The organism is Reinekea sp. G2M2-21 (assembly GCF_015687175.1).
In the GTDB taxonomy this organism is placed as follows: Bacteria; Pseudomonadota; Gammaproteobacteria; order Pseudomonadales; family Natronospirillaceae; genus Reinekea.
The window spans coordinates 1-57,671 of sequence record NZ_JADPQG010000008.1 but is presented as its reverse complement, the minus strand read 5'-3'; the positions used below and the strand labels follow the sequence as shown (position 1 = coordinate 57,671).

51 protein-coding genes (1 of these 51 running past the window's edge) are annotated in these 57,671 nt (G+C 48.7%); 12 read left to right on the top strand and 39 right to left on the bottom strand.

The annotated features are described in order from the left end of the window. Window positions 1–290, top strand: partial view of an HDOD domain-containing protein gene (locus IYN85_RS21715; protein ID WP_370592236.1) — the 3' end only. 697 nt of this gene lie to the left of the window's left edge; 290 of the gene's 987 nt are visible here — the last part of the coding sequence; its start codon lies off the left edge, out of view; the stop codon is at window positions 288–290. A 2-nt stretch (window positions 291–292) separates the two neighbouring features. On the opposite strand, the gene IYN85_RS21710 is transcribed toward IYN85_RS21715, so the two are convergent. Continuing rightward, entirely contained in the window at window positions 293–1,123 is an 831-nt protein-coding gene (locus IYN85_RS21710) for a 3'(2'),5'-bisphosphate nucleotidase CysQ (protein WP_196161061.1), read from the bottom strand. An 18-nt stretch (window positions 1,124–1,141) separates the two neighbouring features. Between IYN85_RS21710 and yrfG the strand changes: the two genes are divergently transcribed. Genes yrfG through hslO form a run of 3 tightly spaced genes read left to right on the top strand, consistent with a single transcriptional unit; the run spans window position 1,142 to window position 3,133 of the window. Then, window positions 1,142–1,840 carry a GMP/IMP nucleotidase gene (yrfG, locus tag IYN85_RS21705; protein WP_196161060.1) on the top strand — a complete coding sequence of 233 codons (699 nt, stop codon included), beginning with the start codon at window positions 1,142–1,144 and terminating at the stop codon, window positions 1,838–1,840. Continuing rightward, on the top strand, window positions 1,837–2,238 hold the full coding sequence (hslR, locus tag IYN85_RS21700; RefSeq protein ID WP_196161059.1) for a ribosome-associated heat shock protein Hsp15: 402 nt from the start codon (window positions 1,837–1,839) through the stop codon (window positions 2,236–2,238). Before yrfG ends, hslR begins: the two co-directional genes overlap by 4 nt. 16 nt (window positions 2,239–2,254) lie before the next feature. Then, window positions 2,255–3,133, top strand: a complete 879-nt coding sequence (hslO, locus tag IYN85_RS21695) for an Hsp33 family molecular chaperone HslO (protein WP_196161058.1) — start codon at window positions 2,255–2,257, stop codon at window positions 3,131–3,133. Window positions 3,134–3,201: 68 nt separating this feature from the next. Here the strand turns inward: hslO and IYN85_RS21690 are convergent, their stop codons facing one another. Beyond that, window positions 3,202–3,474, bottom strand: coding sequence for an HlyU family transcriptional regulator (locus IYN85_RS21690; RefSeq protein ID WP_196161057.1), 273 nt, complete (start codon window positions 3,472–3,474; stop codon window positions 3,202–3,204). A 510-nt stretch (window positions 3,475–3,984) separates the two neighbouring features. Beyond that, window positions 3,985–4,995 (bottom strand): ferrochelatase, encoded by a 1,011-nt coding sequence (hemH, locus tag IYN85_RS21685; RefSeq protein WP_196161056.1) that lies wholly within the window; start codon window positions 4,993–4,995, stop codon window positions 3,985–3,987. 119 nt (window positions 4,996–5,114) lie between these two features. On the opposite strand from hemH, the gene IYN85_RS21680 reads away from it, so the two are divergent. Together IYN85_RS21680 and IYN85_RS21675 are read left to right on the top strand one after the other, a co-directional pair. Continuing rightward, entirely contained in the window at window positions 5,115–8,603 is a 3,489-nt protein-coding gene (locus IYN85_RS21680) for a PAS domain-containing hybrid sensor histidine kinase/response regulator (RefSeq protein ID WP_196161055.1), read from the top strand. A gap of 915 nt (window positions 8,604–9,518) precedes the next feature. Continuing rightward, complete coding sequence (locus tag IYN85_RS21675; RefSeq protein WP_196161054.1) at window positions 9,519–9,881, top strand: hypothetical protein; 363 nt, start codon at window positions 9,519–9,521, stop codon at window positions 9,879–9,881. Window positions 9,882–9,936: 55 nt separating this feature from the next. Here the strand turns inward: IYN85_RS21675 and IYN85_RS21670 are convergent, their stop codons facing one another. The 7 genes from IYN85_RS21670 to IYN85_RS21640 all read right to left on the bottom strand — a co-directional run bounded on the left by IYN85_RS21670 (window position 9,937) and on the right by IYN85_RS21640 (window position 16,340). Then, complete coding sequence (locus IYN85_RS21670) at window positions 9,937–10,143, bottom strand: hypothetical protein (protein WP_196161053.1); 207 nt, start codon at window positions 10,141–10,143, stop codon at window positions 9,937–9,939. Window positions 10,144–10,442: 299 nt separating this feature from the next. Further along, entirely contained in the window at window positions 10,443–11,099 is a 657-nt protein-coding gene (locus IYN85_RS26510) for a response regulator transcription factor (RefSeq protein WP_196161052.1), read from the bottom strand. Window positions 11,100–11,111: 12 nt separating this feature from the next. Next, window positions 11,112–11,600: a hypothetical protein gene (locus tag IYN85_RS21660; protein ID WP_196161051.1), complete on the bottom strand. Its 489-nt coding sequence runs from the start codon at window positions 11,598–11,600 to the stop codon at window positions 11,112–11,114. A 227-nt stretch (window positions 11,601–11,827) separates the two neighbouring features. Then, entirely contained in the window at window positions 11,828–13,066 is a 1,239-nt protein-coding gene (locus tag IYN85_RS21655; RefSeq protein ID WP_196161050.1) for a cystathionine gamma-synthase family protein, read from the bottom strand. Between the two features lie 4 nt (window positions 13,067–13,070). After that, on the bottom strand, window positions 13,071–13,619 hold the full coding sequence (locus IYN85_RS21650) for a DUF2058 domain-containing protein (protein WP_196161049.1): 549 nt from the start codon (window positions 13,617–13,619) through the stop codon (window positions 13,071–13,073). A gap of 126 nt (window positions 13,620–13,745) precedes the next feature. Beyond that, window positions 13,746–15,689 (bottom strand): acetate--CoA ligase, encoded by a 1,944-nt coding sequence (acs, locus tag IYN85_RS21645; protein WP_196161048.1) that lies wholly within the window; start codon window positions 15,687–15,689, stop codon window positions 13,746–13,748. 93 nt (window positions 15,690–15,782) lie between these two features. Next, window positions 15,783–16,340, bottom strand: a complete 558-nt coding sequence (locus IYN85_RS21640) for an NnrU family protein (protein ID WP_196161047.1) — start codon at window positions 16,338–16,340, stop codon at window positions 15,783–15,785. Between the two features lie 353 nt (window positions 16,341–16,693). Between IYN85_RS21640 and IYN85_RS21635 the strand changes: the two genes are divergently transcribed. Continuing rightward, window positions 16,694–17,182 (top strand): C40 family peptidase, encoded by a 489-nt coding sequence (locus tag IYN85_RS21635; protein WP_230390901.1) that lies wholly within the window; start codon window positions 16,694–16,696, stop codon window positions 17,180–17,182. Between the two features lie 86 nt (window positions 17,183–17,268). Here IYN85_RS21635 and IYN85_RS21630 read toward each other — a convergent pair whose 3' ends face one another. From IYN85_RS21630 to glnK, 4 genes are all read right to left on the bottom strand, one after another. Continuing rightward, entirely contained in the window at window positions 17,269–18,276 is a 1,008-nt protein-coding gene (locus IYN85_RS21630) for an amino acid ABC transporter substrate-binding protein (protein ID WP_196161046.1), read from the bottom strand. A 33-nt stretch (window positions 18,277–18,309) separates the two neighbouring features. Further along, complete coding sequence (locus tag IYN85_RS21625) at window positions 18,310–19,128, bottom strand: hypothetical protein (RefSeq protein WP_196161045.1); 819 nt, start codon at window positions 19,126–19,128, stop codon at window positions 18,310–18,312. Window positions 19,129–19,311: 183 nt separating this feature from the next. Next, entirely contained in the window at window positions 19,312–20,535 is a 1,224-nt protein-coding gene (locus IYN85_RS21620; protein ID WP_196161044.1) for an ammonium transporter, read from the bottom strand. Between the two features lie 29 nt (window positions 20,536–20,564). Continuing rightward, on the bottom strand, window positions 20,565–20,903 hold the full coding sequence (gene glnK / locus IYN85_RS21615; RefSeq protein ID WP_196161043.1) for a P-II family nitrogen regulator: 339 nt from the start codon (window positions 20,901–20,903) through the stop codon (window positions 20,565–20,567). A 395-nt stretch (window positions 20,904–21,298) separates the two neighbouring features. On the opposite strand from glnK, the gene IYN85_RS21610 reads away from it, so the two are divergent. The 3 genes from IYN85_RS21610 to IYN85_RS21600 all read left to right on the top strand — a co-directional run bounded on the left by IYN85_RS21610 (window position 21,299) and on the right by IYN85_RS21600 (window position 22,757). Then, window positions 21,299–21,553 (top strand): accessory factor UbiK family protein, encoded by a 255-nt coding sequence (locus IYN85_RS21610; RefSeq protein ID WP_196161042.1) that lies wholly within the window; start codon window positions 21,299–21,301, stop codon window positions 21,551–21,553. A gap of 38 nt (window positions 21,554–21,591) precedes the next feature. Beyond that, window positions 21,592–21,975, top strand: a complete 384-nt coding sequence (locus IYN85_RS21605) for a VOC family protein (RefSeq protein WP_196161041.1) — start codon at window positions 21,592–21,594, stop codon at window positions 21,973–21,975. A gap of 185 nt (window positions 21,976–22,160) precedes the next feature. Continuing rightward, window positions 22,161–22,757, top strand: a complete 597-nt coding sequence (locus IYN85_RS21600) for a hypothetical protein (protein WP_196161040.1) — start codon at window positions 22,161–22,163, stop codon at window positions 22,755–22,757. Window positions 22,758–22,861: 104 nt separating this feature from the next. Here IYN85_RS21600 and IYN85_RS21595 read toward each other — a convergent pair whose 3' ends face one another. Then, a complete protein-coding gene (locus IYN85_RS21595; protein ID WP_196161039.1) occupies window positions 22,862–23,719 on the bottom strand; it encodes a PEP-CTERM sorting domain-containing protein in 858 nt (285 codons plus the stop codon). A 222-nt stretch (window positions 23,720–23,941) separates the two neighbouring features. Then, window positions 23,942–24,838 (bottom strand): LysR family transcriptional regulator, encoded by an 897-nt coding sequence (locus IYN85_RS21590; protein WP_196161038.1) that lies wholly within the window; start codon window positions 24,836–24,838, stop codon window positions 23,942–23,944. A gap of 157 nt (window positions 24,839–24,995) precedes the next feature. Here IYN85_RS21590 and IYN85_RS21585 point away from each other — a divergent pair, with 157 nt between their 5' ends. Continuing rightward, window positions 24,996–25,733, top strand: coding sequence for a TSUP family transporter (locus tag IYN85_RS21585; protein ID WP_196161037.1), 738 nt, complete (start codon window positions 24,996–24,998; stop codon window positions 25,731–25,733). Between the two features lie 17 nt (window positions 25,734–25,750). Here IYN85_RS21585 and IYN85_RS21580 read toward each other — a convergent pair whose 3' ends face one another. Beyond that, a complete protein-coding gene (locus tag IYN85_RS21580) occupies window positions 25,751–26,170 on the bottom strand; it encodes a DUF1761 domain-containing protein (protein WP_196161036.1) in 420 nt (139 codons plus the stop codon). An 86-nt stretch (window positions 26,171–26,256) separates the two neighbouring features. Here IYN85_RS21580 and IYN85_RS21575 point away from each other — a divergent pair, with 86 nt between their 5' ends. Then, window positions 26,257–27,225 (top strand): pentapeptide repeat-containing protein, encoded by a 969-nt coding sequence (locus tag IYN85_RS21575; RefSeq protein ID WP_196161035.1) that lies wholly within the window; start codon window positions 26,257–26,259, stop codon window positions 27,223–27,225. 391 nt (window positions 27,226–27,616) lie between these two features. Here the strand turns inward: IYN85_RS21575 and IYN85_RS21570 are convergent, their stop codons facing one another. From IYN85_RS21570 to tssJ, 22 genes are all read right to left on the bottom strand, one after another. Beyond that, window positions 27,617–28,756, bottom strand: coding sequence for a hypothetical protein (locus tag IYN85_RS21570; RefSeq protein ID WP_196161034.1), 1,140 nt, complete (start codon window positions 28,754–28,756; stop codon window positions 27,617–27,619). A 139-nt stretch (window positions 28,757–28,895) separates the two neighbouring features. Continuing rightward, window positions 28,896–30,002 (bottom strand): hypothetical protein, encoded by a 1,107-nt coding sequence (locus tag IYN85_RS21565; RefSeq protein WP_196161033.1) that lies wholly within the window; start codon window positions 30,000–30,002, stop codon window positions 28,896–28,898. 129 nt (window positions 30,003–30,131) lie between these two features. Further along, window positions 30,132–33,437 carry a LysM peptidoglycan-binding domain-containing protein gene (locus IYN85_RS21560; RefSeq protein ID WP_196161032.1) on the bottom strand — a complete coding sequence of 1,102 codons (3,306 nt, stop codon included), beginning with the start codon at window positions 33,435–33,437 and terminating at the stop codon, window positions 30,132–30,134. Then, entirely contained in the window at window positions 33,438–34,013 is a 576-nt protein-coding gene (locus tag IYN85_RS21555; RefSeq protein WP_196161031.1) for a DUF4150 domain-containing protein, read from the bottom strand. It lies immediately after the preceding gene. Window positions 34,014–34,022: 9 nt separating this feature from the next. Continuing rightward, window positions 34,023–35,033 carry a hypothetical protein gene (locus tag IYN85_RS21550; RefSeq protein WP_196161030.1) on the bottom strand — a complete coding sequence of 337 codons (1,011 nt, stop codon included), beginning with the start codon at window positions 35,031–35,033 and terminating at the stop codon, window positions 34,023–34,025. After that, window positions 35,030–36,091 (bottom strand): DUF2169 domain-containing protein, encoded by a 1,062-nt coding sequence (locus tag IYN85_RS21545; protein WP_196161029.1) that lies wholly within the window; start codon window positions 36,089–36,091, stop codon window positions 35,030–35,032. The genes IYN85_RS21550 and IYN85_RS21545 overlap by 4 nt, the downstream gene beginning before the upstream one ends. Further along, the gene (locus IYN85_RS21540) at window positions 36,081–37,211 is read right to left on the bottom strand and encodes a hypothetical protein (RefSeq protein WP_196161028.1); all 1,131 of its coding nucleotides are present in this window, start codon (window positions 37,209–37,211) and stop codon (window positions 36,081–36,083) included. The genes IYN85_RS21545 and IYN85_RS21540 overlap by 11 nt, the downstream gene beginning before the upstream one ends. A 2-nt stretch (window positions 37,212–37,213) precedes the next feature. After that, a complete protein-coding gene (locus IYN85_RS21535; protein ID WP_196161027.1) occupies window positions 37,214–37,639 on the bottom strand; it encodes a hypothetical protein in 426 nt (141 codons plus the stop codon). A 20-nt stretch (window positions 37,640–37,659) separates the two neighbouring features. Next, complete coding sequence (locus IYN85_RS21530) at window positions 37,660–39,702, bottom strand: type VI secretion system Vgr family protein (protein ID WP_196161026.1); 2,043 nt, start codon at window positions 39,700–39,702, stop codon at window positions 37,660–37,662. A 64-nt stretch (window positions 39,703–39,766) separates the two neighbouring features. Beyond that, window positions 39,767–42,532: a type VI secretion system ATPase TssH gene (tssH, locus tag IYN85_RS21525; protein ID WP_196161025.1), complete on the bottom strand. Its 2,766-nt coding sequence runs from the start codon at window positions 42,530–42,532 to the stop codon at window positions 39,767–39,769. A 24-nt stretch (window positions 42,533–42,556) separates the two neighbouring features. Continuing rightward, window positions 42,557–43,531, bottom strand: a complete 975-nt coding sequence (gene tssG / locus IYN85_RS21520; RefSeq protein ID WP_196161024.1) for a type VI secretion system baseplate subunit TssG — start codon at window positions 43,529–43,531, stop codon at window positions 42,557–42,559. Then, window positions 43,495–45,225 (bottom strand): type VI secretion system baseplate subunit TssF, encoded by a 1,731-nt coding sequence (tssF, locus tag IYN85_RS21515; RefSeq protein ID WP_196161023.1) that lies wholly within the window; start codon window positions 45,223–45,225, stop codon window positions 43,495–43,497. The genes tssG and tssF overlap by 37 nt, the downstream gene beginning before the upstream one ends. 6 nt (window positions 45,226–45,231) lie before the next feature. After that, window positions 45,232–45,645 (bottom strand): type VI secretion system baseplate subunit TssE, encoded by a 414-nt coding sequence (gene tssE / locus IYN85_RS21510; RefSeq protein WP_196161022.1) that lies wholly within the window; start codon window positions 45,643–45,645, stop codon window positions 45,232–45,234. A 54-nt stretch (window positions 45,646–45,699) separates the two neighbouring features. Beyond that, window positions 45,700–46,185, bottom strand: a complete 486-nt coding sequence (locus IYN85_RS21505; protein ID WP_196161021.1) for an Hcp family type VI secretion system effector — start codon at window positions 46,183–46,185, stop codon at window positions 45,700–45,702. Window positions 46,186–46,336: 151 nt separating this feature from the next. Beyond that, complete coding sequence (gene tssC, locus IYN85_RS21500) at window positions 46,337–47,863, bottom strand: type VI secretion system contractile sheath large subunit (RefSeq protein ID WP_196161020.1); 1,527 nt, start codon at window positions 47,861–47,863, stop codon at window positions 46,337–46,339. An 11-nt stretch (window positions 47,864–47,874) separates the two neighbouring features. After that, window positions 47,875–48,399, bottom strand: coding sequence for a type VI secretion system contractile sheath small subunit (tssB, locus tag IYN85_RS21495; RefSeq protein ID WP_196161019.1), 525 nt, complete (start codon window positions 48,397–48,399; stop codon window positions 47,875–47,877). 20 nt (window positions 48,400–48,419) lie between these two features. Continuing rightward, complete coding sequence (tssA, locus tag IYN85_RS21490; protein ID WP_196161018.1) at window positions 48,420–49,952, bottom strand: type VI secretion system protein TssA; 1,533 nt, start codon at window positions 49,950–49,952, stop codon at window positions 48,420–48,422. A 12-nt stretch (window positions 49,953–49,964) separates the two neighbouring features. Next, window positions 49,965–50,954, bottom strand: coding sequence for a type VI secretion system-associated protein TagF (tagF, locus tag IYN85_RS21485; protein ID WP_196161017.1), 990 nt, complete (start codon window positions 50,952–50,954; stop codon window positions 49,965–49,967). Between the two features lie 2 nt (window positions 50,955–50,956). Further along, a complete protein-coding gene (gene tssM, locus IYN85_RS21480) occupies window positions 50,957–54,532 on the bottom strand; it encodes a type VI secretion system membrane subunit TssM (protein WP_196161016.1) in 3,576 nt (1,191 codons plus the stop codon). Then, window positions 54,532–55,302 carry a type IVB secretion system protein IcmH/DotU gene (gene icmH / locus IYN85_RS21475; protein WP_196161015.1) on the bottom strand — a complete coding sequence of 257 codons (771 nt, stop codon included), beginning with the start codon at window positions 55,300–55,302 and terminating at the stop codon, window positions 54,532–54,534. Before icmH ends, tssM begins: the two co-directional genes overlap by 1 nt. Before the next feature lie 2 nt (window positions 55,303–55,304). Continuing rightward, window positions 55,305–56,642, bottom strand: coding sequence for a type VI secretion system baseplate subunit TssK (gene tssK, locus IYN85_RS21470; protein ID WP_196161014.1), 1,338 nt, complete (start codon window positions 56,640–56,642; stop codon window positions 55,305–55,307). Between the two features lie 16 nt (window positions 56,643–56,658). After that, a complete protein-coding gene (gene tssJ, locus IYN85_RS21465; RefSeq protein ID WP_196161013.1) occupies window positions 56,659–57,132 on the bottom strand; it encodes a type VI secretion system lipoprotein TssJ in 474 nt (157 codons plus the stop codon). Window positions 57,133–57,671: the final 539 nt, after the last annotated feature.

Genomic DNA, 57,671 nt, shown 5'->3' with positions numbered 1-57,671 from the left:
GGTTACCCAAAATCATCTGTGAAGCCATTAGCGAACACCATAATATTGCCAGCCTGTTTTCCCGTGACTCGGTCAGCGAGGCACCCAAAAAAACCTTATTGGCGGTGTTGAAAATTGCGGAATTCATCTGCGGTAATGCCAAAGTTCTGGGACGGTGCGACGAGGATTTCGAGTGGCATCAGATCAAACGCTATATCTATGAATTTACAGGTTTAGGCGAATATGACATTGAAGCCTTGATCGATGACTTCAAAGAAATGGGCATAGCGTCAGTCATTACCAATCATTAACTTCAGTCGGGATCGATCAACGCAGCCAACAAGTGCGTGTCTCGCACGGCCACGAAATGAGGGTTTAGCATATTCTGTTTACCGTATTCCAAAGGCGCGCCGTTCCATTGCCGGATAGCGCCTCCGGTCACCTGTAAAATAGCCTGTGGCGCGGCCGTATCCCATTCGCAGGTAGGTCCCAGGCGCGGATACAAATCTGCCTGACCTTCCGCCAATCGTGCAAATTTCAGCGCGCTGCCGACAGATTGTGTCGTTACGGAATAACCGGCGCTTTGCAGGCGTTCACGCCACTCACCCTTCCAGCGTGAACGACGGGATCCGAGAGCAACCAGAGCCGACTGACAGTCCGCAACCGGCAAAGCCAGTGGCGATTCCGGGCGACCGGCAAATGCGCCAAAGCCCTCTCCGCCCCACCAGGCATCGCCAGTAGTGGGTTGATACATGAAGCCAAATATCGGCTGATGGTTCGACATCAGGGCGATATTAATGACGAACTCGTCGGTCTTGTGCAGAAACTCACGAGTACCATCCATCGGATCAACCAGCCAGTAGGTTTCCCATTGGGATCGCTCGCGGTAAGTCGGGAGTGCTTCTTCGGATATCACCGGGCACGATATGACGTCCGGTAAACCCCGGACCAGAATATCGGATGACTGCAAATCGGCTGCGGTTACCGGCGTATCGTCTACTTTATTGTTCATCTGCCACAAGGACTCGTCGCGGTAAATCGCCAGAATGGCTTCACCAGCAGTCTCAGCTAACTGGTACAGGGCAGCAACGTGCGCTTGGGTGAGCGTAGATGGTTGCGATATGCTAGTGTTATCTGACTTCATAACCCGCTTAGAATCATAATGACTGAACATGTTGAGCATTCTACCACGTCTGTGGTGACGTCGAGCCAGTGGCAAAACATTTCATGGGTATTACTGGACATGGACGGCACCCTACTGGATCTATGTTTCGACGATCATTTCTGGCAAAGCGCCTTACCGCAGGTTTACGCTGAGTACCATCAGGTTTCCATGGCGGAAGCGGATGCCTTTATTAACCGGATTGCAAACGAAAAATACGGGTCACTAGACTGGTACTGCATCGATTTCTGGAGTCAGCAGGTCGGCTTCGACATTCGCCCCACCAAGCAAACATTGACCCACTTGATTGGCTTTAGAAAAGGCGCGCTGGCATTTCTGAAGTGGCTTAAACATCAGGGCAAACACGTTGTTCTGGCCACTAATGCACACCCGGACAGCATCGCACTAAAAGACGCACAAACGGATTTAAGTGCCTGGGTTGATCACATCCTGCACGCACATGACGCCAATGCACCGAAGGAGTCCGCCAATTATTGGCAATGGTTACACAAAAAAACGCAATTTATCGGTGAGCAAACCTTGTTTATTGACGATAACGACCACATTCTGGACGCCGCACACAACGCGGGGATTGGTTACTGCATTGGCGTCAACACACCCAATTCAGCCGCCGAACCCAAAACATCCCGCTATCCGGCTTTTGATCACTTTCAGGAATTGTACCCGCCTTCAATATGACACAAACAACAGTACCCCAAGTACGATTGGACAAATGGCTTTGGGCCGCCCGTTTTTTTAAAACCCGAGCATTGGCCAAAACCGCAGTAGAAGGCGGCAAGGTGCATTACAACAAAGCGCGGGCCAAACCCAGTCGCACCGTTGAAATGGGCGCCAGTATCCGTCTCCAGCTAGGTTGGGATGAGAAAACCATCATTATCCGGGAGATACACGACAAACGACGGGGTGCTCCTGAAGCACAGCTGATGTATGAAGAAACACCAGAATCCATTGAAAAACGATTGCAGCGGGCAGAACAACGTAAAGGGATGAATCTCTCGGCACAGTCGCCGGATCATCGCCCTAACAAGAAAGAGCGCCGTGACATCATGCGTTTAAAATCCAAACTAACCGATTAACCGAAAGGCTGTTTTCATGTCCAATTCTGACCAGACTTTGCGCTTCCTCTTTGACAACACACCCATCCGGGGCGAACTGACACAGTTAACTCGCGCGTTCAAAGAAGTCTTGAGCAAACACCCCTATCCTATGCCTGTACAAAAATTACTGGGCGAATTCATGGCGGCTGCCGCCATGCTCAGTGACACCATTAAGTTTGAAGGCACGCTATCGCTGCAGGTACGAGGCGCCGGCCAGGTGCGCTCGTTAATGGCAGAATGCCGCAACAATCAAGATTTGCGAGCACTGGCGCAATACAACGACGATTTCGAAGAAGGTGGCGCAATCTTGGGGGAAGGTCAGATGGCCATAACCATCGAGCCAAATCAAGGCAAGCGCTATCAGGGTATCGTGCCGATCAATGACAGCGACATGACACTCTCGACCGTGCTAGAGGATTATTTTCAGAAATCCGAGCAAATCCGCACCCGGATCTGGCTGTTCGCGAACACCAAATCTGCCGCGGGGTTTATGATTCAGGCGATGCCAGAATCGGCCAGCGTCAGTAGCCTTGATATGACCAACCAGGAAGACTGGGAACGCGTTGTTCATCTGGCCAGCACCCTCACTGAAGAGGAAGCACTCACGTTACCGGCGGAAACGTTGCTGCATCGTCTGTTCCACGAAGAAACGGTTCGCCTCTACGATCCTCGACCGTTGCAGTTTAAGTGCACCTGCAGTGAAGAGCGCACAGCCAACGCCATTATCACACTCGGCCGTGAAGAAGCGCTGCACATTGTGCATGAACAAGGTCACATCGATATCGATTGCCAGTTCTGCCATCAACGTTATGCGTTCAATGAGACAGACATTAATACACTGTTTGACAACGCGTCCAATTCTTCACTGAGCTGACACCCGTGGGCGACTAGTCTCACCAACAAGCCCGCGACCGTGCTTGCATTGGCCGAGATGATCGCCTCTTAACCTTCGGTAAACAGAGAATCGCCAAGTTGATCGACCATTAACTTGGCCTTCATCAGACAAAACCCCTTCGCTTCATCCAAATCCCCCACCAGGTCCGCCCGAACGAAAGTATGGCTGCGGGTTTGATCAGCATCATCTTTTTCAATGCGTCCACTAACGCGATATTGACTGCCTTCCGGTATTGGTGTCGCGGCGATGCGAAAGCCGCGATATTCTTCCCATTCCAATTCGGCTGCTTTTGCCGGTTTTTTCTTAAACCATCCAAACATAGTGTTACCTTGCTATTTGTATTGTGACTCCGTCCGCATTATCTGGCGTCAATATCCAACTGAACAGAGATTTTCCGGTTATTTTTGTAACACACTTTTACATTCCTCACGAATGACATGCGGAGTGTTACCTCACCACTCATATGTGTTACCGATAGTCACGTCCGGCCTGGTTCGCGCCCCACTCTTTTGATCGTTATTTGACCACTATGTCGTAACTTATTGATTTTAAAGGGTTTATTACTTTTGGCACGACGAATGCTATTACTACCGCACAACGATTAGAAGACACCCACAAACAAAAACAAAAATAGGGTGGATTAGAAAATATCGGCGCCCATCCAAAAACAAGAAAAAGGGCGCTGTTTTTATTTCCAGACTAACAAAAACAAGAACTTACACTGGAAATACGTCGATCTTAGACATTAAGCTTTTCAAACAAAAACAAGATAAAAAGCGCTGTCTACTCCATTCCCCTTTTTTCCCAGACATACTTGCCTATAGTGCCCCCTACAACCAGCCACTTGCTTCGCGTGTCACAATATCCTGTAACAAGGTCATGCCAAGCGTACTGTCATTCAGGCACGGTAACACATCGCACTGCTCGCCCCCGGCATCCTTAAATACCTCAACCCCTTCCATCGCAATCTCCTCCAACGTTTCCAGGCAATCGGTCGCAAACCCGGGCGTCAGGATCAGCAAATTCTTAACACCTTGCGCGGGCAACTGACCAAGCACATCCACCGTATAGGGCTCCAACCATTTTGCCGGACCAAACCGACTTTGAAAGGTGATTAATACGTCTTCAGGGGACTTACCCAATTTTTCGGCCAGTAATCGACCTGTTTTCTGACATTGACAATAGTAAGGGTCACCTTTGCTGAGCGATTGCTTCGGCAAGCCATGGAAAGACAATAAGATTTTTTCATGCTTGAGCGGGCTGCGCATTTGGAAATCCGCGACCTGAGCCGCCAGTGCTTCAATGTAGGCCGGTTGATCGTACCAAGGGTGTGCGATCCGTAACGTGGGCTGCCAACGCAGTGTCTTGAGGTGGTCAAAAACCGCATCCTGCACAGACGCAGTGGTCGTGGCTGAATACTGAGGGTAAAGGGGTACAATCAGTATCCGGTCACACCCCTGCTGCTGCAACGCGGCCAGACGGCTGGCAATACTCGGATTGCCGTAGCGCATGGCGTAGTCGACAATCAGGTCAGGAAACAACCCTGCCAGTTTTTCTGCCTGGGCACGAGTGTAGTAGCGCAACGGAGATTCATTCACATCCTTTAACCAAATTTTGGCGTAGGCTGCCGCCGACTTTTTGGGTCGGGTATTCAATATGATGCCATTGAGCACAAACCACCAAACCACCCTGGGGATTTCCACGACGCGTGGATCGAATAAAAACTCTTTCAGGTAACGGCGAACACTTTTCGGGCTGAGGTCGTCTGGTGTGCCTAAGTTTACCAATAGCACACCAGTGCGGCCGGATTCAATTGTCGGATGGTCAGAGGGACGGGTCATAGTAATTGCAACTAATATGAAAAGAATGTAAGTGTAACCAGTACGTTAACAAATAAGAACCGGCTCACCTTACCTTTGCTTGCACACCGAGGTCCGGACCCAACCGAGTTATCGACAACATGAACCCATGGATACTGTTTGCCTTTGCGGTACTGTATTTTATTTTGCTGTTTTGCATCGCCCTTTACGGCGATTCCCGACGCGGTAAAAACAAGACACGAGCACACAGCCACCTGATCTACGCACTATCGCTGGCAGTTTACTGCACCAGCTGGACCTTCTATGGTGCAGTGGGAACGGCCGCCAATGGAGGCTGGGACTTCCTGCCCATCTACCTCGGCCCGTTGCTGGTCTTTGTGTTCGGCCACTCAGTCATCCACAAGATGATTCGCGTTGGCAAACGGCAAAACACAACATCTATTGCCGATTTCATGGCCTCACGCTACAGCAAAAAAAGGGGAATTGCGTTGCTGGTCACACTGATCTGCACCACCGCCGGCATCCCCTATATCGCGTTACAGCTGAAAGCGGTCACCAACTCCATCACCATTCTTTCCACCGAAGCGGCCAACCTGCCTTTTCCAATATCCAACACGGCCTTAATCGTGGCGGTTTCCATGATCGGTTTTGCCATATTGTTCGGCACCCGGCAGGTGGACGTGTCGAAACATCACCATGGGATGATGCTCACCATTGCGTTTGAATCGATCGTTAAATTAACGGCGCTTATCGTGTTGGCGCTCTATGTAATTTTCGTTTTTTACAGTGGTCCGAGCGAGTTCGCCAGCGAACTGGTGGCGACCGAAGCTTTTCGATGGAATGGCCTGAGCTTAAGCTTTATTACGCAATTGTTGCTGGCGGCCTCTGCGATAATGGTTTTACCGCGCCAGTTCCACGTCATGATCGTTGAAAACACACACCTTGAACACTTGAAAACCGCCCGCTGGGTATTTCCACTTTATCTCGCGTTGATCAGTCTCGTGGTGTTACCCATCACCTCAGCGGGGCTGCGACTCTTTTATGGCAGTGGCATCGATGCCGATACCTTTGTTTTGATGTTGCCGCAAGCCAGCGGTCAATTGTGGCTAACGGTCCTGGTCTTTATCGGTGGGTTTTCCGCGTCAATGGCGATGATCGTGATTACCACGTTGACCCTTTCTACCATGCTCAGTAACGATGCGGTTTTGCCGTTTCTGATTAACAAGCGGTTGTCCACTGACACCCATGAGGTCGGCCCCTGGCTGATCTTCATGCGCAGAATCATCATTAGCGCGGTCATACTGGTGGCCTGGGCCTACAACTTACGCTTTGGTGAAACCGAAGCATTGTCGGCAATCGGCTTGCTGGCATTTTCACTCGTCGTGCAATTGCTGCCCGCGCTGCTCGGTGGTCTCTACTGGCGTAAAGCGCATGTTCAGGGCGCTTATGCGGGTATGATTCTGGGTAGCCTGATGTGGACATGGACTTTACTGGTGCCCATGCTGGAACAAGCTGGGTTCGTTTCAGAAAGGTTACTCATTGAGGGACCGTTTTCCGTGCATTGGCTTCGCCCACAGGCGCTGTTTGGTTTCGCGTTTAACGATCCTCTGTCGCATGGGGTGTTCTTTAGCCTGCTGTTTAACATTACCGCTTTTATCTACTTCTCCCGTCAGGCAAACACGACACTGGCAGATCGCTTACAGGCCTCTGCCTATGTGCAACTGGATGAGCACCTGAATCGGGGCAACCTCAGTAATAAGGACCCACAGGTCAAGGCAGGCGAGCTGGTAAGCATGCTTGAGCGTTTTGCTGGCATCAACCAGACCCAACGCTGGTTAGAAGATTTCGAACGGGTTCATCACATTCGTCTGCTGCCAAATGACGTGCCGTCGGCGGATTTTATCCGATACATTGAGCGCACTTTATCTGGCGTCATTGGGGCCAGTTCAGCGCGAGCCATGATGCATTCGGCACTGGCGGGTCGTGAGTTACATCTGGAAGATGTGGTCACATTTTTTGACGAAGCCACGCAGGCGATTCAATTCAACCAGAAGGTGCTGTCATCCACACTGGAAAACCTCGATCACGGCGTGTCGGTAATCGACCGGGATTTACGACTGGTCGCCTGGAACCGCAAATATCTGGAAATGTATCAATACCCCAAAGACCTGATCCGCGTGGGCACCCCCATCGAAGACTTGGTTCGCTATAACGCGGAACGCGGCGAATGCGGGCCGGGCACAGTCGATGAACATGTGCAGAAGCGACTTAACCACCTGCGATCCGGTACCGCACATCGGTTTATTCGTATGCGCAATAATGGACGTGTAACCGAGATCCGGGGCAACCCCCTGCCCGGTGGCGGGTTTGTCACCACGTTCAACGACATCACGGAGTTTGTCAAAGCGCAAGACGAATTGCAGGAAGCCAAAAACAATCTGGAAAAGCGAGTAGAAGAACGCACAGAAGAAGTTCGCCAGGTAAATGAAGATCTGCGTGCAGAAATCGCTGAACGTGAACGTGCTGAGGCCATGATCATGGAGGCGAAAACGGAAGCCGAACTGGCCAATGAAAGTAAAACCCGGTTTCTGGCCTTGGCCAGTCATGACATTCTGCAGCCCCTTAACGCAGCGCGACTTTATAACACCGCCTTGCTTGATCAATGGCCTGACGAACCAATTCTACCAAAGCTGGAAAGCTCGCTACGAACCTCGGAAGAGTTGATATCGACCTTGCTCGAAATTGCCAAGCTGGACGGCAATCCGCAAACGCCGGTTATAGAGCCGGTCGATCTCTACCCGATTTTCACCTCCATCAACGATGAATTCAGTGCCCTGGCTCAGGAGAAGAACCTGCGTTTGATTGTCCGGCCAACCAAGCTCTGGTTAGCCAGCGAAGGCAGACAATTACGACGCATCGTTCAGAACCTGGTTTCCAATGCCATCAAATACACTCGCCAAGGCGGCATTCTGCTAGCAGCCCGCAAACGCGGAGACCAGGTCGTCATTCAAGTGTGGGATACGGGATTGGGCATAAATGAAGCCGATTTTGAACGGATTTTTCATGACTTCAACCGCCTGGATCAGCATCGGCAAGAAGCTCAGGGGGTTGGCCTAGGCCTCAGTGTCGTGTCCCGCATCAGCCAGCATCTGGGGCATCAAATCAAGGTTCAGTCAGAACTGAATCGAGGATCATGCTTTAGCTTAACCGCCGACCGAGCACAAGCTGCGCCCAGCAAACCCACTACAAGTCACAAGCCTTCGCGGGCGAACAGCCTGTCACTGACAGTATTGGTCATCGATAATGACCCACAAAACACCGATGCGTTAAAAACCGTCCTGAACAACTGGGGATGCGACGTCTGGACTGCCAGCACGGCGGCAGAAGCCATGGTAACCCTTCAGCCCGATTTGCTAATCATTGATTATCATCTTGGTGAACAGCTTACCGGCTTCAGCCTCTGGCACCAACTGACCGATCACTGGGCTGCACAAGTGCCGACAATTCTCGTCACCGCTCATACCGAAGCAGATATCAAACAGCAGGCAGCCAACATGGGGATGGCCTATTTGGCCAAACCGGTCAAGCCGGTAGCGCTGCGGTCATTGATCAAAACACTGCTGCCTTAGCCTCAAAAAGCCAGCATACAAAGGGCAATACCGAATTGCACCTACTTAAACTTGATCAATGGAATATGCATCAATGTGTGACTTGGTTTCGCTGAGTTTTTTAACTTCAAGTACTAAATCTGTTTCGAAGACTATGGTTCCGTTTTAAACCAAAAGATTTCTTGGAGGATTTTTCTTTCCAAGGGGAGATCCCCTTGCACCCCCCTTTTTTCGCCCGCTTTGGTGTTCTGCCATGCCAGACACTTTCTTCGAACGGTCGCTTGAGCGTGCGTCCCTGCACGCGCGGCGCTTCCATGGGCATCCATGCCCTTGAATCCGTTGCGATAAGTCCGCCATGTCATCCAAAGCAGATGCGACGAAACCGTTATTTACGCCAGTCCTTGGTACATAGAATTTAAAAGTTGGTTTTATCTATCGAGAAAGTAACTCTTGCTGCGGTTTTCTCCGCCTTTCAAACGACCACGCGAAGCAATTCTCGTCTCACAGGTTGTTCAAGCGGGAAGCTTGCGCAAGAGAGTCGTTTATGGCGGCGGCTGGGATTGTTAAGGGCCGAGCCCGAATCGTCGGACCGGTTCGGCCCTTGACGGCGAAAAACTCCCAACGAAACCAGGTCACTGCATGATGCAAACGTTTCAGATACAACCTAGATAAGCTCAAGCAAGCGCCATTCCGGGCAGTACCCGTTAACGCGCCCATAAAATGGACAATACCTCCGATAAGCGCAGACAGATTGCAACGTTTCGTCTGAAAGTCAACGGCACGGACACCAGGGATATCAAAATAAAACTGACGATTGAGTCTAAAGAATAAAGAAAATCACTCTCAATTAGAGATAGCTATGCCGAATGAGAAACAGTCGACTGTTTTATTAGTTGATTGTGGATAAAGTCAGAGGTTCGGGGAGAGGATACGACCATGTACAAACAAAAATTGACCGACGTTCCAGAACATATTCTGGCACAACCTGCCAATATTAAGAGTGGTCTCCAATGGCAATCTGATTACAACATTGCCGCTTGGTTCCGCTTCAAGCAGCTGTCACACGATATGGTTAAACTGCATTTGCACTGGAGTGACAACACTGGTGAGCATTCTGTGTGTATCGATCAAACCGTTATCAATTCAGCGTCGCTATTGCTGTCAGGCATCGCGCGGGTCAAAGTCACTGGACCTATCCAGAAAATGAGTGTCGCTGTTGAAACCAGCAACCTGAGTTACACCGTTGACGAGCTGTTTGTGCAACCAGCCAGACATTTGCAAGACATCAAACAAGCCTGAAGTCGTAACACCACCCGAATCTGCCCTGCCCTGCCGACTGATTCAAACAGCCCTTTTATGCCTTACTGTATACTGGCATATCGACGATATCGGTCAAGATAGGCGGCAGCATATCATCATCTACCACGGATACATCGACCATGTCTGCCAAGCTCTGCGGCAGGTCATCAAACGCCAACCCGGTAGAACGCTTCAGATGCTCCAATGCCATTTCTGGTTTGACATCATATAAACGAATGACATTGTCTTTTACAGCTGTCATGTGTGACTCCGTTCGGAACGACTCGTGTTACCAAGATTTTGCTAAATCCGTGCCAATTTGGGATGAATATGAATCACCCCGCACTAATCATCTCAGTTTCTCAAATTTCCCTGATTTTTAGCACCCTATTGACGAAATTTAAACCAAATTAATGACCAATGGCGCATTAGGCTTCAATGCGCAAACACGTCAAACTGTTATTTGGATCACATTGAGGACGCCAATTAGGACCGGATGTGACAATTAAGGGCACCATTCCCATGGTAGGCGCTGACGTGACCAAAAGAGGCCACTCCTGTTTATACCGTCAATGGCGGCTCGACATGAAGTTTGTTCGCAAGAATAACCGCTTGGGTACGGTTGAGTACATTTAACTTTCGGAATATGGCTGTAACATGGGCTTTCACGGTGGCTTCCGAGATATCCAGATCGTAGGCTATCTGTTTATTCAAACGCCCATCTTGCAGGTGTCGTAACACCCGCAGTTGCTGATCCGTAAGTTCATTGATGCGACGCGCAATGTCCTGCAATTCGGAATCCGTCTCTAAGTCGCCTTCTGGCCAAAATTCACCGCCTTCCAAGACGTTTTTCACGGCCTGCATAATCGAATCTGCCGCCAACGACTTGGATATAAAGCCAGCGCCTCCACAGGCTTTCGCTTTCGCGATGACGGATTGATCATCGTTGCCGGAAATCACCAGTACCGCAATACTCGGGTAAAGCTTACGCAGCTCAAGTAAACCCAGAAAACCGTCATTACCAGGAAGGTGGAGATCAAGCAGCACCAGATCAACACCTTCGTCATCTTTCAACAGGGTCATGGCTTCTTCGAGTGAGGCTGCAAATTTAACCTGGCCGGGTTCCACCAAGGATAATTGTTCTGGCTTCTGCGTCAGCGAAAGCTTCAGGGCATCCCGAAATAGAGGGTGATCATCGACAATTAAAACTCGATCCACCGGAGTACTCCTTTAATTAACCAGCTCACCGTAAAGGTAACCGGAACAACTGGACAGTTCGAATAACATACGGCTATAAGACACGGTCAATTTAGGGATCAGCTTGCCTAATTCAGCCATCGCGCTCTGATCTTTCAGGTCTACCCAGAGCTTAAGCTGAGTTTGCGACCGCGTCAGCGTTTCGGCGATTCCAGCGTAAAGGGCTTTTAAATCCGTCATGGCCTGATAGTCGCTGGCTTGTGGAATATCACCACTGCTGCAAGCGACAGCACGAATAGACAGCTTCGAGGCTAAGTCCACATACTGATTGAACTGATTTACGTAGAAGGCTTTAAATTCGGGGCTTTCGATGCTGCCACTACCACCCCATTCTTCAAAGGCTATGGTTGGCACTTCCAAAGAAATCTCGTTGAAGGCGTCAAGCAGGTCACCCGACTCTGTCGCAAAAGCAACAGAACTCAGCATGAGCAACGTTGCCATACTCTTTCGTAGAATACCCATTGGTAACACCATTTTTTGTATTTATTTTGGCTGATTGTCACCCTTTTTAGGGGTCCTGTCACTACATTGACAGGTTTTATTAAACCGTGCGTCAGCCTGAGTGATACAGTTTGAGTGTCGTTTGGCAGCAACCTTGCAAACCGATTAAACAGGCTTCAACCCATTATTATAGTCAATTCTGATGCTGAGCCAGACGATATCGTCCGGCGGCATGCATGACGATCGGATCAGAGCTTATCCAAGCCCGCTTGAAACGCGGCGATTAGATCGTCGCAGTCTTCGATACCAACAGATACCCGTATCATCTGGTCACCGATGCCAAACTGCTGCCGGTTCTGCGGCCCCATTTCATAGAAAATGGTACTGGCCATCGGCAACGCCAAAGTCCGGTTATCACCTAAGTGCGTGGCATTAATCACCAGATCAATGTTATTCAGTAAGGTGGCGCTGTCGTATTTCGGCTGCAGATCGAAACTTAAAATAGCGCCAAAGTGCTTGAACCATTGTTTGGCCTGGTCATGCTGAGGGTGCTCCGCCAATCCTGGATAATAGACCTTAGCTACCTTGTCATGAGTGTTTAGTAGATTCGCCAGCGCGAGTGCATTGCTGCAGGCCCGATCCATGCGTAACGCCATGGTTTCAGCGCCGACAGCAATTTGGTAGGCGCCGTCAGAGCTGAGGGTTCCGCCCATATCGCGCAGGGCTTTTTTCTTCACCTGCGTCAGGGCCCACTTTTTCGTATCTCCTTTGCGATAAGACGTAAAGATATTGGGATATTCCTGCCAGTCATAGAAACCCGTGTCAGTTATAGCGCCACCCAATACCGTGCCGTGCCCACTGAAATATTTGGACAGGCTGTTCATCACCAAACCGGCTTTGACCGTCTTGGGGTTAAACAGATAGGGCGATGTGATGGTATTGTCGACAAAAAACACCAACCCCTGCGCCTCACACCAGTCACCGATCGCAGCCAAGTCCGCGATCTGTGTACCCGGATTGGCGATGGTTTCCGCAAACACCATCAAGGTGTTATCCCGTTTGGCCTGCTTAACCTGTTCTGCATCGGTGGTATCCACAAAGGACACCTCAATGCCGAAGTTCTCCAGCGTCGTTAACAAACTGTGGGTGTTACCAAACAAATATTTACTCGCAATCAGGTGATCGCCCTGTTTCAACAACGCAAAAAATGCAGCACTGAGGGCTGCCATTCCGGTCGCAAAAACAATGGTACCCACCGCTTGTTCGGCTTGGGTGATCATGGATTGCAATGAGTCAATGGTGGGTGTCGACTGACGTGCATAGGCATGCCCTACAGCATTGCCCTGGAAAACATCAATCAACCCCTCTGTCGTTTCATAGCCGTAAGGGACACTGTTGTAGATGGGTGCGTGAACCGGACCGTCAGTAAAACCCTGACGACGGTCATGATGAACAATTCGGCTGGTAAATCCTTTAACTTCGGTCATTTTGTTACCACATTAAATCATCAGGGATAACGAACTCCGCATACGGATCATCTTCCGCGGGCGTTTCGTCTTGCTTGTCAGACACCATCAACACACTGGCGGCACTGCGCTCGGAAATTTTCTCGGCCACCTGCTGAGTGACGACATAATAGCGACCATCGGCGGTTGCGATGGCGAGCTTGCCGTTGGCAAGGTCGTCTTGAATTTTTTCAGTGACATAGATCGTTTTGATTTTATTGTCGTTGCGATCAGCGAAATTAAACTTAACATCGCCTTCGTCAATTTTAATGTGGGTCCGCTCAATGATTTGACGTACCTGCGCCAGTAAGGCTTTTTCATCTGCCTTACGCTGTTTTTCTAGGTTCAGTAATCGATCCCGTTCTGCCTTTTCTTTACGCGCTTGCTCGACCGACGCTTTGGTCTCATCGACCACCTCAACCTTATGCTTGCGATTCTGTTTTTCCTGCTTACGCTTTTCGGCCTTGTCTTTCTGGATTTGTTTTTTATCAGCCAGACCTAAACCCATGAGCTGATCAGCGATTGATTTTGCCATTAGAATACCCTTAAACCGAGAGGCAACATTGAAGCACATTTGCGGCATTGGTTAAATGCACGGAGGTCAGAGAGCTATAAAAAAGCCGGTCACTTGACCGGCCTTTTCAGCAAACAACAACAGACGCTACTGATTCATTCGCTCTTCGATCAAGACATCTACAACAGACGGATCTGCGAGAGTCGAGGTATCACCCAGACTGTCATACTCGTTCGCGGCAATTTTGCGCAGAATACGGCGCATGATTTTACCAGAGCGAGTCTTCGGTAAACCGTCTGCCCACTGAATTAAGTCCGGTGTGGCAATTGGGCCAATTTCTTTGCGCAACCAAGCTTTCAATTCGGCCGTCAGTTCTTCACTGGGGTAAACACCCGCCATCGGGCTGACATAGACATAGATACCCTGCCCTTTAATATCGTGAGGGTAACCGACCACGGCGGCTTCAGATACCGCCGGGTGCGCAACCAGCGCGCTCTCGATCTCTGCGGTACCCAAACGGTGCCCTGAGACGTTTAGAACGTCGTCTACACGCCCGGTAATCCAGTAATAACCGTCTTCATCACGACGTGCTCCGTCGCCTGTGAAGTAAGTGCCCGGGTAGGTGCTGAAATACGTTTGGATGAACCGCTCGTGGTCTCCGAAAACAGAACGCATCTGACCTGGCCAGCTGTCGAGCAACACGAGATTACCCTCGACCGCCCCTTCCAGTTCACGACCGGAGTTATCAACCAGCGCTGGCTGGATACCAAAGAACGGACGAGTAGCGGAGCCGGGTTTCATCGCCGTCGCGCCAGGCAGTGGCGTGATCAGAATGCCACCGGTTTCCGTTTGCCACCAGGTATCCACAATTGGGCAAGTCTCTTTGCCAAATGCCTTGTGATACCACTCCCAAGCTTCCGGATTGATCGGCTCACCAACAGACCCTAACAGTCGCAGGGACGACAGATCCGCTCCTTCGGTGGCTTTTTCGCCGGTTGCCATCAACGAACGAATCGCAGTAGGCGCGGTATATAGTACATTAACCTTGTGCTTGTCGATCACTTCAGCAAATCGACTGGGGCTCGGGTAGGTCGGCACACCTTCAAACATCAGGGTAATGGCTCCGTTTGCCAACGGACCATAGACGATGTAGCTGTGACCGGTCACCCAGCCGACATCGGCCGTGCACCAGTAAACATCGCCATCCTGATAATCAAAGACGTACTCATGTGTCATGGATGCGTACACCAGATACCCGCCTGTGGTATGCAAAACGCCTTTCGGCTTACCGGTAGAACCAGAGGTATAGAGAATGAACAGCGGATCTTCCGCTTCCATAGGTTCACAAGGGCATTCGGATTCAACTAAATCGAACTTGTCGTGATACCAGACATCGCGACCATCGTGCCAGTCAATCTTGCCGCCGGTACGTCGAACCACCAATACATGGTCAACACAGGACGCCCCCTGATGCTCCAGCGCTTTATCGACATTGGTTTTTAACGGAATGGCCTTAGCACCTCGCACACCTTCGTCAGCGGTAATAATCAGATTTGATTGGCAGTCTTCAATTCGCCCCGCCAACGCTTCCGGTGAGAACCCACCGAAAACCACCGAGTGAATGGCCCCAATACGAGCACAGGCCAACATGGCGTATGCAGCTTCAGGAATCATCGGCATATATATGGTAATGCGATCCCCTTTTTTACCGCCGAGCGATTTAATGACGTTCGCCATTCGGCTGACATTAGCGTGTAATTCCCGGTAGGTGATGCGTGCATCTTCAGACGGATCATCGCCTTCAAAAATGATGGCTGTTTGATCCGCCCGAGTATCAAGGTGTCGGTCAATACAGTTATAAGCGACATTTAACTCGCCATCGGCATACCAACGAATTCGATGATTGGTTTTATCGAAGCTGACATCCTTGACTTGCGTATAGGGCTTCGACCAGTTCAACCGTAACCCTTGCTCTCGCCAGAATCCCTCGTTGTCATCAACAGAGTGCTGATACATTTCCAGATATTGTTCGTTATTAACTTTTGCGCGTTTTTCCGCAGATTCCGGTACCGGATAAACTTGTGTACTCATAGTGCCACCTGTTGTTTTTGTTTTCTTATATTTTGATTTCAAAGCGTTAAAGAACAATGCGACCTTAGTCCATACGACTGAAGTCGACAAAAATCACCACGACCAAAGCGGCACACCGAACAGCACTCCATGCAAAAACAAAATACCCAGAAAGACGGTTGTCCCGGCTGCGATGACAATAAGATCATATTTCAAAGGCATCACAGCGTGTTGTTTCTGTGCGCCTCGGAAATTTTGACTGACCATAGCAAACAGGCTGTACAGTAAAAAAGAACCGAACAACAAGATGGACGCAAGATCTCCATTCACGGATAAATGTACGACAGCCCATAGCACGATAGCCCATAACATCGGGTGCCTTGTGAAGCGTTTGATGTTGCCTTTCATGTGCGCCGCTGGCAGTAAAATAAAGCTCAGCCACATCAATGGTAAGGCAAAAGAGCGCATTTGAACAACACCATTCCACACCAGTTCAAATGGAGCGTTTGCTTTGCCGACAATGATCAGCAAGAGCCCTACCAATGACGCCAACGCATAACCAGCTTTATAAAATGTCGCAGAAGTTCTATCTACGAATACCTTTTTCAAGGGTGTTGCCGAAACCAAATGCATGCCAAAAAAAGCCACTAACCCGATTATCAGAATCGTCATACGTTCTCCTTTTAATTTGTTATGTCTACCAGTTTTTTTACTACTTTGCCGCGAAATTTTCGGTCGTGCGACAAAAGCTGTAAATCACACTTCGCTGCTAAACTAACACAGTTCATAATTAGGCACCCCTGAATATAAAAAAGCCCCATCAAAAATCTGACCATACGACAGACAACGAAAGGCATGCTGCGTCAATTGCCTGGCAGCACACGATGTGCATTAGGCAGTCCGTCACACAATTCAATGTTCATTCGCAGACATGGTGAATATTCATGCCAAATTCAGCAGTCTTTGCTATAACATCTTAGATTATTAAATAATGTCGCTACGAAACCCAAAAACAGAGTCCGTACATGAAGACAATGACCATGGTAATGCTGTTGGTATTCATGACCAGCTGTTCAAATTTTCAGAGCGTCGATAGCATGACCAACGACGACACTCCGGTTCGAACTGCGCAGAATACCAACGCCCCTGCACTTAATCGCCTGGAAAAAGTTTACGCGAACTATAAAGGTTCGCCGTATCGCTATGGTGGTACGGATCGTTCAGGATTTGACTGCACAGGATTTATCGGCGTAGCGTTCTCGGACGCCTTCAATATGAGTACACCACGAACCACCGAAAAAATTTCCATTTCGGGCAAGCCGGTGCGACGAGACCAGCTTCAGGCAGGCGATATTCTGATTTTTAAAACCAGTGTGAAGCAATTACATGCGGGCATATATACTAGCGACGGGCAATTCATCCACGCGTCCACATCGCAAGGCGTCATCAAATCAAACCTAAACAACCCGTACTGGCATCAACGTTACGTTAAAGCGCGTCGTTTACTGAATTGAACAGGTACTAATACGTTCTTTCCGTTTTCATCATGGACAAAAAAGGGAGCAATCGCTCCCTTCTTACTGTTGTTCTTTATCACGCTTTAAATCAACGGTGGCGCAAACATAATCCCACCATTATTCCACAATGAATTTAAACCACGTTCAATTTGCAATTCAGAATCTTTCCCGACATTTCGATCAAAGACTTCCTGGTAGTTACCAACCTGCTTGATGATTTCATACCCCCAGTCCGATGGCAAACCCATTGCCCTGCCAGTATCTGCATTTACACCCAACAACCGTTGCACCACGGGTTTGTTGGATTTTCGCATTTCATCGACATTCTGACTGCTCACCCCCAACTCCTCTGCATTGACCAACGCGAACAGACACCATTTCACAATGTTATACCACTGCATATCATCTTGCCGAACGGCTGGACCAAGTGGTTCTTTAGAAATCACACTGGGTAATATCACGGCATCTTTTGGTGATTCTAGCTTTGTCCGTTGCGCATACAATTGAGACAAATCCGACGTTACTGCATTACAGCGGCCTGCCTTAAAACCATTGATAGCGCGATCTGATGACGCAAACGTCACCGGTTGGTAGCGCAATTCATGTTCACGAAAATAGTCCGCCAGGTTTTGCTCCGTCGTTGTACCTTGCTGGACGCAGATCGCAGCACCGTCAAGATCGTTCGGCGAGAGAATGCCAGAGTCTTTACGCACCATAAAACCCTGACCGTCATAAAAGGATACACCGGTAAATATGATATCCAGCGTGGTATCCCGGCTGTGCGTCCAGGTTGTAATACGGGACAGAATATCAATTTCACCGGACTGCAGTGCGTTGAATCGATCTTTAGGTGTCAGAGGTATATAACGGACTTTCTCTGAATTGCCGAGCACGGCCGCCGCCACCGCTCGACACACATCTACGTCCAGCCCACTCCAGTTGCCCTGTCTGTCAGGATTGGAAAATCCGGGAATGCCCGTTGAAACACCGCAAGCAATAAAACCTTTCTTACGTACGTCACTCAGTGTCGAGGCTTGTGCGTAAGACAACAGCGTGCAAACCAAAATGACGACAAAACTCTTTACCTTCATATCACCCTCTTCACCATTGAACGCCAAACCCGACTATAATCGACCACGCAGTGCCGGTAATGCAAAATCCAATTCCGGACTGCGCCAAGCCCCTGCCCAGTTCATCGCTAGCGTATCCGGCCACTGCCCTGATTTCAACGCATTAACAACCGTTAAGCCAACATCGACGATGGACAAGGATACCTCGACGGTCTGAGTGGACGATCCGTTAGCCTGCAGGTTCGCATCCCTGAGCTGCACATCAGCCAAGGCGCGGGCGTCCTTACCAACGTCCATTTTTATCCCCTGGGTTGCGATGGAAAAAACATTGGGGTTAAAAACCGCAACATCCAATGCTAACGTCAACTTGCTGAAGCTGACGTTCGTTAACCGCCAGTCCTGTAAGGAAACTTTCGGCAACTTAGGAATAGGAACGATAAAATCTGAACTCCAGGAAAGTGTTTGTGGACCGAGCACCGGCACGGCGAAAGTCGGCGAAAGCTTCAAGGTAAAGTCGGCCTCACCTGCCTGATAGACGTTCACTGCCCGACTTAAAAGCTGATCAAATATCAGATCCCATTGAAATGAGACATTCACGGAACCTGACGCAGGTAGCCCGGAAATCGCATCGTTATCCAGAGCCAACCAAGGCTCACCCTCCAACCACAATTGCGCATTTAACTGACTGATAGGCAACTGATATGGATTGCTGTTACGTATTTGCACCACTGATGTACCCGCCACATTATCGAAACTGACACCCTCTATTTTGGTGGATTGATATTCAAACGTTGGGTTTCGGTATACATCGGTTAGTGACAGATTGGCGCAGCCCACCAGCAAGGTGGATACGAGCAGGAAGAAAACTCTCATCTCAGATTCAGCCCTAAATTAAGTTGAGCTAAGGGTGGCAGGCAAATCGAAGCAGGTCAATCACTTCAACCAGGTCCGGCGCTCAACCGATGGCAAAGAGCACAAAGACGAAAAAAAGGGCACCGAGGTGCCCTTTATCTGATTTTGACTTTCTTATAATTTGATCAGTTCAGAGGTTTATTATTAACCTTTGTTGAACTCAGGGTAAGCTTCCATACCACACTCGGCGATATCGACACCTTCGTACTCTTCTTCTTCGCTGACACGGATACCCATAACAGCTTTCAGAATTGCCCAGACAACAAACGATGCACCGAATACCCATACGAAGATAGTCGCAGCGCCGCCCAACTGGCCTAGATAAGATGCTCCATCATTAGTCACAGGCACCAGCATCAAGCCCAGCAGACCACAGACACCGTGCACAGAGATGGCACCAACAGGATCATCAATCTTGAACTTGTCCAATGCCAAAATGCTGAACACAACCAGGATACCACCCAGCGCACCGAAGATAGTCGCTTGCAGTGGGGTTGGCGTATCAGGACCAGCAGTAATGGTAACCAGACCTGCCAAGGCACCGTTCAAAATCATCGTTAAGTCAGCTTTCTTGAACAGAATGCGCGCCAGGATCATCGCAGCAATGGCCCCACCAGCGGCTGCGGCATTGGTGTTCAGGAAGACAATAGCAACAGCGTTCGCTGAGTCGATGGTAGACGTCTGTAGTACAGAGCCACCGTTGAAACCAAACCAGCCCAACCAAAGAATGAAGGTACCCAGAGTTGCCAATGGCAGGTTTGCACCAGGAATCGCGTTAATTTCGCCATTCTTGCCATATTTGCCTTTACGAGCACCCAGTAAAATGACACCTGCAAGGGCTGCTGCAGCGCCAGCCATATGAACAATACCGGAACCGGCAAAGTCAACCATGCTCAGTTCATACATACCAAATACAGCTTGACCGCCCCAAGTCCAGCTACCTTCCATAGGATAGATGACACCAGTCATAACAACAGCAAATGCCAGAAACGCCCACAACTTCATACGCTCAGCCACCGCGCCCGACACGATAGACATTGCAGTCGCAACGAACACCACTTGGAAAAAGAAATCGGATGATGGTGCGTAGTAGGCTGAATCTTCTATTGAATCAACAACACCTGTGTCCATTATTCCACTCAAGAAGAAACCACCGTCGTACATGATCGCGTAACCGCAAACCAGATACATGAAACAGGCAATAGCGTACAGCGCGACGTTTTTTGTCAGAATTTCAGTGGTGTTTTTGGAGCGCACCAAACCTGCTTCCAACATAGCAAAGCCCGCAGCCATCCACATAACCAGGGCGCCACACACCAAGAAGTAAAAGGTGTCTAAGGCATAAGATAATTGAAATATTTCGTTCATCGTTTTTCTCCGATCACAAAGTCGTGAAATTAAATAGCTTCGTCGCCGGTTTCACCGGTACGAATACGAACAGCTTGCTCAAGAGGCAAAACGAAGATCTTGCCGTCACCAATCTTGCCAGTGTTCGCCGCTTTTGAAATGGCTTCGATTGCCTGATCGACAACGTCGTCACCAATGGCAACTTCCACTTTCACTTTTGGCAAAAAATCCACTACGTATTCAGCGCCGCGGTACAACTCTGTGTGACCTTTCTGACGGCCAAACCCTTTAACTTCTGTCACAGTAATACCCTGGACACCTATTTCAGAAAGCGCTTCACGGACGTCGTCCAACTTGAAGGGCTTGATGATGGCGGAAACTAATTTCATTTTTTATGCTCCACGTATTTTGACCCAAATCGTCTTCAAAGAAGTCTCTGATATACTCCGGTGGCCTATATCAGAGCCTGCTTTGCAGACGTTTCTGTTAGCGCATCTCCGACCTATGTGGTTATTGTGGGTCTAGAGATACTGTTTATATGCACTTACAATGCAATCTCAGTGCATTGTGTTCGTTGCTATGCACAGTGATACTTTGTCTATAGCGAAGGCCGTGCCAATTTTAAATATCGCTTTAAATCAATGACTTAGCGCCTTTCACAGCGAAAACCACGACAACGCGACGCACCATTATGGTTCACCGCACTTTAGTAGTGCGCCTTTGGGCTCCAAGAAAGCCCAATTTTGAATCAATCGAATGCGGCCCTAAAGCCAGAGGTTAAAAAATGAGAACACCGGAAGATTTTCTTGATCGAATCAGCGAGCAAGTCAATGATTTACTTGGCCAAAGCAAGCAATCATCGGAAGACATAAAGCGTAATGTCCGAGCGCTTATTCAAGCTCAGCTCGCCAAACTGGATGTGGTCAGCCGAGAAGAATTTGAGGTACAGCAGGCAATACTGCTCAAAACACGCACACAAATAGAACAGCTGGAGCAGCAACTGGCCAATCTCGAAGCACAAATAAACACGCGACCATAAACGTCAGCCATCTTCGTCTTAACCAAAGGGACATTGTTATGCTCAGTCACCACACGATCACGTATCTTGAGTTCCCCGCGCAAGACCTTGAAGCCACGCAGAGTTTTTTCAGTCAGGTATTCCAGTGGAATTTTCAACAGTGGGGGCCTGACTATTGCGCCCACACATCAGCCACGGTTGAAATCGGTTTTTACCGGGCGCCGTTAACCTCGGTTTCCAGCCAAGGTGGAGCCATGGCCGTGTTCTACAGCAATAATCTGGAAGCGAGCGAAGCTGCTGTACGACAGGCTAAAGGAGTCATCAGCAAAGCCACCTTCGATTTTCCAGGCGGGCGTCGGTTCCATTTCATTGAGCCAAGCGGTAATGAGTTTGCGGTTTGGTCGGATATAGCTGCGGACGGCACCCAATCCGGCCACGAGTAACATGCCTTATGGCCTTTCTGGTGATACGCAGGGACCCGAGTTGCAGTGGTCATTAGTCATATATGTATGCAATGACCTACTGCACTTATGCATGCCGCGTATTGCAGCCATACTGCCATGACTATTCAGCTATGGTTCACTTTCGGAGCGTAAGCTACCTACCATTATTCCAAGGAGGTTTTTCAATGAACAAGTACTTACTCAATTCTTTGTCGGCAGCCGTCGTCGTTATCGCAACTGGACTTGTCGGTACCCATGCCTTTGCGAAAGACACATTGATTGACCTCGATAACGCCCGGGTTGGTGGCTTTGGCGGCCCAATTTTCAAAACCAGCCAGATCAAAGGCGAGCAAACATTTGAAATTGGCGGTGGTGGCGGTGCAACCTTCACTACCGGTAAGCATTCCATCATGATCGGCGGCGCCGGCTATGGATTGGTGAACGAACTGAACTGGGGCGTCGATGAGAAACTGGAAATGGGTTATGGCGGCTTTATGTTCGGCTATACCTACAACCCGGAAGCGCTTGTCCACGTCGACACACAGATCTTACTGGGTGCAGGTGGTGTTCATGTGATTGATTCCAGTAATCAATCCTCGGATACAGGAACATTTCTGATTTCCGAGATCAGCAGCCAGGTTGAAATCAACGTCACAGATTTCATGGAAATTGGCGTCGGGGCTTCTTATCGACTGGCCACCGATCCGAGCATCAACAACCTGGACGGCGACGATTTATCGAAACCCGGTGTGTTCATCAGTTTCCAATTTGGCTCTTTATAAGCTTCAAGGTTCTTAATATTAGCCGTACTGCTTATCGATGTAACAGCCTTTGTGGGCACAAAAAAACCGGCTAATACCGGTTTTTTTTTACGCTTATCAGAGCATTAAGCGGTTTTCGCTGCCTTTTTGGTTTTACGGCGAGACAGATACAAACCACCTAAGCCCATCGTAAACAAAGCGAAGGTTGCTGGTTCTGGTACATCGGTGTATTCCCAAGAGCCCATCAGGTTGTCGTTGCCACATTCCATGGTGAAGTGAGCAAATAACGTCTCATCTCCAGACAACTGCGCATACAAAGCGGTCAGGTCCAGACCGGCAACGTAGTGCGTGCCACCATTCCAGCTGCTTTTTCCGGTTTCAGCGTCGGAATAGGTTTGTGATTCAGACCCAAATATAGAGCCGCTTGCCAGACTCTGCATGCCCGAGGTTGCTTCAAACTGCCAAGGATTCGATTGGTAGTTCTGGCGATAATAAGACGTGACCACATCTGTGCTTTCGTCTATCGCATACAGGCTCCAAGCGTTGGTATCAAAGTCCAGGTCAAACACATAGTCATAACCGTAACTGTTGCTTTCAACGACGTTTCCGTTTGCAGCACCATTGGCAACATCTGAAGCGCCGAACAGTGGCTTGCCAACAGATAGAAACAGATCACCGGAACTGAAAATACCGTCACCGTCCGTGCCGCCATTGCCAGAACCGGATGCTTGGCCACTCCAGTAGTTATAACCGCCGACCATGCTCAGAGTGGTGCCTTCCAGGAAGAAGCCTTCCAAATCCCAGACTTGCGACTGAACCATTCCTGGTTCCGCTTCGTTATCTTCATTGGTGGCTGTACCGGCATAGATCGGGTCTTGGTCATTGATGGTGACTTCAGTTCCCAATACCAATGCGTGCGCTGGCACAGAAAGCGTTAAAAGTGAAGCGCCCAATGTCGCGCTGATCCATAGTTTTTTGCTCATTATCAACATCCATTTAAAGCCAATTTTGTGATCGGCTTCACAAAAAGCAAAAGTTAGGCCAACTCGATAACCCTATGATTTTATTGTATTTTCATAAAAACGACTTAGTTATGACTGAAAAGCATTTCGACATGCACATGCTCTACTGACGATCTTCACGTAAAAAATACCGACACTATTGTTCATGATTGTGATGCAACTCACATAACCAAGCATACTCAATCACACAAGGACCAATTGCGCCACGCGTTGCTGAATATATTGATAAACGCGGCTATAGACGGGATGGTTAATAACCGTCTTCCTTGAAACTAAAGAGCAGGGACGCTCCAACCTACCCTGCACCGGAAATGACACGGATCCTGGTTGCAGCCTTACTTGCGTCTGCACAGGCGCAATCACGTTGGCGACACCACTCGGTACTAATGCATGGCAATAGCCCTCTGCCGCCAAACGTGCGACACCGACCGAAGACTCTAATGTTGCCACCGGAGATAAATGCCAAGCGTCAAAATGTGGGGCAAGGAATGCCCACATCGCGGACTTTTGCTCGATACAGCAAACCTCTAGCGAAGTTGCGCCTCGCTGCCAAGCGACAAACTGCGCTTCCATGCCGGTACCGCAAATAATGGACATAGGCTCGTCGACCAATGGCATCACAACAAGACCATCGGTTGCGGAGACATTGCCGGTACAAATGCCCATTTGATACCTTCCCCGGCTTAACCGCTCCACGATGACAGCCGTTCGGTGACTGTGAATATCGAAGCTTATATCCGGGAATTCGCGCGCAAGATCCGCCATCAGTACAGCCCCCCAAGACACCATAATCGCATCAGCGAGGGCTATTCCCAACCGGGTTTTATCTGGACTCGTACGGGCCCGAAGCACATCCGCCATCTGAGCCATCAGCGGTTCCAAATCTTGCAGCAACTGACGCGCTGGCACTGTAAGAACAGCGCGTCGCCCCTGGTGTTCCAGCAATGGGTAACCCAGTTGCTGCTCCAGGGCACGTATTCGTTTACTCAGTGCTGATTGACTCACCCGCAACCGTGCCGCAGCGTCTGCCATACTGTCGCTATTAGCGAACACGATCAAAGATTCCATCTGCGCGAACATCTCACCCCCTTCACCGAATACGGACTCACCCTGCCAGATTACTTTCCATTTAGGAATGTAATTCTGTCCAAACTTTCGCTTTTTGCAACTAAAAGACCTGTGCAAACTGAGCAATGTCACCAACGCAAGCTTGCTAACGTACTGTGGAGTATTCGCATTGACGGTATTATTGATTTTTACTGCGGTGTTCCTCACCAGCCTTTTATCGGGAATTTTAGGGATGGGCGGCGGTATCCTGCTCGCGGCGAGCCTGGCTATGTTTGTGCCACTGTCCGCAGCGCTGTTACTGCATGCCAGTGCACAATTTACGGCAAACAGTTATCGCGCTTTACTGCACAAACATACCATTCAATGGCGCATTATCCACCGCTACAGTATTGGAATGGTCGCAGTCGCGCTGTTGTTTGTGTACTGGCAAGTCACCATCAATAAGTCACTTTTTTATTTCCTGTTGGGCGCCATGGCCCTCTCCAGTCACTTTATTCCCAAAAACATGGCGCTGGACACGACAAAAACCAGCCATGCCATCGCGTCCGGCTTTCTGGTTACCGCACTACAATTGTTTGTTGGCGTAGCGGGACCTCTACTGGATATGTTTTACCAGAAAACCTCGTTAAACCGGTTTCAGATCGTGGCGACCAAAGCGATGACTCAGGCAATGGGGCATTTTGTCCGCATCACCTTTTACCTTTCGGTTTACCGACAGCATTGGCAGCAATCCGAGATAAATGCTTGGGTACTCCTGGGTGTGATTGGTTTGGCTATGCTCGGCACTCGGGCTGGCACATCGCTCCTGCACCGCGTTAACGAAGCGCAATTTCAGTTTTTCAGTCGCACACTACTGTCGACTCTCGGTGTATTTTTTATTGCGAAGGGCGCTGCAGGGATATTCTGATCTGCCCAGCTTTTCGCTTAAAGAATGAAAGCAGCAACCGTGACCAAGCCAACAAACAGGACTTCGAAACCGCTGTTAATTGCCAAAACCCGAGGGTTCATTTCCCCCCAAAACACCGCTTTTGAGGTATTTGCTAACGTGAAGGCAACCCAAAGGCCAAACACTGCGGCTAAAGCCGAAAAAACACTGCTGATTAGCAAAGAGGCGAGCAACACATCAACCACATAACCGAACACCACCGCAAAAATCAGAGAGGCCGCATAACCGGGACCGGCCGTTTTTTGCATCTCCGCTATTTTTGCTTTGTCATCCGGATCAATACTCATCGCCTGCATCCAGGCCCGTCCAAATATCGGACCATACCAGAGCATTCCACCCGCCATCTGCACGATAGCGGCGACTAACAACGTCCACCAGGAAAAATCAGACCAAGCCATACCTACCTCCATTTCACTAACTCATATTTATTGAACTGCTAGACTGAATGCATATCACCGTAACCCTCCCTAAAGAGGATAGCACCATGGCGCAATGTGGCTACCTACTGAAGAACAACGAGCAATGCCCTCATCCAGCAGCAGGGAATGGCCTTTGCTTTTGGCACGACCCTACCCAGGAAAAAACGGATCCGAAATACAGTCAGGAACTGGAGGCCCTCGCCCGCAGTGGGCACAGTTTGGAAGGGTTTGCGCTAAAAGGGGCTAATTTAGAAGGCATTAACTTAGTTAAACGTGGTGAACACAAAGGCTATGACTTACGCTATGTCGACCTGTACCGCGCCGACTTACACGGTGCTCATCTGTTTATGGCCGATCTGCGTGGCGCCTCGTTAATGAAAGCCAACCTATGCGATGCCAACTTGCATTACACCAACTTGAAAGATGTTAATCTACTCGGCACCAAATTGACTGGCGCTAAAATAGAAAATGTTATCTGGGGAGAGAAACTGCTGCAGGAACAACGGGCCGAGGATGCACTCAAAGAAGACAACCTGAGCCTCGCTTACGACTATTTAGAACAGACCGAAGAGATCTGTCGTAACATTCGCAACGTGGCTGCCCATCAAGGTTTAGTTGATATGGCCGGTCATTTCTTTCACAAAGAAATGACCGCTAAACGAAAGCAACACCCGAAGTGGTCAGTCAAACGGGCTATTTCGAAATTTGTCGACTTAACCTGCGGTTACGGCGAACGGCCAATGAATGTTATCTACTTTTCCTGGACTGTCATTTTATTTACATCCATCGCGTTCTACTTTTTTGGCGTTCTGGAACAGGGCCAGCTGATACGCTGGAACAGCGTCTCTGACAATGGCATTGTGAAAGATATGTTAACCTGCCTGTATTACAGTGTTGTCAGTTTCACTACCCTCGGCTATGGCGATATTATCCCCGTGGGTTATAGCCGCTTCTTTGCGGCCGCTGAAGCCTTCACCGGAAGCTTCACGTTGGCCTTGTTCGTGGTTGTGTTTGTGAAAAAAATGACGCGTTGACTGATTTGCATTTACTAAAATGTTCACTAGTCGTTATTTCTGTCATCGTTGTTTCGCTCAGGTTGCGTGCCAGCTGAGTATTGACCAACCCAGATCAGACTTATTGTCTTAATCAAAGTCACTGTAAACTAAAAAAAGATGTAGTTTTCGACGCCATAGTTTTATGCGACACTCTCACTAGTAGGTCCACCATGTTCTGGTAATTTACAGGTAGTTCTATCTTTTTCGTTCTAAAAAACCACTCCGCACCGACGGACCGTTGTCTGCTGCACCACCAGTCATTTGCCGCAGTTCGATGCCAATATTGATCTGCTCCGCGTTGGTTGTTTTGCCAACTTTTCAACGGAAATTGGAGTAAAATTTGCTAAAAACTTAAGCTCTATTCGTCTAATCATGAAATCAGGCGACATGCCTTGCTGTCATCTATTGCATTTTCAAGAATGCTCTTTCCAAAAACGAGCTGCCAAGTGTTGACTAGCTTTCCGATTCTATCCTTAAAGCTGCGCCATTCGCGAGTAGGGCCGTAGTTAACTAGGCTGTCAAACATGGCGTCGGGAGCAGAAAGCTCGTACGGTGCGTATTCATGAACCGCTTGAACAACAGTGTATTGTTCGACAATATTTGTTTCACTTGTATAGCCCTTCTCAACAACCAATTCGAGACCGCCTGTGCTGGAAAAACCTTTTGCAGTTGCTTGTTCAGTCAATTGAACAACAACAAATGCGTAGTCACGATACTTCAGTGTTAGAAACCGAATAACCTCATCTTGAGGCTCGGATAGATTCTCTTTTCGACTCAATAACCGTTCTGCTCCCACTACCCCACCGACTTTAGCAAGATCATCATTTAGGCTGTCCAAACACTGCTTAAATCCTTCAGGAACATCCAACATTTCTATCGAAGAAGAAAACTCATTGGAAAACCTCCTCCCGAAATAGGGATTGTCAATTCGAAGGGGTATCACTGAGTTAAACAAATGCCTCTTAATACCATAGATAACAACACGATCGCTCACCTGCAATATATCGAGATTTGGAACTTCAATGTTTATAGTCGATTGGTCTGAGACCATATCACTGGATATCATAAATGCGTCATCAATTTCAGACATGATGGACAGATTGAATTCTTCCATTGGCCACTGACGTGCGGCTTGAGCAATCGAACCAAACACAGCGAACATAGAAACCACGAACACAACAAACATCAGAAATGCCGCTGTCCTCCAATGGTGCTTAATAAGTAGAACCCCGACCCAAAGGGCACATGCGATTAGAACGCCTACCGAGAGACCAAATGTAAAAGCTTCTTTCGTTATCCAATGCTTTCCGCCATAACTACTTTTGTATTCTGCTATCTCAGCAACCGAAAGCCACTTCAGATCGCTAGGAATACTTCCAGCCCAACGATAAATAGAGGTATACATGCTTTCTTCATAAATCGACAAGGCGAAAAGGCACAGCAAAACCGCGGTAAGCGATGACACCAACAGTCCTTTGGGTGAAAAAGGTGCGTTGATTTTCGAGTTCATGGATAAAGCTCCAGGATATAAAATGCATATTGAAATTTTTTTCTAAAGAAGGATGTAAGCCAGCAGGTTATTGCATAACTTGATAACGCTAAGTTACCTAGCTGATGTTGGTTTACTTTGCAAAACGGAAACTTTAACCTTATCGCCTGATTATGAAAACTGCAATAACCCAAATGAGCCAAGACAAAGCGAAAGCCATACCTAACCAAAACCCCCACTCTAAAGCTAAAGAGAATAGGTAGGCCAATCGACTTCCTATATGCAATTGGCCGTAGGCTAATAGACTATATCCGTAAAGCCCTTCTTGAATGATGCCCGATAACCCAATCATTAATGCGACTGGAAACGTGAGCAAACCAATTACAAATTTTCGTTTTAAGTTCTCTTGCTTAAGCCTGCTTTGTCCATCTACTATCTCCGATTCAGTTCGCTGGACATTCAAGAAATTAACTTCATCTAGTTGCATAGACCACAATTGCCGAATACTCGGCATAGTGAGCGCGCTCCAGAAATGGCTGAATCTCTCGTTTTTCTGATCTTCTCTCAAGGTCACTTCATCCTCTTTTCGGTATCGCTCAAGGATAGGAATGTCCGGTAAGGGTTTATCCAAACTCATAAATTGTTCGTAGGCTTTAATTTGACCCGGAATATCTTCTTTTAGTGAACGAATAAAACCAATCAAATTTCCGCTGGCTTCTTTCCAATACAAATCATAAGCGATGACGTTTGGAGGAGCATTCCCTCTTCTCATACCCATTTCGACACCCCCCCAAGGTACGGCGTAGAAGGAGCCATCGGGTCTCTTTACGTGAGCAAATTGGTTCGTTCTATCTAATATGAGGTTGAGAAACTCTAGTGTTAACTCAGCAGATCTTGCTTTACGCTTTGAATAACGATGCCCAAATAACAGCAACAACGCGCTCGGTATAAATAGCATTTCTAAAGACCACGCCAACCTCATAAACTCTTTCGTTGGTAGACGCAACCAATCTATGATGTGGTACAGAAATAGAGGAAAAGCCATGACGAGCAGAGCTAAGACCAGTGGAGCCACGAACAAACTTAGCCAGTGACGGACGGCAGAGTCATACGGATAAATTGGCCAAAGTATATTGTCCTTGCCTACTGCATTGAAGCTGTGTTCAAAAACCATTCTTAGTCGATGCTTTGCATCGGAATCTGGCGAGTAAATAGAAATCAACTCTGCAATTTCAATCGGAAAGTTCCGATACAATGGTGACTTCAAGCTAAATCAGCTCCCTTTTTTGATAGCCGGAGTTCACTCAATATATCGTCAAACGTAATTTCCATAAAATTTGCCGCTCAATAACATGAAAGTTAGCAGTCACTACAGGAAAGTGACCGGTTGAATGTCTTAATCTACTATCGTTAATCGTTCAAGCACCCAACCTTCGCCATCACCATAAGTATCATCGGTGTCACTGTTATCAATTGGTAAACTTAAACCAGAAGGAATGATATGCCTTACTCGAAAATGAATAAACAGATGATGCTTCGCAATGAATTCGGTAATGACATTATTTAGTTCAGGCATCTCAAAATGATAGATGAGCTTCAAGCCCGTAGGTTGCTCCTTATCACCTAAGACGATTGAGCTTTTTAACGCTCTACTGAAGTCATCTTCCGTGTACGTTTTGTCATTACGATAACCACCCCATTGTCGGTTATTTGAAATATCTGCATAGCTTGCAGAGATTGACCAATCAATAGTACTCTTGTGGTTAATAAAGGATGGGTGCTGAATAGTAACTGTCACTTCAAAAATATTTTCTCGAATTTCACGTTCTGCTAGTGAAACTGATGGACAGAAGAAAAGGTTTTGCAATCCATTGTAGAGTTTTTCGATGGTGTCGTAATCATCATGACCTAATCGTCTTGATGTGCTGCCAGAAAATGGACAGTGTTTTGCCCATGACTCAAACAAACTGTCGGTCAACCACATCGCAATTAAGCCTGCGAGTATGGCGCCTACGGCTAGGATCCAACCCCAAATAGGGATCCAAGCGGCTACCGCTGCGGTTGAGTTCGCGGCGATAAAAAACAGTCCTGCTGAAGACAAACCCATAAGACCAGATATGCCCATGGCAATGGCTGCATCGGCATCATGTTTCTGTGCAAGCCGAAACGTATTGATACCGCAATCAATCGCTGCAATAACGGATACGGCAACACCTAAAAACTTATAGTATGGAAACGATAGCGTTATTTTGCTGGAAATGCGCATGGTCATTTCCTTGCCGCCGAGAGCTCCTAAGCTGCCCGAGTACTTTTTCATTAACGCAATAACACCGTCGCTTCCTTTCCACATTTCGACGGCTTCAATAGCAGCTACCGTCACAAAAGTTATGTGTTTCCCGACTATATAGCTTTTTTCTACATTGGAAATTTTTTCATTGTTTAGATCGGCCAAGGCTTGCCCCAGGCTGAACACTTCTAAAAACAACAGTGCCGAAGGAATACCTTTATAAGCTGTTTGTAAGCTTGTTTTAGTGCTCGCCCACTGACATAACCGCTTAGACATATTTTCAGTCCATTCGGTCACAGGTGTTACGATCATCCTAGATTTTGCGGTATAGGTAATTGTGCCTTCTGTGTTAGCGACCCGATTACTCCAAACGTCTGTCCAGCGAACTTCCGGAGTATCGATGACCGGCCCATTATAAGGTCTTAAATCTGCGATGGTATTACTAGCGATCTTGTTTCCTGCTTCGTCGAATCCATCGATCAAGTGAGACGTATTCCCATTGTACTGGCTTTTTGTTGCAGCTCGTTTTCCTGCACGCTGCAACTCAACTTCGGCATCTAATCGAATGTGGTTTTTAACTCGATAGGCCCCAGGCGCAATAACCCCTTTCATATCTGCTCCGGCTTCAATCAGATGAACTTTTGAAAGCACCGGCATCCCAGTAGATTTGCAGTACAGGGTAAATAACCCATCGACATCAATTGTTCGTAGGTCACTCGATTTTAACGCGTGAAGTTTATTGTAATTTGTTATGATTTTTAAAAACCGATCAACTACATCCGGTATGCCGACACTCGGCTTTCTCATGAGTCCAACAACGGTGTTTGCGTTAGGCTCTTGGTCACTCATTAATATTTTCAACGATGCTTGAAAGTCTCCGAGCCGCATCTTCGCTGATTCAATTGGTTCTGAACTTACTTCTGCCGTGATCGACTCGGCTGACGTAACATCGACATCGTCACTGCTTGCAAATAGCCACTCATGCGCAGGGTGGTTGGGGGAAAAAAGAGCATCTAACACTTCAACTCCTGGTGTTCCGTATTCCTCTCTTTCTTTTTTAACTAAGGTTGGAGCGTCATAACTATAATCTTGATTGTTAGGATCAGTAAGAATGAGGTCAAGTAGGTCATTCGTTCTAGCCCAAAGCTGGCTGTAAGTTACCACTGGCGCCCATGCATAGTCTTCAAGGCAATCCCAAACAGACAGATAAAATGAACATTCACTATAGGGAGTTTCGGAATCGAGCAAATAATCGATTAACAAGGTCTGAATACTTCGGTAATGCTCTCGATGTTGTTTTCGCTCATTGATGTGTAGCCAACCTTCAATGTCTTCTTGGCTTATATCGTCCTTTGCATCTTCCAAGTAACTCTTCGCGTCGCTATCCAACCCTTCGAAGGATTTTTCGTCAAACAACATTGGGTAGATGATCTGCGCCATTTGTGTAACTTGCTGATAATCTTTCCGGGTAGCGTTTTCTGGTATTCCAAATGCGTTGTGTTCAGCAGGCACATAGTCTGGCGCACCTTGCATCAAGGTTTCTTTGCGAACTTGCTGCATAATAAATCCAGATGGATCCAGAGCGGCACCATTCATTTCATCGACCAATGCCTGGACTTGAATGTGAATTGCCAACATTGCATTATTTAATAGATCGACAGCGCCAAGCGGGTCTTGAATTGCAATATGCAGCTCATCTCCCTTCGCTTGTTCAGACAATGGTTTACCCATCCTTTTGCTTCGATTAGCGTCCGAATCTGCATGTGGGGTGTCTGGATCTCGTAGCTTTAGCCACTGGCCAACTTGAATATCATCCGCTGAAGCCAAGTTGTTGTAGTCTGACAAGGCTTGATAAGATTCTATAAATCTATACTTAGGGGCTATGGTGCTTAACAGCTCACCATTTTTAACCCAATGACGATAGCGTATATCTTCTGGGTTCATTCCACCCAAACTAAGAACTCGTCGCCAAGACCATTGAACGTGCGAAAATGCAATCTGTACTTCGGTATCTTCACCTTCCATACGGGTCGGTATCACAATATTTTTTGAGGGTACCCCCGTCGCACTTCGGTGATCTAATGTTTGTTGATAGCGCAGATCAATTCCGCAAAAATCTCCATGACTATCAACTTCGTACTCATGCCATAAATACCCGTTCACGAAGACATAGAGCCAACCTTCTGGCATGTAGCCTTCAATTATTTCACCTTCTTCTGCATTTAACGCTTGTATACCCACTTGTATCGATCTGACTGACGATTCGGAAGAGCCGTCTACCTCTTCATTCGGTTTCGAATCATAAAGACCGAGTGGAAGTAGAATGGGATCGCACCCATCCATGGTCGGCTGGCGTAAAACCTTGTAGTAACGACTCCGCTTAATACTCTGTATTGAACTAACTGCCATGTTCATTTATTCACTCTCCATATTAAGGGGGCTTGAATATTCTAATATTCCTTCTTCTTCGATCATCACCATTTGGGAACCCGCTTCAAATTCACCTTCCACCTGCCATTCCATCCCATCGGGTCCCTCACTGATGTCCATTTCTTCCGGCGCCTGAATACCTTTTGGCAAAGGAGGTAACCCCATAGGTTGCATCAAAGGCATGGGGGGGGTGTTTTGCTTATTGGACACCATCATATCCATTGCCCGGACGGCGGCTACACCTTCAATGAAAACATTACTGCTGCCCATGATAAAAGACGCTTCATCACCCTTGGTGCCAGATTTAACACCTTTTTTGTTGCCCGGTTCATCGCCTTTGCTCTTGGCAAACACACTGTCTTTCGTGCACGCAGGCTGACCATTGATGAACACACTGCTGGCGGTTTTATCGGCATCTTTACTTTGTGCCACATTAGGGTATGGAATAGGTACTACAGAGTTACCAACACGAGTGAGACAAACATCGATGGTATTCAAAACACCACCACTGTCAGCATGAACAGCCGTCCGGCCATTAATCAGTACGCTTTTCTTACTCATAGTCGCTCCTTACTGTGTGTTTTGAGGGGTGCCGGTACGTCCTTCGGCACTGGGTAATTTCCAGGTTATTCGGGTATTGCCTTCTACGGCGAGTGTCATCAGTGGTTGGTCTTGTTTCCATACCTGTTGAAAAACAAGTTGGAATGGCAATTGGCAGACGCCCAGGTCGCCCAATATCGACGCCATGTTATGGCGAAGCGGGTTGATCTGATGCCATGGCAAGTCCGACTTAGTTTCACGCTTTTCCGTCAGCGCCTGCTCCAACCGATACAGTTCTATACTACCTTCGGCTGTTGGGGGCATGCTGTGAATAAGCACACTGTTTTGCGAATTGCGCTGGTCGGCGAACATTTTTTTTAGCGTCTGCGAGGGTTGTGTCAGTGGATCATCAGCATTCGGTTCCACAGCACTGAGGATTCTGCCCGGCTCCGTGGCGTGTTTGGACTTCGTCAGCAACACGGCTATCGCCGCATCAGCGGGTATGGGTTGTTCACTGCTGGCATCGGTGGCAATCTTGCTATCCATCTTACGAATACGGTCAGCGGCACAGCCAGCGTGCAGACTCACCCACAGCCAATTCTCAATGTTTTTTTCCGGCTGCAATTGTTCAAAGTGTTGCAATGTTGCCATCACTGTTTTTTCAGTGATGACAGCCTCAATGGACAGAGCAAGATAACCCGTAAACATTGACACAACATCCAACCGAATGTCACCAGTGACCATTAGACCTAACGAATCCGTCGGTATCGTCATGTCCTTTAAGGCGGTTAAAAGATGTTCGCAAAGAACCGCGTGCCTTGCTTGTTCGTCCCCGACAGCTATATCTAAGGCGGGTAAAGCGATGACCGGATGTTCGGTGCCGTCGATAATAACGGTATGTTCAGCAAGCGGCTCGGCAAAGGACAAACCCGTCAGCACATTGGCCAGCGCAATATCGGCGGAGTCGGTGCCGGCAATACTGATAACATTGGCGGCAGGAATAAAATGACTTAAAACTGGAAAGTCGTTTACGGCACTCATGCGGTCTCTTCATGGGGTTGTTGCGGTTTTGTCTCAATGGTTCTGGCGTCCGTGAGCTGCAATTGAATGGCCGGGCCAGATAGTGGGTGCCACGGCAGTGCAACCCGGTGAACGAAAACCAATGTTTTTTCATCCGTGTCTATCAACAGGGTGTCGCAGCGCAGCGAGATTTTCTGCAATCGCTGACCGGAACTTTGTAGAAGTCGGACGGGGCTTAAGCTGTCGGGTAAGGTTAACAGGATAGGGTTATCCGAAAATCCCGTTAATTGAAGTCGCGAACCCGGTGCAGGCATGTCGCGCAACTGCTGGTCAGAGGGTGCACAATTGTACAGAGACAGACTTACGTCCGCCGGATAAGGGCATTGACCTTCCGCCGCCGCATCCGCGTCCATGTTTTTGAAGGCTTCCCAACGGGGTTGCCACGTCATGCTGACGGCATTGAATCCTGTCGGTGTGGGCAGATTGTTCGGGCTTTTAACGAACGGAGGCATCTCAAATGTCGGTAAAGCCACGGGGATATTAGCGGACTTGTCGCGCGCTTTGTAATAGCCGGTCCCCACTGGGTTGCTGTCATACTGAACGATTTTTTCGCGCTCATTTACGTGTCTGCCACCAAAAGCATGTTCATAGGAAATAGGACAGGCAGCTAAGGGGCGCGGTTTACTGGGTATAAGTCCCAGTAAACTTTTTTTCCAATAGCGCGGGCCCGTTGCAAATATCTTTTTCTCGGTAACTGAGGTGCCATCTTCAAAACGAACACTGAGTGCCTGATGCGCAACACCGGGCTTTGGAACCAACGAGCCCTTTAACAACCATTCGACGTTGCCTTTAAAGGGTACCGTATCGTTTGGATACAGAATAGAACCGGTTTCCGGGTCATCGTTCACATAGCGGTCGCTGTACTCCAACGCGCATTCATCCGCCGACAGTTCTGTCAGTTCACCGGATTCGTTCCAACGATAACCAACCTTAACAACACACGTCATCTGCATATGTCGGTTATAACCCCAACCGGGAATCAGGGCTGCATCCCAGTCGGTATAATTATCAAGCTGCATGACTCACCTGTTGGGTTAACACCACTTGAGACTGCAAAAAACGCCACTGGCAGTGCGTCCAGTGATAAGTCATATCAGGCAGTACTTGACCCAACAATTGGCCCAGATGATACCAACCCATGCGCTGCACCTGTGGGTGCTGGTTGAGAAACCAGGCAGACAGGTTACTGGCGTTTTTCAACTGCCCCTGCAATAAGGCTTGAGCGTGTTCGCCGCCGATGTCGGGCGCTACAGGATAAGCCGAAGAACCAGCAACGGACTCGCCTGTTGCGGTATCCACAAGCGCAGGCTGCCAATCCACCGGCGTCGCGAGAATAACTTCGATAGCCGATGCGGCTTCTTTAGCCATCGGCGCTTTGCGAAAGCAGCTGAGTAAATGATCAATACACGACGTTGTACCTTGCAATGCCGCAACTGGTAGGTGGCTTGGTTCCGACTCACAATGCTGAAAAAACAAATCCAAAGACCGGGCGTTTTCACTGAGGGTCAGCCAAGTCCAATGATCGGACTGCGGTGCTTGAGTCGACAGGTGCGCGATCAACCGCTCGACGGCTGACGGCTGTGCAAGAATCATAGACCGCAACAGACTAGCGGTTTCCGAATGCGGTATTTGCTCCGAGTCATCCAGCCAGAAGGGTAGCGCCAAGTCACATTGCAGCGCTAATTTCCGCAAAGTCGCTGGCTGCCAGCAACATTGCGCCAACTGGGCTTCTGTTAAGCGTTTTGCGAGCGGGTTATCGATCAAGGCATCTAACTTTTCGGAGCTTAAGTCCTTAGGGTTTGCCAACCAAAGTGCTGAGGTGAAAAAATCATTTTCTTCCTGATCAGTGATCTCATCCAACTTTTGCAGCGCCCGAATGAACACATCGATGTTGCTGGACTGCAGCATGGCAATGAGTACCGTCTTTAACGGCCAAGGTTTTTCCGGCCAAGCATCACCATCGAAAAAATTCTCCGCGTAATCACTCAATACCGACAGACTGGGAAACAGACGCTGCTCAATGCGATAAGCCTGTTGCGTATCCATCCCCTGTTGCCAGCCGCTTTCGCGTTTCTTCAGCCACTGTGCCGCGTGCTTTAAGTGGCGCTCTAAGTTGTTCCGATCCTTCGCTGTCAACATGGTCAATTCAACTCGATGCGTGTGCCCAGAATTCGGTTTATTCCTTGAGCATCCGTAGAAATATCGACACCTTCAATTTCAATGTCGCCAGACGGTTGTAATGTCAGTTGTGCTTTGCCAACTTTGAACGACAAGCTTTGCTCACTGCTCAAACACCACTGGGTCCCGTCAAACTGCATCGTTGGGGGCTGAGGTTCTGTTGGATTTCTTAATTTATGGGTAATACAAACAAGACCAGATATTTGCTGCACAACAACACGGTCATCTGGGCACAAAGCGGGTAACCCTTGCACGGAGATATCGACAACCAAATCAGTGCCATCATGCCGTACTAACGTTGCGCAACCATCATGCACCTCGATAACATCGGCAATGACGCCACCTGTAAGCAAATTTTGTGTAGTCGGAAAATTCTTTACTTTATGCATATCACTCACTCCTTGTGTGATCAGTTGTTGCCGACAGTGCCACCTTTGACGATGATTTTATCCGCCGTCATTTCAATGGCAGGACCGTTCAGAGTCAGATTTCCGGAGCCGTCAATCTGTATCGAGCCATCCCCCTGGGTTAAGGTGACGGACCCCTGTGCCTGAAACGAAATAGCATCGCTCGCTTCCAACTCAAAGTTGCCATCTTCAACCACCGTTGTCATATCACCAGAAACGATGTGTGTACTGATACCGTCTGCGGCTTCAACGACAAACTGACCACCAACCTCAATCGACAATTGGCCTTCTTCTGTTACCCACGACAGGTCTTCCTGAGCCGTTAAAGACATATTGGCACCAGCCTGATGAGTAATGTCGCCTTCTTCTGTCATCAGCGAATAGTCACCTTTAACCGTCACTTCCTGATTAGCACCAACCTCGATAGACATATCCGCACCGGATTGCGCCTGCATGTTTTTACCAGCGTATACTTCCAGGTCACCTTCTTCGGAATGAAGTTCCGCCAGATGATTGTCTTCCGCTGCACTTAACTGCAGCCGATTTTTCTGTTCAGCGGTGTTCAACTGGATTTTTTCAGCACCGGGAGTGTCATCCAGCAAAAACTCATGCTGACCTCGGGTTCGAATTAAATTCTGATAGCTGTTCTCACTGGTCACAACATTTGGGCTCTGATCATTGTAAACAGCGCCCATTATCGTCGGCCGATCAATATCACCATTCTCAAATGTCACCACGACCTCGGTACCTGCGGTAAGCGGAAAATGCATGCCGTGATCGGCACCACCAAAGGGTTGCATCAGCCGGGTAGGCAGGCTGCTGTCTTCACCTGCGGCACGCTCATCGAAGGGCAGTTGCACACGGTAGCGACCATGTTCATCCACTTCACTGGCGACAGTGGCGGTAATCGACGTCGCAATCGGTTTTTTAGGCTGATACAAAGGGAGATAGGGCTGTCCCGCAGGGATGGCAATAAAGGTATTTTCATAGCCCTTATGTAATGCCGTTACTCCGCTGCTTACCGCTGACGACTGGTTGCCGCTCGACTCCATCTTGACGATCATGTAGCGACCATTCAATGAACTGTGACCGGTCAGTTCAACCACCATACCAGGCTGCAGACCACGACAGTTCGAGTGCATAATTATACCGGCCGCCCGCGCTTTATGTGCGATGGCAATACCGTCCGCCAGTTTTTTAGCCGCATCATGGGTCTGCAGGTTGTCGCCCCAGCGAAACTCTTGGGTAGATTGGGTCTCGGATGCCTGGCTTTGGGCGAACACCGATTCGCCGCGCGGAAACTGATAGTCTGCCACCTGTACAGAACCCGGTGTGGATTGCCAGCTTTGTTTCACGAGTGAAATATATTCTTCATCCACAGCAGCGCCTTTCACGCTGCGGAAAGGTAACATTAAAGGTTCGCTGACCAGTGGCAACTGACTAACGTCGTCGACGATCAACACCTCCATGCCCTCTTTGCCTTGGTGTTGATGTAGAAACAGGTTGTCACGCAGCAGAATACGTTTCAGAAAATCCCAATCGCTTTCCTGATACTGGACCGTCATCGGGTACGGTTCGACATCATCGGCTTTCACACTGACTGCGTATTGGCCATCCAAAAATTCCGTCAACAAGGTCTTCGCAATATCCAGAGAAGATTGGCCAAGGAATACGCGATTATGCTGTTGATTCTTTAACGGCCACAGTGGGGCTTTGAGGACCAGGCGGTAACCTTGATAATCACCATTCCCATTCGCATCGACAACCTGGTGAACAATCGCCGACAATGGCGCTAAAACACCCCGCCACAAAAAGCTGACCACCGCTCTTTGGTCAAGTATGCTTTGCGGCTCTATGGGTTGTAGCGCCAGCAGTTTTACATCAACGGTACAGTCGACTTCCGATAAATTCCATTGCGACACCGCGACACTTTCAACAATAAACGCCTCGTCATCGCAACCATCGATCTTAATAAAGTATTCGCTCTCATCCGCCATTCCAATTTGCCGGACGGCCCGATTAATATTTGCCACTGATTGAATCATTTTTCGTCCTTTTTATTCAGTTCTCGATAGCCGTCCTTCGTTTACCGGCCGGAGCGACTCGCATTTATAGCGTTGCGTTAGCCGCTGTTTCTGACTTCGGTTTATCAGCAAAAATACATTCCATCTGCTGATCTTCGTTTAGGGATAACGTCAAAATATCCGGAATATCATCTTCGGTAATAAAATGCAGTAAGCTGTGCGCAATATTTGGCATGAGTTGCTGATCAACCAACGCATTGACATATCGGGCACCGGAATCATTCAACTCACATTGACTGGCCAAATGTGCCAACACCGCTTGATCACAGCGGAACTCCATCTGATACACCTCGGCCAAACGCTGTGCAATACCGTCGAGCTTTAAACTGACAATCTGCGCAAGCACGTCACCCGCCAGCGAAACAAAAGGTACGATTTGCATTCGCGCCAGCAACGCAGGCGCAAAATGCGCCAGCAGTTCCGGCTTAATGAGCGACTGCAATTCGCCCAACGTTGGGCCTTGCCAAGGCTCATCCGCCTGTTGCGATAACTCAGCAAGCTTGTCTAAGGTATCTTCGCTGCCTTGCGCCATGATATCGGCCATTTTTTCCTCTGTAGAGATCTGCGTGCAACGCTCCTGAATGCTGGCCGAGCCCAGATTACTGGTCATCAGTATCAACGTATTTTTAAAATCAATCTCTCGGCCTTCACCATCGCGCATGAATCCACGATCAAACACTTGATAGAAAACATTCATCACGTCCGGGTGTGCTTTCTCCACTTCGTCGAGCAGCACCACGGAGTAAGGACGCTGACGCACGGCTTCCGTTAAGATACCACCCTGCCCATAGCCAACATAACCGGGTGGTGACCCTTTCAACTGCGACACCGTATGAGCTTCTTGGTATTCACTCATGTTGATGGTAATGAGCGCGCGTGAGCTGCCATACATGTGCTCGGCAATAGCGCGGGCCGTTTCTGTTTTACCCACACCGCTCGGACCGGTTAACAGAAATACGCCAACGGGACCTTCACTGGTGCGTAACCCGGCTTTTGAGGAGCGCAGTGCTTTGCCCATTGCCTGCAACGCAAGATCCTGTCCAACGACGGTATCAGAGATGGCCTGTTCAAAGGTTAACACCGATTGCAGATCGCTTTTCGACATGCTGCCTACGGGCACTCCGGTCCAATCGCCGACGACATCGGCAATAGCCAGTTCATTAACTTCAGGTTGGACCAAAGGTCGATCGCTTTGCAATGCGCTCAGTTGCGCGCGTAATATTTGCGATTCAGCCAACAGTGCATCGGGCTGAGCATCGGCCGCGTTCGTCGACAAGGATGCGAGCTTCGCTTGTATCTGCTCAACCAGATTATTCTCTTCCTGCCACTGTTGATGGAAGCTTTTTGCTTCGTCGATACAGTGTTGTAACTCGTCCTGCAAACTTGACTGCAACGATTGATTCACCAACAGGCCCGCCTCTGCCTCAGATTGAATCTGCGTCAGCCTCGTTTCCAGGTAACTCTGTCGTTCTGCGAGTGCTTCAAGACGTGACGGAATCACCGATTGCCCCATACGTACCCGTGCGGACGCCGTGTCCAGCAAATCGATGGCTTTGTCGGGCAAATAACGTCCGGTAATGTAGCGGTCAGACAGGGTGACTGCCGCTTCGATAGCTGCGTCGGTAATGCGCACCTGATGATGCTCCTGATAGCGATCTTTCAATCCGTTGAGCATTAGAATGGCCGCTTCCGTTGTCGGCTCTTCGACCTTCACCAGCTGAAAACGCCGTGCCAACGCCGGATCTTTCTCAAAGTACTGCTTGTACTCGCTGAATGTGGTCGCGGCAATTGTCCTTAACTCTCCGCGCGCGAGGGCCGGTTTCAGCAAGTTGGCAGCGTCACTCAAACCAGCATCGCCACCGGCACCAATGAGCGTATGCGCTTCATCAATAAACAGCATAACGGGTTCGGCGGCGTTTTTAACTTCGTCGATGACCTGCTTGAGGCGACGTTCAAACTCACCTTTAACGCCCGCGCCGGCTTGCAACAAACCCATGTCGAGCACGCAAATACGGATATTTTTTAGTAAATCCGGAACATCGCCCCGAGCGACTTTCTGGGCCAAGCCTTCTACGACAGCCGTCTTACCGACGCCAGGCTCGCCGACCAAAATGGGATTATTTTTACGGCGCCGACACAAGATATCGATCGCCATACGAATCTCTTCGTTACGACCGGTAATGGGGTCCATATCTTCCTGCTTGGCCTTTGCCGTGAGATCGGTCGTAAACTGGGCTAGCGCGGAGTCACCCTCTGCTGGCGCAGCGCCTGCGACATTGGTTGAGCGATGTTGTGACGTGCCGTTACTGCGGTCTTCATTTGCGCCCTGAGTGATTTGAAACCGATGCGCACGCAATTCATCCAGAGAAATTTGATCCAACGCGCGATAGGCCGCAAAGGTTGGAAACGTTGGCGACAGTTCGATAACGGCTTCCAAAATTGCGACGGTATCAATGCGGTCACGTCGATAATGCACTGCATTAATCACGCAGGCTTTTTCAAGCACTTGAAACAGGCTTTCCGCCAATCCCGGCTTGCCCTGGTGACCAGACCGTAACGAGTTTACTGAATCAATCAGACCTTGCCATAAGCTGTCTACGTCAACTTTAAAGTAATCAAGCACCAAGTCCATCTGGAAGCGCTGATCATCTTCGAGCATTTTAATCAGCAAGTGCTCAATGGTGATCTGATAGTGACCACGACTCACGGTGAATCCAGCCGCAGCTTCCATCAACGTGCCACACTCTGGGTTTAATTTGTCGAGTAATGCGCGAAGCGTTTTACCATCCATGTTGTCTATCCTTTGTTGTGTTCATCAAGCGCTGGCCATGCCAGCACCCGTTTGAAATTGTTGTGACGTCAATTTAAATGACAGCCCGCGCCCATTCGCCTCGCCCAGCAAACTATGTATGCCCAACAAGCTCTGCTCACTGCCCAGTTGCCAGTCTTGTCGATACTTGGGTGTCAATTGAATGGACACGTCAAAGTCCACTCCGTCAGGCAGAAATTCTTTCAGAATGCCGGCCATTTTTTGTCCCATATCCGCGGAAGGCTGCAGCGACTGTGATACCTCGTGTTCAACTGGCCCGACTTTAACATCGATCTTGCGACCAATAACCGGAATGGCATCACCCAGACAGGTATCCAAACCCAGGGCCTGTTGCCCATTCAGTTGTAAACCGTCTTCGACCTGTACCCAACTGATGATGTCGGAGTCGATTTCGAGTTCGTCCAGCGATAACGCTTCCTGCAAAATGGCTTCGAGAGATTCAGCATTTCGGCCACTGCCAATGAAGCTGCCACCAAATGCCATGGCGTCTTTTTTACCATCCCAGTACTGGCCGGTCATGGCACTGGTCAAACGATAATACAAGCCTTGTTCATCTAGCTGTGTGAAAGGGTTCTGTTTTTTCCACGCCTCATGTAACAAACTGTACAAACGTTGATTAAAGATATCGAGAAACGCCTGCAGCTGCTTGCCTGAGTCATCCTGTGCGGTAACATCATCTATAAAATATTGAGGTAACGGCGAATCGACCCCGTATAGCCCCATAAAGCGGCTAACCACTTCGTAGCGCTGCCCTGGTAGCCGGCTGACACCGCGGACATCCGACGCTGGAAACGCCAGGCTGGTATCAGGCCGGATACGCACGCGCTGAGAAAAACCACCGACTGAGTCCTCAGGTAACAGCTGCTCCAATAAAAACAACAACTGATGAAAATGGTAACGGTGCCCGTTGGCCAGAATATCGTCTAGAACAGGGCTTTGTTGCCAAATACTGGACTCCATGTCCACTCCTTATACGATGGCAATTGCACAACCCGGGTTTGTACGAATTCGGTCATATTCGCGAACGCACTGAAAAACTGGTGCAACACAGAACCGAACAAATACATGTCCGCTACGCTGCTGTAGCCACTCTCATTTAATTCTATGCGAATCTCCAACCCTTGAAACAACACGCCTCGGCGCAACCGATGCGTTGTTTTCGTACGGATACCTGCAATGGCTTCTATTTTCCGTTGATTCTCCGGTAGATCGGTCCAGTCAAACAGCATCAACATGTGCTGCAAATTATCCACGGATTCCAACGAACTGAGATTCAGCGACAGCAGTGAAATCAATTGCCATTGAAAATCCTGGAAGTCTGGTCGCTGATACATCTTGCTGGGACGGGTAAGGTTTTTAGCTTCCACAACCCGACTGATATCTTCATCAATCCGATGAATGCCGCCGACTTCAATATACCGGCGCGGATATTGGTCGTTACAGAACAACGCTTCAATACTGACGATTTCGGAGTTGAATGGCGGAGGGCTGTTTAACGAAATATAGGTTAAACGTTTATCAACGCCTGCGGTTCGCTGCGATGTCGCAAACACGCGATCGTCCTGTTTGCGATGCCGCATCGCGTGCAATGGCGAATAAAAGTGGGTTTCTCCACTGCTCTGGTCGCGGCTGTTAACCTGCCCAACACTGTATATAGACGAGTACTCACTGATCTGACGATCCGCAGAAACCCGGTATTCGCTTTTGCTGTGATCCACAATTATCGGTTCGGCATCGTCTTTAAATAAATTAACGGCCGGGGCACAGAACAGCCTAAGATTTGCTGTTGTAAGCTGAGTATCTACAGGCAAGCTGACCCGAGCATCCAATTGCACACTGAACTGCTGACTGGTCTCGGGAATATTTAACTGGTCTAGTCCGGACAATTCTACGAACAAATATTTTTCACGTGCACAGAAGTAATCATGCATGATAGCAAAGGCTGAACGCGCACGACCGTGCATCGGTAACAGATGATCGCCAGCACGCTGATGAGCGCCCATGCAGCGTATGGGCAACGGACTGTGTAGCTGTCCACGACCATCGATCTCTGCACGAAAATGCGTCTCATGGTCTGTGAAAACATGAAATAAGCTGTACGCCAGCATCCAATCGGCAGATAAATATATTTTTACTTGCGACAAGTCTATGTCCGACCAACTTGCCTGCATCGATTTCTGAAAAGTAAGCCGTATTGTACTGCCGCCACCGGCTTTTTCATGGCAGCTCACATGCTGTAATGCGAACGGTTGTACATTAACCGGATGCGTGGTGGTAAACGAACAGTTGGCGTTTAGCGGGCCAGAGTTCAGAGATTTAACGACTCGACCAGCTTCGACCTGAACCGGCTCTTTATTTTGAACACTCGGGGTAAATTGCACGATAGTATTGGCGGGATACGGCCGCACCATCGTTGGCATAATCTGATCCAGTAAACGCTCGCTGATTTCGGGAACCGAGTCGTCCAGCCGGTGCCGGATTTGCGATGTCAGAAATGCCATGCCTTCAAGCAACCGTTCCACATACGGGTCTCGGTCTTTCACAGCATTCAAGTTTAACATTGCGGCTTGCTCGGGGTATGCGTCTGCAAACTCCTGCGCCAGATCCTGCAGAGAACGCATCTCCGCTTCAAAGTATTCTCGATATGAAAGCATTCCCTGCTACATCCTGTTAGGCTGCATCACCTGCGCCTGGTAATTACTTTTAAATAAGGTTTGGAAACGTACGTGCGTGCCGTCATGCAAACGACCACTAATTTCCATTTTCACGACACAAGACCGAAGGTCTCTCGCTCTGGGTTGCACCCTGACTTGAATCAGGCGGGGCTCATACTTTTCAATGACATTTTTAACGGCAAACGCAATATCCTGTTCTGAGTAAGGCAGCTCGCGATAGAACATATCGAGGTCTGGAAGTCCATAATCCGGCAAGTGTTCCAATACACCCTGCCTTGCATTTAGCAGGCGCATCAAATGATCGTGGATACTCACGAGCAGATCTTCATGCCCTGGAAATGTCTGGAGCCCTTCACCGTTGGCTAACTTGCCACGCAGAACGTCATAAAGCGCATACATGTTTAATCACCTGAGAAAAACGCACCCGTTGCCGGGTGCGAACGAAGCCCGAACTTATCGGCCTTCTGTCCAAGAATCAGAAAATTCAATATTTCCGTCTAGGTATGTCCAGGTAATCTTTTTATAACGAATCGCCACTTCCTCAAGGTGAGGGTAACGTTCTTTATCAAGATCCTTAACATTTTCCATTTTAGGACCCACTGATGTCACACGAACACCTTCCAACGTGTGTCGGAAGTACTCAACTTCAGTACCTGTGTCATCAATTTTGTACCAGCTCAGAACAAGCTTGGACAGAGTCTGACCATTTGAACACGCCTTGTACAAATACGGAGTTGCCGCGTCAAAGGCTTTTGTAACCACGAAAGGTTCGTGCTTACGTGTACCTGTTAACTCGCCAGAATCCGCATCAGTAGGAATGCGCAGTTCATGGTCAAACGCTAAAACTTCAACTGAACCTTCACGTCCTGCAACGTTTACCGAACCACTGATCTCGTTTCCTTGATCGTCGGTGATCCACATATAAGCTGGAATCGCCATTCATAATCTCCTTGGTATTTAAAAAAAAATTGACGATGCATCGCAGTACAAAAATATCTGCGTTTCCAACGGCTTTAACACCTGCATCAATTGGAAAGAGTGTGCAACTGTTTAAAATATTTAAACAGCTGCGAATGAAAACCTGAAACCATTAACCAACTTCAGGCATTTGTGAAACTAATGATAACCTCACATCAACCCCTTCCACCTGAAAGTGCGGCTGAACATGCATATTAACCGAATAGTACCCTGGGTTATCTGCTGACTCGGTCACAAAAACCTGACCATCTTTCAACGGATGTGAAGCAGCCAACTCCGGTTCTGGGTTATTCATTTTCGTAACCAGGCCTTGCAGCCAAGCATTTAACTCATTTTCCAGATCCAAACGAGACTTCAACGAGCCTATGTTTTCTCGCTGCAGAATTTTGAGGTACTGCGCAATCTTCGATACCAATAAAATATACGGCAACCGCGAGTTAATGCGCGCATTTGCGGTGGCAGTGTCATCATTAAACTCAACGGGTTTCTGAGCAGAATTCGCCGAGAAGAAACAAGCGTAGTCACTATTCTTGTAGTAACTCAGCGGGATGAACCCATGATCTGCAAATTCCAGCTCTTTGGTCTCTGAAATCAACACTTCCGTTGGAATTTTAGATTCGGTGCCACGACCAGACTCATAGAAGTGTACCGGCAGACCTTCCAGTTTTCCGCCCGCTTCCGGTCCTCGAATATTCACCGTCCAGCCATGCTTTTTATGGCTCTGGGTCATATTGCTCGCGAAGGCGAAAGCAGAGTTACCCCAGCAATAGCGATCGTGCTGTTCACCTGACACCGATTCGGAATAACCGAAGCTGCGCACCGGGTTATTTTCACCGTAAGGCAAACGTAATAAAAAGCGTGGGAATACTAAGCCCACGTAACGGGAATCTTCCGACTCGCGGAAACTTTTCCAACGCAGGTATTCTGCGCGATCCATGTAGGATGACAGATCCTGAATTTTAGGAATCTCTTCAATGGACTCTTTGCCAAAGAACTTCGGTCCAACGGCGCTGATAAACGGGCAATGCGCGGCACTGGAGACCTTCGAAATCTCGGTTAGGAGTTCTATATCCTGAGCGGATCGGTCAAAATCATAATTCGCGATAACGGCCGTAATGGGCTCACCACCCGGCGTATCATATTCTTGCGTGTAAATATGATCGTAGTAACCGGACTGAGTTGTGTCTGGCGACTCTTCAAAGTCTTCACGCAAGTCATCTTTGGTGATGTCCAGCAACTCTACTTTGCTGTTCGCTTTAAAGTCCGTACGATCAACCAGGAACTTCAGGCCGCGCCAGGAAGATTCAATTTTCTGAAAGTTTTCATGGTGCAGTACCGCGTCCAGTTGCTGACTGATCGTTTCGTCAATACGGGCGATGTACTGATCCAACAGGTTCTTGTCAATCCGTTCGATTTGCTCGCCGGATTCAACGGCCACTTGCAGGAACACCTGTAAGGCCGCCGTAATACGCTCATTTTGTTCGGCCGCGCCCATACCCTGAGCGGTTTGAAACTGCTTTATTTCAACACTTTTCTCAACCGGAGTGATGTCAATTAAGCCGCACAACCGGTTATAAATGGAACCATCTTCGACTGCCGCGTCCGCCGCGACCGCTTTTTTCGCTTCTGCCATTTCCATGACTGCTCTCCTTATTCTGCGTCGGCTTCAGTAGACGATTGCGCCACACTGATGTGCTTGCTGAGTTCGTCTTTTAATGTATTCAGATCTGCTTCCGAGTTCATAATGCGCTCGACTTCTTTACGCAATGCGCTGTTGTCCAGCAAGTTGGACTTAAGGTCTTTCAACAAGTTACGCATCGCCAACATAGAGCTGACTTCAGGAATCTGCGCCGCGACCTGCTCGGGGTGGAAGTCCTTGAAGCTTTTAAAGGTCAGATCAACTTTAATTTCAGAGTCAGGATCTTTGGTAATCTGGTTCGGCACCGTAAACTGAGTGCTTGGCGCCATGTCTTCCATAACTTGCTCTAAGTTATTACCTGTAATATTGACGCGCTGACGCTCTGCAAGATCACCCTCGCCCTTACCGTTACTGAAGTCGCCCATTACTAACAACTTAAGCGGCAGTTCTTTTTTAACTGTTGCACCACCCGTTTCCAAGTCCAATGCAATATTGACTCGAGCTCGAGGAATTTCATTCTGAAAGCTATCGCCCATGTTAATCTCCTATTTCTTTCCTAGAGCCACTGCATTGCTTTGGCAACGTCAGTGGTACACATTAATGATTGCAGGTGAGCAATGTGATTTTCCGTTTCCAACTTGCTCGACTCTTGCGTGATAGTTGCCAAACGTTCGTTCTGAAGCCGGTAGAGCAAACGCCAGATTTGCATTGCAAATTCAGGCGCTACCTTGGCCAGCGACAGTTCATCGGCAACCTGTTCCAATTGAAGTAAAATTGGCAATGCCAATTCACTTCGTTCTTGTTCCACACACAATTGTGCTTTACAAAATTCTCGATAGGCTCGATCCAGTGCGGTTTGTGATGCCGTCTGATTCAGCAGGCTGAAAGCACCCTGAATGCCACTTTCCTGAACCGCATCGCGTGCATTTTTCAACAATGCCTGCAACCCTCCTGAGCCTGCCTCGGTATTGCCGGACGGCGCTTCTTCAGACATCTGCTCCAACCAAGCTGCGGCCGTACTGGAAACAAAGGGCTCATCGTTGTCAAACTTCAACTGTGTCAGTTTTGTTAAACGCTTAGTCAACAGAATGACCTGATGCTTGATGACATCGGCAACTTCTGTATTTCCCAACCGATTCGCGCTATCAAACATCCATTTCGGAATATCCATCAGAAACTGACCACTGGGTTCCATGAAAGCGTCTAAACCGGCGATTAACGCCTCTTCCCATTGTTCGTTGTCCAATGCATTTCGGATACGCGCCAGGCTTGCATCTCGCGGCGCGGGCAATCGCGTTTTACCCTGCTCGTTCGGCGGTGTTTTTAGGTTCCCCCATTGGCAAGACATCGCCGTACCCAGCATTTTGGCGTACTGCTTTTGCTCACGAAAGTAGTTCAACAGATGCTTCACCGCCTGCGCATACTGGCTACTCGACTCAATTCCAGAGGCCGAACCCGTCGCAGGCATAGAAGGCGCCGTTGGTGACGGTCTTGCCTGTTTCTCAGCTTCTGCCGCAGCTTGATTCGACTGGGGCTTAGGACTTTCAGCAACTGTTTGCGGCGCCGTTTCTTTACGCTTTTTATCAAGCCATTGCTTCAGTTCCGGCCAAGACATAGGTTCCGCACACAAACCCGAAAGCTGTTCAAATAGGCTGTCGTACAGTGCAAGCGCGGCTTCAGCCTCTTCGTGCGCAACGGAAGTGGTAGCGCCTTGAGCAAAGGTCAGAACTTTTTCCTGTTGAAACCATTTTAATGCCGACTGCCTGGCTTTGGGTTTATTGGGATGCAGTGCATCACCAAAGTTTTCAACCAAATGGCTCAAAATGACCATGCCCTTTGCTAACCCGGAAAAACCTTCCAGACGAGATAAGGACATCACCAAATAAGAGGCGACCCGCAAGTCTTTGGCTTTTGCAGACAAAATGTCCTCGCACAGCGAAACGATTCGTTCAAAATCAACATCCGTCTTCTTTTCAATTTCCGCCTTCAGCAACGAAAATTCATCACAGTAGCGAGGGTCTTCACCCGTTGGTGCGTCACTGCTCAACGGGTTGGTAAATTTCTTGGCGTGTTCTATCCATTGTTCCATAGTCTGTGATCCTTACAGCAACTGATACCATTCAATGGCTATGTCGAGCAGGCTTGCCTGTTCATTGCTAATCCATTGTTTCACTGGCTGTCTTAATTCGGTATTGGGCTCTGCTGGCAATACATCATTCCAACCAAGAAAACTGGTGACTGACGTTGTCGCACTGGCGGTTGCCTGCAACGCAGAACTGGTTAAAGGCTTAGTAAGGATAAACAAACGGTTATTGTCAGGCATCGTCGACCAAACAATATCGGGTCGCCAACGCTGATCCGTCATGACCGCAGTGAGCAGCTGCAGCCAAAACGCAATACAGTTCACGCCGTGCTCGCCCGCAGGTAATGGCAGCCATATGCCATAGTATGCTCGGTGTATGCGCCCCTGCTTCAGCTGGCGTAACAACAAGATGGTGCCGACGATAATGTCCTGACGCAACGCTGGATCGTGCCCCACAAGAACATCCAGCCAATGCCCGAGCGTTACTTTTTCTGCCATGGTCATGGCCGCGCGCTTCGCCAAACGTGGGTCCATCGGCGTGCAATACTCCGGCTGCTGGCGCAGCGAGGTCAACCAGTTCGGGCTCGGCAAGCCAGGCAGTTGAGCTAATTCAGGCTCACCAATAGCTAACGTCATAGCCGGTAAGCTGGCGGCGAACTGTGCATCGGGCTTGTAATAAAAACCCTTTTCACTCAACCGGTGAAAAAGCACAAAGGGGTAGAACCGACCCGACTTGTCTTCACTCGGGTATACCAAATTCACAGTCGCTTGACGGTCGCCTCCACCGGTTCGCAATACACCACAGCCTGCAAAATGGTCTAACTGATTGGCGCGAGACAATTCGGAATACACATTTTGCAGTGTGTCATCCAAATCCTTTAATTCGCGCCAGTTGCTGTCAATCTGCACGAAGTCAGCTTCGGAAGGTAATTTCCCGAATGCACCGGTGATTGACAGCCGCGGCAATGCGACTTCAGGATTTTCTTTGGATTGCTTGCGACCGAACATTCTTACCCCTTAAAAATCTTTCTGGGTAAGTAAAAACTGGTCAGCATCTTTTTATTTAAAATGCTGCCAGCGCGATCGGCGCGTACCCGGTATTGTGCGTTTACCGTCCGGCCATCACCCAACTCCAATGGCCAGGTAACATCAAACTGAGTGCCGTTGCGATGCGAAATTTCCGATTTACCCAGTAAACGCAAAAACGCCCAGGGTCCATCGAAGGAAATATCCGCATAGCCGCCGCCACTGTTAAGGTGCACCTGCACCTGTGCAAACTGACTACTGTCTAATGACCAATTGAACTCACGCCATTCTTCCGGCTCGTTACGGTAACGGTAGGCATTGTCATCTACTTCCAGTACCGATTCACTGACACCCGGAGACGGGATTGGTGATACCCAGTACCGCATGCTGACCAGGTCATAATCGTCAAACAAACCTTTCACAACATTGGTTGCTGAATTCACGCCAGTAAACAGTGACTGATCAAACGACAAACCTTCACCCAACCAGGTTCGCACCTTCCAATTACCGGATCGAACCTGCACAAACGGTTTTAGTTCGTTATTGACAAATGACCAAAGCAATCCATCGGTGGGTTTCAAGAACAGGCTGACATCACGAACAGTTGCGTCTGATCCATTTTCTGTAAATGGAAAACGCCCCCGTATTGAAGTGTTGTAGGCCCGGTAAACATTTTCTTGCCATATAGCTTCCAGTGAACGCTCACTGGCCGCGACCATACCGGACCACACCGAACGCAAAGGCGTTGTCATCAGCGTTGAGACCAGTGCGCGACTTTTCTCAGATTGTTCGTTGAGCAGGTTGTCGACATTAATCCAAGCGGAATACAGCCGTTTATTGCCAGAGTCGCCAGACAGTACACCCGCGGCATAGCGACGAGCTTCCATATCGACATCGGACGCAACTTTGATGTTATCCAGCTCTTCTGCCAACGGCTGAATTTCAGCCAGATAACGTTCCAAAAGGTCTGCTTGTCCGCTGTCATCCCGGTCTAACAACAGCTCAGCCAGGTCTTTATTCAGCGCCGCAAATGTAGGGATCACCGGGTTCAATTTGGCGACACTTTGTACGCCTTCACTCTGATCCGTGCCGGATACTGGGTCGAGCTTCGTGACTTCGACTTCCGTCACCATCAGATTTTTCTTAACGCTGCTAAACAGCTTGGTTAACAGCCCATCCGGGTCGGATATTTCTTTAACCGCCTGAATGTTCTGCACTAAGTCCGCACTGGGTTTCGCGCGCATTTTGGTGACAAAGGCCAGCCAATGCTCACTGTAGTCGTTGAAATACAGGCGACGAATGCTGCGCTCTAACTTAGTCGCCAGCTCATCAACGTCCTGCTCGTCGTCATGAACGGATTCCATCCCCAGTACCCAATCGCCCTGACTGGCCGCTTGAGACAGTTGCTTAATCGCGTCATTCACGTAACCATGCCATGCCTCAACCGTGTAGATGCCATTAAAGCTCACCTTGTTCGCAAAAACGGTATTTGCTTTGGCTCCTAACAGGTTACCAACGTTGACATCCGCATACTTGCCCGCCCCACCTGCAATGAGTTGCTGGTATAGCTGGCTGGCGTTTGGTGGCGTCACTAAGTGCTGCTGTGCTAACGACGCGATGTCCGTCTCCATCAACCATTGATCGCCAGCATCATCGCTCAGACTTTCAAATGAAAACTGCAAGTATAACGATGCTAATTGGGTCAGCGTCGGAATGTCTTTTTCATAGACAAGAGACAGATCACTTTCCGGAAAACTATCGAACCAGACATTTGCGATGAACTGCGCCACTTTGTCACGGTTGTATTGTTCAGGGTGCGATGTCAGCATCAGGTACGATTCCAGATACTGATAATAACGCAACCGCTGCTCGTTTCTTTGTGCATCAGGCAGTGACGCCCATTGCTGAGATATCGCGAGCAGATCTTTCTGAAATTGAGGAATGACCCGGTCTTCTACGTTGGTTTCCAACGTACTGACCAGCAGATGACGCATCGGCTCACCGTGCGTGCCAATCAGGTCATAGCGGTTAAACAAACGTAAAGGTGAATACGTTGATATTTGCTGCAGGTCTTGATAATGCCGATACAAACCGGTCAAAGCTTCAAGCCGCTCAGACTCACTGCTCTGTGAATTGTTTAAACGCTCTACCAAGGTTTTGGCTTTTTTCTCGTAATCCCCAAGCAACTTCAGGTTGGCCGTGTAGGTACCCGTCAGTGTTAAGGCCGCTGCGACGATGATGGTGACCATGGCAGTGAACGCTAAACTCTTGGCAGCGAGGTTAAACCGTTGACGGCTGCGATTACCACGTACCGCATCCTTCAGTGGGAAAATAACCTTGGTAAAGAAATCTGCAATGAAGTAACTGCGGTTGCTCTCAGTGGCGCGGTAGGTCAACCCCAAAGCCTTAGAGAACATGTCTTTTATCAGGCTGTTTTTACGCTCAATAACATCGCCTTCCTGGACACTACTGGTAAAGTAGACACCAGCAAACCAAGGACGCTCATGATAAGGGCTGTCTTTGAACAACAACTCAATAAAGTCCATGAGACGATCTGATGCACCAGCGAACTGACTGGGGTACTGGTAAATATCCGCACGTTGAGTCGCTGACTGTGCCAGCATCATTTTCTGGCTGCGCTGCTCCAGCAAACGAGCGTTCAACAGCTCAATATTCTCTCTGAAAATACTGACCACATCGGCTTTGCGATCTTCTGTTTGGTCCAGTACATACACACCCCATGGCTGGGCTGCTTCCGAATCACTGAGATCTTCAAAGAACGCATCGAAACCACGTACACGGTCGCACTTGGTCAACACAATGTAGACAGGCACCATCAAACCAAGTTCAGACATGATTTCCTGCAAGCGATTGCGGGTATTCTGCGCATGGGTTTTCAGGGTTTCACGATCACCGGTTAATAACTCATCAATCGGTAATGCCAACACAACCCCGTTAACCGGCACACGAGGGCGGTTTTTCTTTAATAACTGTAAAAAATGCAGCCATTCGGATGAGTCATCATCGTTTGAATAACGACCAGCAGTGTCAATCAATACGGCTTGATCCGAGAACCACCAATCACAATTCTTGGTACCGCCGATACCAGATAAGTGGTAACGCTCATCGTCTTTAAACGGGAAATTCAACCCGGAGCGCGAATAGAAGGTACTCTTTCCGGCCGCTGATGGACCAATGATCATGTACCACGGCAATGCATACAGTGCGCCCTTACCACGAAAGCGACGACCTAGGTCTGTCGATTTCAGCGCTTTCAATACGTCATCCAGCTTTTGCTTCAGCTGGTCATCTTCCAGCCCGCTGGCCAAGTCTTCCGCCAGTTTCGTGCCCCGAACGCGCAGAAAAATGAATTTACCAAGCAACCAAAGCAGGTAACAGGCAAACAACCCACCGATGACCATCAAACGGGCAGAAACGCTTTCCAAACCAACGTAGCGCCCTGCGAACCAGATAATGACCGCTAAACCGATAATCCCGGCCAACACGCCGGTAGCCACACCGGCCAACATTGACAGCAAACGCATCAACAACGATTTCATTACAGCGCCTCCTCGTTGACAGCTTGATCTTCATCAGGCTCGACAAGGTCAAACGAAACAGGTTCAACCGCCGTGGTGTCGCTGGCCAAAACTTTAATGGTATCGGCGCTTCGGGCGATAGCTTGTTGGGTTTTAGATGAATACAGAAGGGTCATTCCCAGTAGCGATGCAACCAACAATACCGCCATAACCCAATAAGACTGGGCTCCAGCAATACGCGAGGTAATTTTGCTTTCGGGCGAGGCATTTTCTGCCAGTACGCGACTGACGCCCGCATTGAATTTTTCAATTTCTATGCGAAACGCACTGATATAAGCCTGCAGCTGATCATACCCATCCAACCGGTATTTGCCTTGAAAGCCCAATACCAATACAGAAAAATACAGTTGTAAGACATCAACGTTCGGCGTACTTTCTGCGCGGATAACATTAAGCCGGTCAAAAAAAGTTTGCCCAACTGCACTGTCACCGAAGTACTCGATGCATAACGGTTTTGCCATCCAATCGTATTTATTCGGCCAGCGGGAATTCAACACCACTTCGTCTGAAAACGCGGCCATCGCAAATTTAATGTCGCGTATAATTTCTGGTGCGAGCTGACATTCGAAACAGCGGCGCTCCAGCATAACGAATGATTTTTCGACAGATTCACGCAAATCATCAGGCGCCGCATCCGCAGCCTCGGCGACCTGCAGTGGCGTCAGCAAACTGAATATCGGCGAACAAACTTCAACAATCAGCGCATCAAGTGACTTCTCAAATTCCGGCATCGTTACTTCTCTTCAACAATGATCAGCTCTATGGTTGCGTCGGCAAATTCGCCGAGACAGAAGATACCGAATTTTTGCGATTGAAGTACTTTGTCCCACAACGCGCTATCTGTCGAAACCTGGAAATACTCATAACCGGACTTAATGCGGATTTTTTGAGGCAAACGCTGAATGTGCCGCATAGGCACACCGGGAATCCCACTGGCAACGACTGTTTCGAGCTGCTCTGGCGATGCCAGCTTACACAGCTGAGTGAAGCGCGGCACCCAATCGACAGAGTCTTGCTTGGCATCGACCGCCAAATAGAAAGAAAAGTTTTCCAGTGCGTGACGAGGTATCTGCGTGGTTTCGAACCGGCCGGGAGACAATGCAGTCAGTTCCACAGCACTTTCCGGCCGTTCTTTCTTTAAGGCCAACATCGAACGGATGTCATTCAACAACACAGGAATGCAGTTTTCTAAACGATCGTGGTCGTACTCAACGACACGGTCAATCTGCTCCGGCGCCAAAAAGGTAGCGCAAACCTGATGCAGTTGGGCTAATAGCTGATAAAACTCGTAAGGATGAACACGAAAGTGCTGCACACCCGCTTTAAACCGAGGCAACAGAATAGCGAGCTCTTTCTGAAACAAAAAGTCGCTTAATTCGGTCGACGAATAACTGGAGATATCGCCAATTCCGGAACGCGACTTGGCAAATTCCCGGACGATATTCGAAAGCATATCCACCGTGCCCTGATACAAATCGCGAAAGACAGTCAACGCATTAACAACCAAACAGGGAGGCAGTACATCGTTAACGATCTTGAATTCGCCATCGTACTGCTTCTGTATTTTCACCAGCCTCAAACACGACATCTGTTCCTGAGATTCGTGATCGGAACGCAGTGAAATATTTGGTTTAGCAAGCATAACTTCACGCTTGCGGGTGCCGTCACTCTCATCGGGCAAATCGTGATAACCGGCAATCCAACCACCTATCCGCCCGGCGGACTGATAGCCCGCAATACCTTCAACCAGCCCATTATTCGGCAGTGCCAGTACGACGGTAAACTCTTCTTTACCGACCGTGGCCAGATCAAGAAATACCGGGGCATCCTGATCACGCTGAAAGTCGATGGCACGCCCATCGGGGAGTACGCACTCCAGTTTCACCAGTTCAAACCGCCCTTCCCGCAACGCAGTATCGTTCCACTTCAGAGATACGACACCCCAATAGAACGGAGAGAAAGACTTTTGTAGAAATTGAAATCGATTGGCCTGATAGCGATCCCACGCTTGAAAGTGCTGCTGCCCTAAAAATACACCTTCGGCCCAAACAACCTTGTTAAGTCCTGACATAAACATCTCGTGTAATTTATCGATATACCATAGAAAGCTTATTACCCGCTAAGGCGAGTTCTAATTTTGTTGAGAACGGGATCTTACCCGCATTGATTTTTTTGACGGCCGTTTGCTGCGCGCCTGCAGCGGAACGGTAAAAGGCGACAACGCCCAGATATTTGGAGTCATCCACCTTCGGTATGTTCAGCTCGGTTCTTAAACCCGGCGATACCATTAATTCTTCTTTGCCAAGCAGTGTAATGCCTAACAGGTCATCATCTTTTCGAAACAGCGATGTGGCGTCTGCCTTTTCAAACAAGGATGGGTCAGACAGCTGATAGAAACGTACCAGAACCGCGTAGGATGCACCTTGCTTATCTTGATTCAGCACTTCGTCGGCACGCAATTCGACATTCAACGAGGGCGTCGCACAACCCGTTAGCGCCAAGAAAAAGGCTAACGAAAGGGAAACTTGAAATTTCTGAAGACGAGATAAAACCGAAGACATCTTTAACTCCTTTTAACGACAGATCGGCCGCGTAACATCCTGTTGCAGCGAAGGCCGAGGAATATAACACCCAGTTTTTTTTACGTAAACGTTAAAAACGTGAACCGCGTAGCAAAGAAAGAAATCCAAGGTCATTTATTTTTTTGACGTCAGACGATCGACTTATCAATGAGACTTCCATCGCAAAAAAATAATTCTGGCTTGTTTCATGCGGCCAAAACATGAAACACTTTGGCAGATCCGTCTGAGATTCTGGAAGAGAAACACGCGTCTATAGTTTGTTTTCGTATACACATTGATCCTGATCATCTTCGTTTAACTTAACAAATAAATTCGCAGTAGCAGAAGGAACAACTTCTTGTAAGCCATTGCCTACAAAAACTGTAGTCAACCAACAAGAAAACGAACGCACTATTAGGAAAATAGCGCGCGAACATTTTTTAGTAAGGGAATCGTATGCACGAGACAGCCATCGTTCGTTGCCGCGTGGCCGCGGAATTTTTACCCGTTTTGCACTTCACCGGTCACGAAAAACTCAG

Coding starts and splice junctions, on each gene's coding strand:
- tssE (WP_196161022.1), bottom strand. CDS start 45,645: ATGTATGCGCTTTATGACGTTCTGCGTGGCAAGTTAGCCAACGGTGAA.
- hslO (WP_196161058.1), top strand. CDS start 2,255: ATGTCCAATTCTGACCAGACTTTGCGCTTCCTCTTTGACAACACACCC.
- IYN85_RS21690 (WP_196161057.1), bottom strand. CDS start 3,474: ATGTTTGGATGGTTTAAGAAAAAACCGGCAAAAGCAGCCGAATTGGAA.
- IYN85_RS21630 (WP_196161046.1), bottom strand. CDS start 18,276: ATGAAGGTAAAGAGTTTTGTCGTCATTTTGGTTTGCACGCTGTTGTCT.
- tssF (WP_196161023.1), bottom strand. CDS start 45,225: ATGCTTTCATATCGAGAATACTTTGAAGCGGAGATGCGTTCTCTGCAG.
- tssB (WP_196161019.1), bottom strand. CDS start 48,399: ATGGGCGATAGCTTTCAGAATGAAATTCCTCGAGCTCGAGTCAATATT.
- IYN85_RS21625 (WP_196161045.1), bottom strand. CDS start 19,128: ATGAGAGTTTTCTTCCTGCTCGTATCCACCTTGCTGGTGGGCTGCGCC.
- tssC (WP_196161020.1), bottom strand. CDS start 47,863: ATGGAAATGGCAGAAGCGAAAAAAGCGGTCGCGGCGGACGCGGCAGTC.
- IYN85_RS21530 (WP_196161026.1), bottom strand. CDS start 39,702: ATGATTCAATCAGTGGCAAATATTAATCGGGCCGTCCGGCAAATTGGA.
- IYN85_RS21675 (WP_196161054.1), top strand. CDS start 9,519: ATGTACAAACAAAAATTGACCGACGTTCCAGAACATATTCTGGCACAA.
- yrfG (WP_196161060.1), top strand. CDS start 1,142: ATGACTGAACATGTTGAGCATTCTACCACGTCTGTGGTGACGTCGAGC.
- IYN85_RS21545 (WP_196161029.1), bottom strand. CDS start 36,091: ATGCAGCTTGATAATTATACCGACTGGGATGCAGCCCTGATTCCCGGT.
- IYN85_RS21635 (WP_230390901.1), top strand. CDS start 16,694: ATGAAGACAATGACCATGGTAATGCTGTTGGTATTCATGACCAGCTGT.
- icmH (WP_196161015.1), bottom strand. CDS start 55,302: ATGCCGGAATTTGAGAAGTCACTTGATGCGCTGATTGTTGAAGTTTGT.
- tssJ (WP_196161013.1), bottom strand. CDS start 57,132: ATGTCTTCGGTTTTATCTCGTCTTCAGAAATTTCAAGTTTCCCTTTCG.
- tssG (WP_196161024.1), bottom strand. CDS start 43,531: ATGGAGTCCAGTATTTGGCAACAAAGCCCTGTTCTAGACGATATTCTG.
- glnK (WP_196161043.1), bottom strand. CDS start 20,903: ATGAAATTAGTTTCCGCCATCATCAAGCCCTTCAAGTTGGACGACGTC.
- IYN85_RS21655 (WP_196161050.1), bottom strand. CDS start 13,066: ATGACCGAAGTTAAAGGATTTACCAGCCGAATTGTTCATCATGACCGT.
- hemH (WP_196161056.1), bottom strand. CDS start 4,995: ATGACCCGTCCCTCTGACCATCCGACAATTGAATCCGGCCGCACTGGT.
- IYN85_RS21550 (WP_196161030.1), bottom strand. CDS start 35,033: ATGAGTGCCGTAAACGACTTTCCAGTTTTAAGTCATTTTATTCCTGCC.
- tssM (WP_196161016.1), bottom strand. CDS start 54,532: ATGAAATCGTTGTTGATGCGTTTGCTGTCAATGTTGGCCGGTGTGGCT.
- IYN85_RS21660 (WP_196161051.1), bottom strand. CDS start 11,600: ATGGGTATTCTACGAAAGAGTATGGCAACGTTGCTCATGCTGAGTTCT.
- IYN85_RS21555 (WP_196161031.1), bottom strand. CDS start 34,013: ATGAGTAAGAAAAGCGTACTGATTAATGGCCGGACGGCTGTTCATGCT.
- acs (WP_196161048.1), bottom strand. CDS start 15,689: ATGAGTACACAAGTTTATCCGGTACCGGAATCTGCGGAAAAACGCGCA.
- IYN85_RS21710 (WP_196161061.1), bottom strand. CDS start 1,123: ATGAAGTCAGATAACACTAGCATATCGCAACCATCTACGCTCACCCAA.
- IYN85_RS21535 (WP_196161027.1), bottom strand. CDS start 37,639: ATGCATAAAGTAAAGAATTTTCCGACTACACAAAATTTGCTTACAGGT.
- IYN85_RS21605 (WP_196161041.1), top strand. CDS start 21,592: ATGCTCAGTCACCACACGATCACGTATCTTGAGTTCCCCGCGCAAGAC.
- hslR (WP_196161059.1), top strand. CDS start 1,837: ATGACACAAACAACAGTACCCCAAGTACGATTGGACAAATGGCTTTGG.
- IYN85_RS21505 (WP_196161021.1), bottom strand. CDS start 46,185: ATGGCGATTCCAGCTTATATGTGGATCACCGACGATCAAGGAAACGAG.
- IYN85_RS21670 (WP_196161053.1), bottom strand. CDS start 10,143: ATGACAGCTGTAAAAGACAATGTCATTCGTTTATATGATGTCAAACCA.
- IYN85_RS21640 (WP_196161047.1), bottom strand. CDS start 16,340: ATGACGATTCTGATAATCGGGTTAGTGGCTTTTTTTGGCATGCATTTG.
- IYN85_RS21590 (WP_196161038.1), bottom strand. CDS start 24,838: ATGTTCGCGCAGATGGAATCTTTGATCGTGTTCGCTAATAGCGACAGT.
- IYN85_RS21680 (WP_196161055.1), top strand. CDS start 5,115: ATGAACCCATGGATACTGTTTGCCTTTGCGGTACTGTATTTTATTTTG.
- IYN85_RS21595 (WP_196161039.1), bottom strand. CDS start 23,719: ATGAGCAAAAAACTATGGATCAGCGCGACATTGGGCGCTTCACTTTTA.
- IYN85_RS21560 (WP_196161032.1), bottom strand. CDS start 33,437: ATGAACATGGCAGTTAGTTCAATACAGAGTATTAAGCGGAGTCGTTAC.
- tssH (WP_196161025.1), bottom strand. CDS start 42,532: ATGGATGGTAAAACGCTTCGCGCATTACTCGACAAATTAAACCCAGAG.
- IYN85_RS21600 (WP_196161040.1), top strand. CDS start 22,161: ATGAACAAGTACTTACTCAATTCTTTGTCGGCAGCCGTCGTCGTTATC.
- tssK (WP_196161014.1), bottom strand. CDS start 56,642: ATGTCAGGACTTAACAAGGTTGTTTGGGCCGAAGGTGTATTTTTAGGG.
- IYN85_RS21540 (WP_196161028.1), bottom strand. CDS start 37,211: ATGTTGACAGCGAAGGATCGGAACAACTTAGAGCGCCACTTAAAGCAC.
- tagF (WP_196161017.1), bottom strand. CDS start 50,954: ATGTTCGGTCGCAAGCAATCCAAAGAAAATCCTGAAGTCGCATTGCCG.
- IYN85_RS21580 (WP_196161036.1), bottom strand. CDS start 26,170: ATGGCTTGGTCTGATTTTTCCTGGTGGACGTTGTTAGTCGCCGCTATC.
- IYN85_RS21650 (WP_196161049.1), bottom strand. CDS start 13,619: ATGGCAAAATCAATCGCTGATCAGCTCATGGGTTTAGGTCTGGCTGAT.
- tssA (WP_196161018.1), bottom strand. CDS start 49,952: ATGGAACAATGGATAGAACACGCCAAGAAATTTACCAACCCGTTGAGC.
- IYN85_RS21570 (WP_196161034.1), bottom strand. CDS start 28,756: ATGAACTCGAAAATCAACGCACCTTTTTCACCCAAAGGACTGTTGGTG.
- IYN85_RS21610 (WP_196161042.1), top strand. CDS start 21,299: ATGAGAACACCGGAAGATTTTCTTGATCGAATCAGCGAGCAAGTCAAT.
- IYN85_RS21575 (WP_196161035.1), top strand. CDS start 26,257: ATGGCGCAATGTGGCTACCTACTGAAGAACAACGAGCAATGCCCTCAT.
- IYN85_RS21620 (WP_196161044.1), bottom strand. CDS start 20,535: ATGAACGAAATATTTCAATTATCTTATGCCTTAGACACCTTTTACTTC.